At 70.6% G+C, this 54,781-nt stretch carries 52 protein-coding genes and 13 pseudogenes (1 of these 65 cut by a window edge); 26 read left to right on the forward strand and 39 right to left on the reverse strand.

Annotated elements, in window-relative coordinates:
• Window positions 1-243, forward strand: a 243-nt coding sequence (locus ACZ3TS_RS22470) for a zinc ribbon domain-containing protein (protein ID WP_467620530.1), incomplete at its 5' end; no start/stop codon positions are given.
• A gap of 384 nt (window positions 244-627) precedes the next feature.
• Here ACZ3TS_RS22470 and ACZ3TS_RS22475 read toward each other — a convergent pair.
• From ACZ3TS_RS22475 to ACZ3TS_RS22515, 9 genes and pseudogenes are all read right to left on the reverse strand, one after another.
• A pseudogene (locus ACZ3TS_RS22475) lies at window positions 628-1,424 on the reverse strand (ABC transporter ATP-binding protein).
• Between the two features lie 48 nt (window positions 1,425-1,472).
• Complete coding sequence (locus ACZ3TS_RS22480; RefSeq protein WP_467620531.1) at window positions 1,473-2,579, reverse strand: ABC transporter substrate-binding protein; 1,107 nt, start codon at window positions 2,577-2,579, stop codon at window positions 1,473-1,475.
• Window positions 2,580-2,730: 151 nt separating this feature from the next.
• Window positions 2,731-2,832 (reverse strand): putative leader peptide, encoded by a 102-nt coding sequence (locus ACZ3TS_RS22485; RefSeq protein WP_467620533.1) that lies wholly within the window; start codon window positions 2,830-2,832, stop codon window positions 2,731-2,733.
• Between the two features lie 142 nt (window positions 2,833-2,974).
• Complete coding sequence (locus tag ACZ3TS_RS22490; RefSeq protein ID WP_467620536.1) at window positions 2,975-3,433, reverse strand: RrF2 family transcriptional regulator; 459 nt, start codon at window positions 3,431-3,433, stop codon at window positions 2,975-2,977.
• 67 nt (window positions 3,434-3,500) lie between these two features.
• Window positions 3,501-3,653 (reverse strand): annotated as a pseudogene (locus ACZ3TS_RS22495) (sulfite exporter TauE/SafE family protein); the annotation flags it as partial.
• A 168-nt stretch (window positions 3,654-3,821) separates the two neighbouring features.
• A complete protein-coding gene (locus ACZ3TS_RS22500) occupies window positions 3,822-5,051 on the reverse strand; it encodes an acyl-CoA dehydrogenase family protein (protein WP_467620539.1) in 1,230 nt (409 codons plus the stop codon).
• A 13-nt stretch (window positions 5,052-5,064) separates the two neighbouring features.
• Window positions 5,065-5,634 carry a winged helix-turn-helix domain-containing protein gene (locus ACZ3TS_RS22505; protein ID WP_467620542.1) on the reverse strand — a complete coding sequence of 190 codons (570 nt, stop codon included), beginning with the start codon at window positions 5,632-5,634 and terminating at the stop codon, window positions 5,065-5,067.
• A 272-nt stretch (window positions 5,635-5,906) separates the two neighbouring features.
• Window positions 5,907-7,883 (reverse strand): FAD/NAD(P)-binding protein, encoded by a 1,977-nt coding sequence (locus tag ACZ3TS_RS22510; RefSeq protein WP_467620544.1) that lies wholly within the window; start codon window positions 7,881-7,883, stop codon window positions 5,907-5,909.
• Window positions 7,880-8,887: an amino acid ABC transporter permease gene (locus ACZ3TS_RS22515; RefSeq protein WP_467620547.1), complete on the reverse strand. Its 1,008-nt coding sequence runs from the start codon at window positions 8,885-8,887 to the stop codon at window positions 7,880-7,882. The genes ACZ3TS_RS22510 and ACZ3TS_RS22515 overlap by 4 nt, the downstream gene beginning before the upstream one ends.
• 596 nt (window positions 8,888-9,483) lie before the next feature.
• On the opposite strand from ACZ3TS_RS22515, the gene ACZ3TS_RS22520 reads away from it, so the two are divergent.
• From ACZ3TS_RS22520 to ACZ3TS_RS22590, 15 genes and pseudogenes are all read left to right on the forward strand, one after another.
• The gene (locus tag ACZ3TS_RS22520; RefSeq protein ID WP_467620550.1) at window positions 9,484-10,620 is read left to right on the forward strand and encodes an LLM class flavin-dependent oxidoreductase; all 1,137 of its coding nucleotides are present in this window, start codon (window positions 9,484-9,486) and stop codon (window positions 10,618-10,620) included.
• Window positions 10,617-11,135 carry a GNAT family N-acetyltransferase gene (locus ACZ3TS_RS22525; RefSeq protein WP_467620553.1) on the forward strand — a complete coding sequence of 173 codons (519 nt, stop codon included), beginning with the start codon at window positions 10,617-10,619 and terminating at the stop codon, window positions 11,133-11,135. Before ACZ3TS_RS22520 ends, ACZ3TS_RS22525 begins: the two co-directional genes overlap by 4 nt.
• A gap of 14 nt (window positions 11,136-11,149) precedes the next feature.
• Window positions 11,150-12,106: an ABC transporter substrate-binding protein gene (locus ACZ3TS_RS22530; RefSeq protein WP_467620556.1), complete on the forward strand. Its 957-nt coding sequence runs from the start codon at window positions 11,150-11,152 to the stop codon at window positions 12,104-12,106.
• 21 nt (window positions 12,107-12,127) lie between these two features.
• On the forward strand, window positions 12,128-13,141 hold the full coding sequence (locus ACZ3TS_RS22535) for an amino acid ABC transporter permease (protein ID WP_467620559.1): 1,014 nt from the start codon (window positions 12,128-12,130) through the stop codon (window positions 13,139-13,141).
• Entirely contained in the window at window positions 13,138-13,944 is an 807-nt protein-coding gene (locus tag ACZ3TS_RS22540) for an amino acid ABC transporter ATP-binding protein (protein WP_467620562.1), read from the forward strand. The genes ACZ3TS_RS22535 and ACZ3TS_RS22540 overlap by 4 nt, the downstream gene beginning before the upstream one ends.
• 38 nt (window positions 13,945-13,982) lie before the next feature.
• Window positions 13,983-14,966: an ABC transporter substrate-binding protein gene (locus ACZ3TS_RS22545; RefSeq protein ID WP_467620565.1), complete on the forward strand. Its 984-nt coding sequence runs from the start codon at window positions 13,983-13,985 to the stop codon at window positions 14,964-14,966.
• A 316-nt stretch (window positions 14,967-15,282) separates the two neighbouring features.
• On the forward strand, window positions 15,283-16,047 hold the full coding sequence (locus tag ACZ3TS_RS22550) for a GNAT family N-acetyltransferase (protein ID WP_467620568.1): 765 nt from the start codon (window positions 15,283-15,285) through the stop codon (window positions 16,045-16,047).
• 47 nt (window positions 16,048-16,094) lie between these two features.
• A complete protein-coding gene (locus ACZ3TS_RS22555) occupies window positions 16,095-16,205 on the forward strand; it encodes a putative leader peptide (RefSeq protein WP_467620571.1) in 111 nt (36 codons plus the stop codon).
• A 113-nt stretch (window positions 16,206-16,318) separates the two neighbouring features.
• On the forward strand, window positions 16,319-17,530 hold the full coding sequence (locus ACZ3TS_RS22560) for an LLM class flavin-dependent oxidoreductase (RefSeq protein WP_467620574.1): 1,212 nt from the start codon (window positions 16,319-16,321) through the stop codon (window positions 17,528-17,530).
• A gap of 21 nt (window positions 17,531-17,551) precedes the next feature.
• A complete protein-coding gene (locus tag ACZ3TS_RS22565) occupies window positions 17,552-18,961 on the forward strand; it encodes an NtaA/DmoA family FMN-dependent monooxygenase (RefSeq protein WP_467620577.1) in 1,410 nt (469 codons plus the stop codon).
• Window positions 18,958-20,042, forward strand: a pseudogene (locus tag ACZ3TS_RS22570) (LLM class flavin-dependent oxidoreductase). Before ACZ3TS_RS22565 ends, ACZ3TS_RS22570 begins: the two are co-directional and overlap by 4 nt.
• Window positions 20,035-20,493, forward strand: a pseudogene (locus tag ACZ3TS_RS22575) (LLM class flavin-dependent oxidoreductase); the annotation flags it as partial. The pseudogenes ACZ3TS_RS22570 and ACZ3TS_RS22575, both read left to right, overlap by 8 nt.
• A gap of 102 nt (window positions 20,494-20,595) precedes the next feature.
• Window positions 20,596-20,769, forward strand: coding sequence for a hypothetical protein (locus ACZ3TS_RS22580; RefSeq protein WP_467620580.1), 174 nt, complete (start codon window positions 20,596-20,598; stop codon window positions 20,767-20,769).
• 371 nt (window positions 20,770-21,140) lie between these two features.
• Complete coding sequence (locus tag ACZ3TS_RS22585) at window positions 21,141-22,016, forward strand: glutathione S-transferase C-terminal domain-containing protein (protein ID WP_467620583.1); 876 nt, start codon at window positions 21,141-21,143, stop codon at window positions 22,014-22,016.
• Window positions 22,017-22,115: 99 nt separating this feature from the next.
• Window positions 22,116-22,700, forward strand: a pseudogene (locus ACZ3TS_RS22590) (flavin monoamine oxidase family protein); the annotation flags it as partial.
• Here ACZ3TS_RS22590 and ACZ3TS_RS22595 read toward each other — a convergent pair.
• The 5 genes and pseudogenes from ACZ3TS_RS22595 to ACZ3TS_RS22615 all read right to left on the reverse strand — a co-directional run.
• Window positions 22,581-23,302 (reverse strand): annotated as a pseudogene (locus ACZ3TS_RS22595) (permease); the annotation flags it as partial. The pseudogenes ACZ3TS_RS22590 and ACZ3TS_RS22595 overlap by 120 nt on opposite strands.
• Before the next feature lie 115 nt (window positions 23,303-23,417).
• Window positions 23,418-24,299: a metal ABC transporter permease gene (locus tag ACZ3TS_RS22600; protein ID WP_467620586.1), complete on the reverse strand. Its 882-nt coding sequence runs from the start codon at window positions 24,297-24,299 to the stop codon at window positions 23,418-23,420.
• Window positions 24,296-25,192: a metal ABC transporter ATP-binding protein gene (locus tag ACZ3TS_RS22605; protein WP_467620589.1), complete on the reverse strand. Its 897-nt coding sequence runs from the start codon at window positions 25,190-25,192 to the stop codon at window positions 24,296-24,298. The genes ACZ3TS_RS22600 and ACZ3TS_RS22605 overlap by 4 nt, the downstream gene beginning before the upstream one ends.
• Before the next feature lie 11 nt (window positions 25,193-25,203).
• The gene (locus ACZ3TS_RS22610) at window positions 25,204-26,139 is read right to left on the reverse strand and encodes a metal ABC transporter solute-binding protein, Zn/Mn family (RefSeq protein ID WP_467620592.1); all 936 of its coding nucleotides are present in this window, start codon (window positions 26,137-26,139) and stop codon (window positions 25,204-25,206) included.
• Between the two features lie 169 nt (window positions 26,140-26,308).
• On the reverse strand, window positions 26,309-26,746 hold the full coding sequence (locus ACZ3TS_RS22615; RefSeq protein WP_467620595.1) for a Fur family transcriptional regulator: 438 nt from the start codon (window positions 26,744-26,746) through the stop codon (window positions 26,309-26,311).
• A gap of 173 nt (window positions 26,747-26,919) precedes the next feature.
• On the opposite strand from ACZ3TS_RS22615, the pseudogene ACZ3TS_RS22620 reads away from it, so the two are divergent.
• Window positions 26,920-27,255, forward strand: a pseudogene (locus tag ACZ3TS_RS22620) (metal ABC transporter solute-binding protein, Zn/Mn family); the annotation flags it as partial.
• A gap of 128 nt (window positions 27,256-27,383) precedes the next feature.
• Window positions 27,384-27,527: a hypothetical protein gene (locus tag ACZ3TS_RS22625; RefSeq protein ID WP_467620832.1), complete on the forward strand. Its 144-nt coding sequence runs from the start codon at window positions 27,384-27,386 to the stop codon at window positions 27,525-27,527.
• A 190-nt stretch (window positions 27,528-27,717) separates the two neighbouring features.
• Here the strand turns inward: ACZ3TS_RS22625 and ACZ3TS_RS22630 are convergent, their stop codons facing one another.
• Window positions 27,718-28,110: an SCO5389 family protein gene (locus ACZ3TS_RS22630; protein WP_467620598.1), complete on the reverse strand. Its 393-nt coding sequence runs from the start codon at window positions 28,108-28,110 to the stop codon at window positions 27,718-27,720.
• A 40-nt stretch (window positions 28,111-28,150) separates the two neighbouring features.
• Window positions 28,151-28,864: pseudogene (locus ACZ3TS_RS22635) on the reverse strand (ATP-binding protein); the annotation flags it as partial.
• A 17-nt stretch (window positions 28,865-28,881) separates the two neighbouring features.
• Here ACZ3TS_RS22635 and ACZ3TS_RS22640 point away from each other — a divergent pair.
• Window positions 28,882-29,169, forward strand: a pseudogene (locus ACZ3TS_RS22640) (helix-turn-helix domain-containing protein); the annotation flags it as partial.
• A gap of 36 nt (window positions 29,170-29,205) precedes the next feature.
• Here the strand turns inward: ACZ3TS_RS22640 and ACZ3TS_RS22645 are convergent.
• The 8 genes from ACZ3TS_RS22645 to ACZ3TS_RS22680 form a co-directional block, all read right to left on the reverse strand.
• Window positions 29,206-29,526: an ArsR/SmtB family transcription factor gene (locus tag ACZ3TS_RS22645; RefSeq protein ID WP_467620601.1), complete on the reverse strand. Its 321-nt coding sequence runs from the start codon at window positions 29,524-29,526 to the stop codon at window positions 29,206-29,208.
• A gap of 62 nt (window positions 29,527-29,588) precedes the next feature.
• A complete protein-coding gene (locus ACZ3TS_RS22650; RefSeq protein WP_467620605.1) occupies window positions 29,589-29,891 on the reverse strand; it encodes a hypothetical protein in 303 nt (100 codons plus the stop codon).
• 171 nt (window positions 29,892-30,062) lie between these two features.
• Window positions 30,063-30,425, reverse strand: a complete 363-nt coding sequence (locus ACZ3TS_RS22655; RefSeq protein ID WP_467620608.1) for an ArsR/SmtB family transcription factor — start codon at window positions 30,423-30,425, stop codon at window positions 30,063-30,065.
• On the reverse strand, window positions 30,412-30,819 hold the full coding sequence (locus ACZ3TS_RS22660) for a (2Fe-2S) ferredoxin domain-containing protein (protein ID WP_467620611.1): 408 nt from the start codon (window positions 30,817-30,819) through the stop codon (window positions 30,412-30,414). The genes ACZ3TS_RS22655 and ACZ3TS_RS22660 overlap by 14 nt, the downstream gene beginning before the upstream one ends.
• Window positions 30,816-31,841: a WD40 repeat domain-containing protein gene (locus tag ACZ3TS_RS22665; protein WP_467620614.1), complete on the reverse strand. Its 1,026-nt coding sequence runs from the start codon at window positions 31,839-31,841 to the stop codon at window positions 30,816-30,818. The genes ACZ3TS_RS22660 and ACZ3TS_RS22665 overlap by 4 nt, the downstream gene beginning before the upstream one ends.
• Complete coding sequence (locus ACZ3TS_RS22670; protein WP_467620616.1) at window positions 31,838-32,845, reverse strand: CobW family GTP-binding protein; 1,008 nt, start codon at window positions 32,843-32,845, stop codon at window positions 31,838-31,840. Before ACZ3TS_RS22670 ends, ACZ3TS_RS22665 begins: the two co-directional genes overlap by 4 nt.
• Before the next feature lie 9 nt (window positions 32,846-32,854).
• Complete coding sequence (locus ACZ3TS_RS22675; protein ID WP_467620618.1) at window positions 32,855-33,130, reverse strand: hypothetical protein; 276 nt, start codon at window positions 33,128-33,130, stop codon at window positions 32,855-32,857.
• A complete protein-coding gene (locus ACZ3TS_RS22680; RefSeq protein WP_467620621.1) occupies window positions 33,073-33,537 on the reverse strand; it encodes a Fur family transcriptional regulator in 465 nt (154 codons plus the stop codon). The genes ACZ3TS_RS22675 and ACZ3TS_RS22680 overlap by 58 nt, the downstream gene beginning before the upstream one ends.
• Before the next feature lie 258 nt (window positions 33,538-33,795).
• Here ACZ3TS_RS22680 and ACZ3TS_RS22685 point away from each other — a divergent pair.
• Window positions 33,796-33,966: pseudogene (locus tag ACZ3TS_RS22685) on the forward strand (SDR family NAD(P)-dependent oxidoreductase); the annotation flags it as partial.
• Window positions 33,967-34,052: 86 nt separating this feature from the next.
• On the opposite strand, the gene ACZ3TS_RS22690 reads toward ACZ3TS_RS22685, so the two are convergent.
• Window positions 34,053-34,595 carry a TetR/AcrR family transcriptional regulator gene (locus ACZ3TS_RS22690; RefSeq protein WP_467620624.1) on the reverse strand — a complete coding sequence of 181 codons (543 nt, stop codon included), beginning with the start codon at window positions 34,593-34,595 and terminating at the stop codon, window positions 34,053-34,055.
• A gap of 75 nt (window positions 34,596-34,670) precedes the next feature.
• On the opposite strand from ACZ3TS_RS22690, the gene ACZ3TS_RS22695 reads away from it, so the two are divergent.
• Window positions 34,671-35,720 (forward strand): aldo/keto reductase, encoded by a 1,050-nt coding sequence (locus ACZ3TS_RS22695; RefSeq protein WP_467620627.1) that lies wholly within the window; start codon window positions 34,671-34,673, stop codon window positions 35,718-35,720.
• A gap of 267 nt (window positions 35,721-35,987) precedes the next feature.
• Complete coding sequence (locus ACZ3TS_RS22700; RefSeq protein ID WP_467620630.1) at window positions 35,988-36,572, forward strand: hypothetical protein; 585 nt, start codon at window positions 35,988-35,990, stop codon at window positions 36,570-36,572.
• Here ACZ3TS_RS22700 and ACZ3TS_RS22705 read toward each other — a convergent pair.
• The 3 genes and pseudogenes from ACZ3TS_RS22705 to ACZ3TS_RS22715 form a co-directional block, all read right to left on the reverse strand.
• Window positions 36,546-36,923, reverse strand: a pseudogene (locus ACZ3TS_RS22705) (FUSC family protein); the annotation flags it as partial. The gene ACZ3TS_RS22700 and the pseudogene ACZ3TS_RS22705 sit on opposite strands and share 27 nt — an antisense overlap.
• Window positions 36,922-37,029: pseudogene (locus ACZ3TS_RS22710) on the reverse strand (helix-turn-helix domain-containing protein); the annotation flags it as partial. The pseudogenes ACZ3TS_RS22710 and ACZ3TS_RS22705, both read right to left, overlap by 2 nt.
• A complete protein-coding gene (locus tag ACZ3TS_RS22715) occupies window positions 37,026-37,679 on the reverse strand; it encodes a class I SAM-dependent methyltransferase (protein WP_467620633.1) in 654 nt (217 codons plus the stop codon). The pseudogene ACZ3TS_RS22710 and the gene ACZ3TS_RS22715, both read right to left, overlap by 4 nt.
• A gap of 291 nt (window positions 37,680-37,970) precedes the next feature.
• Between ACZ3TS_RS22715 and ACZ3TS_RS22720 the strand changes: the two genes are divergently transcribed.
• A complete protein-coding gene (locus tag ACZ3TS_RS22720) occupies window positions 37,971-40,022 on the forward strand; it encodes a phosphocholine-specific phospholipase C (RefSeq protein WP_467620636.1) in 2,052 nt (683 codons plus the stop codon).
• Window positions 40,023-40,116: 94 nt separating this feature from the next.
• A complete protein-coding gene (locus ACZ3TS_RS22725) occupies window positions 40,117-40,980 on the forward strand; it encodes an LURP-one-related family protein (RefSeq protein ID WP_467620639.1) in 864 nt (287 codons plus the stop codon).
• Window positions 40,981-41,061: 81 nt separating this feature from the next.
• Here ACZ3TS_RS22725 and ACZ3TS_RS22730 read toward each other — a convergent pair whose 3' ends face one another.
• Both ACZ3TS_RS22730 and ACZ3TS_RS22735 read right to left on the reverse strand, forming a co-directional pair.
• Entirely contained in the window at window positions 41,062-42,018 is a 957-nt protein-coding gene (locus ACZ3TS_RS22730; RefSeq protein WP_467620641.1) for a DMT family protein, read from the reverse strand.
• The gene (locus ACZ3TS_RS22735; RefSeq protein ID WP_467620644.1) at window positions 42,015-42,842 is read right to left on the reverse strand and encodes a phosphatase PAP2 family protein; all 828 of its coding nucleotides are present in this window, start codon (window positions 42,840-42,842) and stop codon (window positions 42,015-42,017) included. Before ACZ3TS_RS22735 ends, ACZ3TS_RS22730 begins: the two co-directional genes overlap by 4 nt.
• Window positions 42,843-43,045: 203 nt before the next feature.
• Between ACZ3TS_RS22735 and ACZ3TS_RS22740 the strand changes: the two genes are divergently transcribed.
• Window positions 43,046-43,660: a TetR/AcrR family transcriptional regulator gene (locus tag ACZ3TS_RS22740; protein ID WP_467620647.1), complete on the forward strand. Its 615-nt coding sequence runs from the start codon at window positions 43,046-43,048 to the stop codon at window positions 43,658-43,660.
• Window positions 43,661-43,822: 162 nt separating this feature from the next.
• Here ACZ3TS_RS22740 and ACZ3TS_RS22745 read toward each other — a convergent pair whose 3' ends face one another.
• Window positions 43,823-44,857, reverse strand: coding sequence for a DUF2510 domain-containing protein (locus ACZ3TS_RS22745; RefSeq protein ID WP_467620650.1), 1,035 nt, complete (start codon window positions 44,855-44,857; stop codon window positions 43,823-43,825).
• 625 nt (window positions 44,858-45,482) lie between these two features.
• Here ACZ3TS_RS22745 and ACZ3TS_RS22750 point away from each other — a divergent pair.
• Window positions 45,483-48,170 (forward strand): annotated as a pseudogene (locus ACZ3TS_RS22750) (ATP-binding protein).
• Between the two features lie 7 nt (window positions 48,171-48,177).
• Here the strand turns inward: ACZ3TS_RS22750 and ACZ3TS_RS22755 are convergent.
• The 8 genes from ACZ3TS_RS22755 to ACZ3TS_RS22790 all read right to left on the reverse strand — a co-directional run.
• The gene (locus ACZ3TS_RS22755) at window positions 48,178-48,969 is read right to left on the reverse strand and encodes an SDR family NAD(P)-dependent oxidoreductase (protein ID WP_467620653.1); all 792 of its coding nucleotides are present in this window, start codon (window positions 48,967-48,969) and stop codon (window positions 48,178-48,180) included.
• Between the two features lie 64 nt (window positions 48,970-49,033).
• The gene (pcaDC, locus tag ACZ3TS_RS22760; RefSeq protein WP_467620656.1) at window positions 49,034-50,161 is read right to left on the reverse strand and encodes a bifunctional 3-oxoadipate enol-lactonase/4-carboxymuconolactone decarboxylase PcaDC; all 1,128 of its coding nucleotides are present in this window, start codon (window positions 50,159-50,161) and stop codon (window positions 49,034-49,036) included.
• The gene (gene pcaB / locus ACZ3TS_RS22765) at window positions 50,158-51,489 is read right to left on the reverse strand and encodes a 3-carboxy-cis,cis-muconate cycloisomerase (RefSeq protein WP_467620659.1); all 1,332 of its coding nucleotides are present in this window, start codon (window positions 51,487-51,489) and stop codon (window positions 50,158-50,160) included. Before pcaB ends, pcaDC begins: the two co-directional genes overlap by 4 nt.
• Window positions 51,486-52,091 (reverse strand): protocatechuate 3,4-dioxygenase subunit alpha, encoded by a 606-nt coding sequence (pcaG, locus tag ACZ3TS_RS22770; RefSeq protein ID WP_467620662.1) that lies wholly within the window; start codon window positions 52,089-52,091, stop codon window positions 51,486-51,488. Before pcaG ends, pcaB begins: the two co-directional genes overlap by 4 nt.
• Before the next feature lie 6 nt (window positions 52,092-52,097).
• Window positions 52,098-52,871 (reverse strand): protocatechuate 3,4-dioxygenase subunit beta, encoded by a 774-nt coding sequence (gene pcaH / locus ACZ3TS_RS22775; RefSeq protein WP_467620664.1) that lies wholly within the window; start codon window positions 52,869-52,871, stop codon window positions 52,098-52,100.
• Between the two features lie 8 nt (window positions 52,872-52,879).
• Window positions 52,880-54,082 (reverse strand): thiolase family protein, encoded by a 1,203-nt coding sequence (locus ACZ3TS_RS22780; RefSeq protein WP_467620667.1) that lies wholly within the window; start codon window positions 54,080-54,082, stop codon window positions 52,880-52,882.
• Entirely contained in the window at window positions 54,079-54,723 is a 645-nt protein-coding gene (locus tag ACZ3TS_RS22785; protein ID WP_467620670.1) for a CoA transferase subunit B, read from the reverse strand. Before ACZ3TS_RS22785 ends, ACZ3TS_RS22780 begins: the two co-directional genes overlap by 4 nt.
• Window positions 54,723-54,781, reverse strand: the end of a protein-coding gene (locus tag ACZ3TS_RS22790) for a CoA transferase subunit A (RefSeq protein WP_467620673.1). The gene runs 724 nt beyond the window's last position; 59 of the gene's 783 nt are visible here — the last part of the coding sequence; the start codon falls outside the window, past its right edge; the stop codon is at window positions 54,723-54,725. The genes ACZ3TS_RS22785 and ACZ3TS_RS22790 overlap by 1 nt, the downstream gene beginning before the upstream one ends.

Raw genomic sequence — 54,781 nt, forward strand, 5'->3', positions numbered from 1 at the left:
GGTTGGGCGCAGTTCCTCGCAATCCTGGCGAACAAGGCTGAGAGTGCCAGTCGCCTCGTGGTCCCGGTGGACGCGCGCAACACCTCCCGTACATGCCCCGAGTGCGGGCGTGCCGCGAAGGAGAACCGCAGAACGCAAGCGAAGTTCGAATGCACGGCGTGCGGGTTCGCGGCGAACGCCGACCACGTCGGCGCGACGAACGTCCTCAACAGGGCCGGGCTGGCCCTCTGCGACGTGGCCTAGCCACCGACACAGGAAGCCCGCGCGTTTACGCGCGGGTGGAGTCACCAGGAAGCCGAGCACGCCGCGCGAGACGCTGGTCCAGATGTAGTCGAGGAGCGTGCCCTGCCGCCAGGCGTTGGTCACCTCGTCCCACACCGCGGACGGTGAGGGCAGCTTGTAGTCGGGGACGATCCCGGCCCACACCAGCAGTTGCCAGATCACCAGGACCAGTGCGATGGCGGCGATGGGCGGCAGCACCTTGCGGATCAGGGTCTCGCGCAGTGGAGTACGGCCGACCTGCACCGGGTCCAGGGCATCGATCTCGGCCTCCAGCCCCCCAGATCCTGCCTGTCCTGTGGCTCGCGGGTTGCCGACGAGCCGTTCTTCTCGGCGTCGACGCCGGTGTCAGTGCTGGCCATGGCGGCGGATCTCCCCACGCAGTTCTTCGGTGATCTCGACGGACAACTCGGCGACCGCGCTGTCCTCGATGCGGCGTGGCTGCGGAATGCCGGCGGTCCACTCCCGGGCTGTCCGTCCCGGCCGCGAGGACAGCAGCACCACCCGCTGCGCCAGCTTTACCGCCTCGCGCACGTTGTGCGTGACGAACAGCACCGACAGTCCCGTCTCGCGCCAGATGCGGGTCAGCTCCTCGTGCAGTACGTCACGGGTGATGGCGTCCAGTGCGGCGAACGGCTCGTCCATCAGCAGCAGTCGGCTGTCCTGGGCGAGTGCACGGGCCAGTGCGACGCGCTGCCGCATGCCGCCGGACAGTTCGTGCACCCGCTTGTGGTACGCCCCCTGCAGCAGTACGAGTTCCAACAGCCGTTCGGCCTCCTGCCGGCGCTCGGGCCCCGCGACCCCGCGCAGTTTCAGCGCGAGTTCGATGTTCTTGCCCGCGGTCAGCCATGGGAACAGGGCGTGTTCCTGGAACATCAGGGCGGGTCGGCCGTCCGTGTCGATCGAGCCGGCGGACGGCAGGTCCAGTCCAGCAACCAGGTTGAGCAGGGTGGATTTGCCGCAGCCGCAGGCTCCCAGGAGGGTGACGAACTCGCCGGGTGCACATCGAGCGTGATGTCGTCCAGCACGAGTTGGTGCCCGCCGGGCGTGCCCGGCGCGGGGAAGGACTTCGAGACGTGCTCGATACGGGCGGCGTGCGTCACCGCGGTGGCGTCCTCGGCAGCGTTGGCGATCGTGGTTGCCATGGTCGTCACCTCCTGGGAACTCATCAGGTCCGGTTGTCAGTTGCTCGGCTACTCGGCGCCGAGACCGGCGTCTGCGACCTGGTCCTTGCCCTCGGCCTTGAGGACCTTGTTGAGGAGCGTGAGGTCGTAGATGCCCTTGAGGTCGGGCTCCTCCAGCAGGCCGGCCTTCACCGCGTGCTCCGCCTGGGTGTTGAGGGTGGAGGCCAGCGGGTCGTCGAGGAAGGTGATGGACTTCCAGGCCGGGTCGATGACCTCGGCGGACAGGGCCTTGCCGGATTCCTCCTTGAGCGCCTCGTTGGCCGAGGCCTTGGCCTTGTCCGGGTTGGCGTTGATCCACTCGTTGGTCTTCACCGAGCCGCGCAGCACGGCCTCGACGACGTCCGGGTGCTCCTTCAGGAACGCCTGCCGGACGATGATGTTCGTGATCACGAACTTCTTGTCCGGCCACAGGTCGGCCTCGTCGAGCAGCACCTTGCCACCCTCGGCGACCAGCTTGGACGCGGTCGGCTCCGGCACCCACGCGCCGTCGATGGAGCCGGACTTGTAGGCGTCCGGCGTGATCTTGTTGTCGGTGCGGACCACGGAGACGTCGCCCTTGCCGCTCTCCGCGTCGACCTTCCAGCCCTGCTCCGAGATCCAGTTGAGCAGGGCGACGTCCTGGGTGTTGCCGAGCTGCGGCGTGGCGATCTTCTTGCCCTTGACGTCCTTCAGGGACTTGATCTTCTCCGGGTTGACGACCAGCTTCACACCGCCGGAGGCGGAACCGCTGATGATGCGCAGGTTCTTGCCGCTCGACTTCGTGTAGCCGTTGACGGCGGGGGACGGGCCGATCCAGCCGATGTCGATGGAGCCGGCGTTCAGCGCCTCGATCTCGGAGGGGCCGGCGTTGAAGGTGGACGCCTTGATCTTGGTGCCGCCGAGCTCCTTCTGGAGCAGGCCTTCCTGGACGCCGACCAGCGCGGTGGCGTGCGTGAGGTTGGGGAAGTAGCCGATCTTCACTTCGTCGGTGGAGAGCTTCTTGGCGTCCGCCGCGACCTCGGTCTGCTTGCCGTCGTCGGTGGACTCGGCGCCGTAGCCGCAGGCGGTCAGCAGCAGGGGGAGCGCCGCGAGGACGGCGAAGGTGCGCAGGGTGGTGAGCGGTCTTGCGGCAGACACAGAGGTGTCCTCTCAGGGGAGGGCGTTCAGGGACGTACGGCACGGCGGCGTGGAGCCTGCTGATGCACACCGGCACACCACTCGCCCGCCATCCCGGCGGGATGGCAGGGGCGCAGCGGTGTGGGGGTGCTTGCGGGTTGCGCGGGGAGTCTCAGACGAGCCGACAGATGGCACTGGAGGTACGGCCGAAGTCGATGTGGCGACGCGAGGTCAGGAGGGGCAGCAACAGGTCCGTGCGGTTGCGCGTTCGCATGACGACCCCACCCCACAGATCCCTAGTTTTCCTACCTGACTGATGGGGATCGTGGCAGAAGGGAGCGTCCACCCCAAGGGGTTGTTCATATGGTGGACGCTGATATCTCGCTTTTTGGGATCAGTAGTGATTGGTCCGCGTGTCAGGGGTTTACCCAGGCGCCTGGGGCGTTGGTCAACGCCAAAACGTCGGCGGGCAGTTGGGCCGATGCGACGTCGGCGAGCGACACGCCCTCGAGGATCTCGCGCACGTTGGACCGCAACGCGATCCACAGGGGGAGCAGCGACTCGGCGGGGCCGGTGTAGGACAGCTCCGGGGGGCGGACCCCGCGCACCGAGACCAGCGGTCCCTCCACAGTGCGGATGACGTCGGCGATGCTGATGGACTCGGCGGGCTTGGCCAGCCGGTAGCCGCCGTTGCCGCCGCGCTGGCTGAGGACGAGACCGCCCCGGCGCATGTCGTTCAGGATGCTTTCGAGAAATTTGTGCGGGATGTCCTGGGCGTCGGCGATGGCCTCCGCCTTCAGCGGCCCGTCGTCCCGTGAAGCGGCGAGCTGCAGTGCGGCACGTACCGCGTAGTCCGCTCTGGCTGAGATCCGCATGTGTGCATTATCCCGTACGGCTTCGGCCGGCGTTCGTTGCGGGCGGGTCGCCAGGCAGGGACGGGTGTCCCTGCCCGGCGACCGCGGGGCACCAGGCCGCGGCGGGGGTGAGTACGCTCAACTGCACGGGAAGCAGGAACACCGCTCCCGAAACGCCCACCGGCGCGGTCACCACCGCTGTAAGCAGGCCGACGGCCAGACCTGCCGTTGACCACGTCACGGTAGCCCTCTGATTCGAACGTCCGGCCAGTATCGCCGCCGTGGTCCCCGCTGCCGACCCTCAGGGCCGCTGACCACTCCGGTAGCCAGGGATCCTGGCAGCAGGTCGGCCGGCTCAGGCATGGGCGGGACTGCGGAATCGGTCTCCCCGAACGTCCCCGCCTCCCGGTCAGGCGGGCAGGACGAACGGAGGGTGAGCGCCGTTGAGGAAGTAGTGTCCGACATCTTGGAGCCGGTGGGTGACGGGCTCGTACAGGGTGTGGGTTCGGGCATTGCGCCAGAACCGGTCGAAGCCCAGCCGCGCGGAGATGGAGCGGGCGCCGATGATGTCGAGGGCGCGGGTGGTGGACTCCTGCGCTGCCCTGGCCGCGGCGGTTTCGGCCATGGCCACGAGTGCGGAGATGTCCGCGGACTCGTCGTAGGTGAGGTCTTCGCCGCGTTCCAGCCCGCCGCGCACGGCTTCCAGTGCCTGATCGTTGAGTGCCGACGCGGAGCGGGTGAGGACGGTGAGTTCTCCATAGGCGGTCTGCACTTGCGGGTCGTGCGGGGTACCGGCCGGCCAGGCGGGGTGCCAGGCTGCGTGGCCCGTCCTGCTGTACTCACGGGCTTCGGCGAGCACTCCCTCGGCCATGCCGAGAAGGAGCTGGGCGGAGAACAGACGCCCGACCGGAGATGCCAGGGCGGCCCGGGGCGACAGCAAGTCCTCGTCCGCGGACAGGGAGCCGAGCACGTCCTCGGCACCCACCAGTACGTCGTCGAACTCCACGCTGCCGCCGGCCGCGAGCCGCTGGCCGAAGGTGCCGGCGTCACCGTCGATCGCCACACCGCGACGGGTGGGATCCACCACGACGGCGAGTGGTTCACCCGTATCCTCCCGCACGGCGCGCACGGCGAGACGGTCGGCGACCAGGACCCCGGTGGTATAGCTCTGCCGACCGTCGAGCACCAGGCCCTTGGAGGTCCTGGCCAGCATCAGAGGCGGCTCCTGACGCGCGAAACCGCCGCCCCAGCACCACTCCTCAGCCGCGGACCGCTCCTCGATCCGCGCGGCGAGAGCGGGCCCCGCGAAGAACCGGACGCTCCACGACAGGAAGTAGTGAGAGCCGAGCAGTTGACCGATCGCGCCGTCGGCTGCGGCGATCTCCCGGACGACGGCGTAAGCCGTGAGCCAGTCCGGGCCGCCTGCCTGGGACCCGGTCGGCATCAGGAGCGTCAGCAGTCCCGCCTCGCGCAGCCGGGACACCTCGTCGAACGGGGCCTTGCCCGCCTGCTCCCTGGCCACCGCGTCCGTGGCCAGGTCGTCCGCCGCCTCGCGGGCCACGCGCAGCCAGTGAGCTCGGCCGGGTCCGGTCCGGTCGGATGACGAGGTGGAGCGGGACGGCGCGGAGGCAAGGCCCATGGAAGTGGTCTCCTCAAGGTCGGCCGCAGAGCGCGGCGTTGGGGCTCACCTGCTGGTCGGGCACGTACTTGTAGCCCACGCGCCGAACGGTGACGATCCGGTGTCGGTGAGCCTCGCCCAGCTTGCGGCGCAGGCGGGCGATGTGGACATCAACCGTGCGGCCGTCGCCGATGTGGTCGTAGCCCCAGACGGCGGCCACCAACCCATCGCGTGACTGCACGTGGTGGGGATGCTGAACGAGATGCGCCAGCAGCTCGAACTCCAGGTACGTGAGGTCGAGTTCGCGTCCGTCCACCTCGGCGACATGTCGCGCGGGATCGATGCGGACGGCGTCGCCTCCCGTCCGCCGGACAGGGGCCGAGTCCGCGGCGCCGACCGGTCGGATCTCGGGCCGTGGCCTGTCCTTGACGAAGAGCTCGGCGGGATCGGTGCCCTCGGGGACGAGCACGAGGTAGCCGACGAGCGGCGCGGAAGTGTGTCCCCGGGTGCCCCTCTGCGCGGTATCGCCCACCAGGCGGAGATGGGGTGTGTCGGAGAGTGGCGGATCTTGTGGGGTGGCCTGGGCCGGAAGTGCCGTGGTCATGGCGGTTGTCCCTCAGAAGTGTGTCGGGCCGTCAGGCGTCGTGGGTGACTTCGCCTGATCGCCTGGGAAGGGGGGAGCGGAGCGGCACGGGTGAATGTGTGAGCCGCGTGCCTTACGCGCGACAGCAGGCGGCACTGACGACGTGACCAAAGTCGACATGCCGACGACGAACGAGTCGTTGCTGCTTACGGGACATGTTCATCATCCTGCGCACCCTCGGTGAACGCCGTCAAGGTTTCCCTAGTAATTCCATAGGAAAAGTAGGGAAGGTCTCACACTCTGAGAGGTCGGCCGTCCACCGGAGACGTTGCCGTCTCGGCCTCGGTGGCTCTCAGAGCGCGCAGGAGCGCGCGGACGACCGCGTCATTCTGGCGGAAGGCCGGTGCGTTGGTGCGCGGGCGGGCGAAGGCGGCGATGGCCCGGCTGTTGGTGGGGGCGCCGAGGGCGATGCGGCGGGGGTGGGGGCTGCCGAGGGACGGGTCGACGAGGTGGCCGTCCGTGGGGGAGACGGCGAGCAGGCCGGAGCGGTGGGTGTGGGTTGGGTCGGCGATGACCTCCTCGGTGAGGGCGCCGGTCCGGTGCAGGTCGCGCAGGAGGGCGTCCTCGGTGCGGTCGAGGGAGGGGCCCGGCAGGTACGCCTCGATCAGGGCCGTGGCGTGGGTGGTGTGGCCAGGGACGGTGGGGCTGATCGCGGTGAAGGTGCCGGTGGACTCGTCGGTGCCGATCCGGACGTCGGCGCCCAGGAAGTGGACGATGCCGGCCCGGGACAGCGCGAGGAGTTGGCGCAGGCGGAAGCCGGGCGGGCCGGAGGCCAGGAAGCTGAAGAAGCCGTGCCACCACCCGTCGAGTCGCTCGGCGACGGACCGCGCGGTCAGCCGTCCCGTGGCGACCAGACGGGGCAGCTGGCCGTAGACGGAGAGCAGGGCCAGGAACGCTCCGAGGTCGGCGCTGAACTCCGGGTCCTCGCGGCGGGCGACATCCTCGGCGATGTGCTCGCGCAGGTGATCCTGGAATGCGTCCGCCGTCGGGAACGCGAGGCCGTCCAGCGGATGGTCCAGAGCCTCGAAGTCCAGGCGGTCCGTCGGATCGGGTACCGCCGTGGCGACGAGGGCCGCCATGTCGTCGTCGTACCAGCCCAGACGGTCGTACGCGGCGATGAAGTCCGCCCAGGGAAGAGCGGTGTGCTCGGGATGGGCGTGGAAGAGCTCGTGGTAGTGGCCGAAGCCGATCTCCTTCGCCATCAACGGCCACACATCGCGCCGCAGGTCCAGCGGGCGTCCCTCGGCGAGCAGCGCGTCGACCGCCTCGGGGCCGAAGTGGCGCGGCAGCGCGGGCCGAGGGCCCTGGAGCCGGTAGCGGGTCTTGGAGTGGTAGGGCACTCCGCGCCGCGATCCGACGTGGAGGACGGGCTCGCGGCCCGAGGGGAGGTAGGTGAGGGTGCCGTCGGCCTGGGGGCGGAAGGTGCCGCCGCGGCCTTCGGTGAGCAGTGCCATCAGGTCGATGAAGGCCAGCCCGAAGCCGCGCAGGAGGACGTGCTCGCCGGGCTGCAGCCCGGACAGGTCGGCGTCGGCGGAGAACTTCGGCGGGAGGTGGAAGCGGCCGTGGCGGAGGGCGAAGGCAGCGTGGTTGCGGTGCTCGGCGGTGGGCGTGGAGCCGATGTGTCCCTGGGCGAGGACCACCAGGTCGGCGGTGAGCGGAGTGGTGCGGTCGGCCAGGTGCACGTGTTGCGGGCCGTCCGGGGGTCCGGTGACGGCGGTGGCGGTGGTGCGGTGCCACTCGACGGTGACCGAGGGTGGCAGCTCGGTCAGCGCCCTGCGGAACACCCAGTCCAGGTAGGCGCTCTGGGCACGGCGGGTGGGAAAGTCCGTCCCGGCGAGCGTGCGTAGTTCGGCGAGCACCTCCGGGTCGGCGGGCTCGGTGTACGGGGCGTGACGCGGGCTCCGGTCGGAGAACTGGGCGGCCCACTCGGCCAGCGAGGGGCCGGGCCGTATCGGGCCCTCGATGGTGGACGACTCGTCGGTGAACATGGTGACGTCCTCGGCCATGGAGTTCATCCGCAGCAGCGCCGACTGCTCGTGTCGCCAGATGCGTCCCGGGCCGGGCGGGTGCGGGTCCACCAGGTGGATGCGCAACTGCCGTGCCCCGTCCCACAGTTCGGGTGCGTTGGCGGCGATGCGCTCCAGCAGACCCGTGGCGCGCGGCCCCGCGCCGACGACGACCAGGACGGCCGTGGAAGGGGCGGTGCTCACCGGTCACCGCCGATCACCGGGCGGGCGTCGGCGGCCGTCGCCGCGCTCAGCCGGTGGCGTACGGCGGTCAGGTGGCCGCGCAGCCGTTGCAGCGGAGTGGGCGGCAGGGCGCGGGAGTTGCCGCGCGCGTAGTACCGCTCGACGTAGAACTGACCCGCGCTGAGCACCGTGGTGATCGCGATGTACCACAGGGTGGCGACCATCAGCAGCGGGATGACCTGGTACGTCTGGTTGTAGATCAGCTGCACCGAGTACAGCAGGTCGTGCACCGCCAGCACGCTCACGATGCTGGTGCCCTTGAGGGTGCCGATCAGCATGTTCCCGGCGGTCGGCACGATGGAGCGCATCGCCTGGGGGACGACGATCCGGCGCAGAGTGCGGCGTCTGCTCAGACCGAGTGCCTGGGCGGCCTCGGTCTGCCCCGAGTCCACCGAGAGGATACCGCCGCGCACCACCTCGGCGGCGTAGGCGGTCTCGTGCAGGGTCAGGCCGATGACGGCGGTGAGGGTGGGGCCGAGCAGGTTGACCGTCTTGACGGTGATGAACTGCGGGCCGAACGGGATGCCGAGGCCGAGCGTCGGGTACAGGGCGCCGATGTTGAACCAGAACAGCAGCTGCACCAGCAGCGGAGTGGACCGGAAGATCCACACGTAACCCCAACTCAGCGTGCGCAGCACCGGGCTGGCGGAGAGCCGCATGACCGCGAGCACGGTGCCGAGCAGGAAGCCGAGCACCATCACCACAGCGGTCAGCCACAGGGAGAGCAGCAGTCCGTCGAGCACGGCGGCGGTGGTGAAGTACCGGCCCACCACATCCCACTGGAAAGCCCGGTTGCGGACAACGGAGTTGAGCACCATCGCGAAGAGCAGCAGGGCGACCGCAGCGGTCAGCCACCGGCCGGCGTGCCGGCGAGGCACGATCCGCGGCACGTCGGGGCCGGGGGCGCCCGCCCGCTTCGGTGGCTTCGTGGCAGGGGCTGGCGTGACTTCGGAAGACGTGACCATCGAGAGGCTCTCCGGGGGAGGGAATCGCAGGCGTGGGTGACCCCTGGGGGCACTCGTAGGGAGCGCAACGGCACAGGCGCTGCGTGCGTACGGTGCGGCCGGGGCTCGGCGTCGTCACATTCGCCGCGTCCCTCAACGCGGCCGGAGGGGCTGCCGCGCATCGCGGAGCCGGTCCGCCGTCGATCGTATGTGCCCATGGCATCTATGTGTCAACAGCGCGCAGGGAGGCTCTGGTCGAGGCGGTCCGGTATCCGGGCGCTGCTTGACGGGCGCCACGATGTACTGCTCAAGTAGTCGCATGAATGCCCAGCAGCGCTTGGTCACGCGCGATCACATCGACTTCGGTCGGGTGTGGTCCGCCGCGTGTTGCGCCTGACTCGGCAGCGGGCCGACTGACCGGCCCTTCCCTCCCTCGGTGACCCCGTCGCGGGCCGAGTTCTCTCTTCACGCGCGCTGCCGCAGCACTGTCTCCACCGACGCCAGGCGTCGTCACGCCTGCACCGACCCGTCTGCCTGACGGTCTGCTCACTCATGCCTGCACGCAAGGCGATTCCGCCATGCCTGCGTGCCGCCGCGATCCCTGAAAGGCCATGCCCATGCCCGTGGAGTTCCTCGGCATTGCCGCCACCAACGACGGCTCCGAGACCATGCCGCGCTCTGGCGCCGCGTTCGACAAGGAGTACACGCTTCGGCTCGCCCGGGCACACGAGGACCACGGTTGGGATCGGGTGCTGTTCGCCTACGGCTCCGGATCGCCCGACCCCGCACCGGCCGCCGCCTACATCGCGAGCCGGCTGGAGCGCCTGCAAATCCTGCTCGCCCACCGGCCCAACGTCTCGTACCCGACGTTCGCCGCCAAGACCTTCGCCACCCTCGACCAGATCAGCGAGGGCCGGCTGACCGTGCACTTCATCACCGGCGGTAACGACCACGAACAGGGCCGCGAGGGCGACACGCTCACCAAGGACGAGCGCTATGCCCGCACCCGCGAGTACATCCGGATCGTCAAGAAGATCTGGACCACGCACGAGCCCTTCGACCACGAGGGCGAGCACTACCGCTTCCACGACTTCGTCAGCGACGTCTTCCCCGTCCAACAGCCCCGCCCGAACGTCTCGTTCGGCGGCTCGTCCCCTGCCGCGTACGCCGCCGGTGGCGCCGAGGCCGACATCTACTGCCTGTGGGGCGAGCCCCTCGCGAAGACCGCCGAGCAGATCGAGAACGTCAAGGCCGCCGCGAAGGCCGCGGGCCGCACCGACGTGCCCCGCATCCAGGTCGCCTTCCGCCCGATCATCGCCCCGACCGAGGAACTGGCCTGGGAGAAGGCCCACCGCACGGTCGGCGCGATCAAGGCCCGCAAGGAACGGGGTGAGGCGATCACCAAGCGCCACAACGGGCACGCCCAGCCGCAGAACACCGGTTCGCAGCGGCTGGTCGCCATCGCCGAGGTGGGGGAGCGCTACGACCGCGCCCTGTGGACACCCACCGCCGCCGCGACCGGTGGTGCGGGCAACTCCAACGCGCTGGTCGGCACGCCGGAGACGGTCGCCCAGGCGCTGCTCGACTACTACGACCTCGGCGTCGACATCCTCTCCGCGCGCGGCTACGACCTGCTGGGCGATGCCATCGACTTCGGCCGGTACGTGATCCCGATCGTCCGCGAGGAGGTCGCCAAGCGCGACGCCGAGCGGGCGGCACGCGGGACGCAGACCCTGGCGGCGGTGAGCGGATGACCTCGGTCGCCCAACCGCCGTCTTCAGCAGCTGAGTTGACCGTCATCGAAGTGCCGGTGTCCGATCCTCGGGTGGAGCCGCTTTTGCGGGAACTCGGCGACGAGTACTCCGCGCGCTACGGCGGCGACGCCCACGCCGAGATGGCCCGCTACCCCGACGAGGAGTTCACCGCGCCGTACGGTGGCGGCCTGCTCCTGCTCCTGGAGCGAGGCGAGCCGGTCGCGGGCGGCGCCTTCCGCCGGTACGACGCGGGCACCGCCGAGCTGAAGCGGATCTGGACGCACTCCGCCCACCGCCGACGTGGCCTCGCCCGCCGCGTCGTCGCCGAGCTGGAGCGCGCTGCGGGCGTGCGCGGCTACCGGCGGATCTACCTGACCACCGGGCCACGCCAGCCCGAGGCCCGCGGCCTGTACCTGGCGACCGGCTACACGCCGCTGTTCGACACCGAGGCCGACCCGGAAACCATCGGCCCGCTGCCGTTCGAGAAGCACCTCAACGTCACGTTGCGCACCTGAAAGGCCTCCGACCCGTGAACCTTCCCGGCATCAGAGCCCGCCTGCGTCTCGCCGCCACCCTCGCGCTGCTGCCGCTCCTGGCACTGACCGCCTGTGGCTCCGGCGACAGCGACGGCACAGCACCGGCGGGTGCTCAGGCCTCTCCCGCGCCGACCGACGACCCGGTCGCCGCCATACGCACGGTGGACTCGGTCGCCGCCCTGCTGCCCGCCGACGTACGCAAGGCGGGCACGCTGCGCGTCGGCAGCTCGATCGGGTTCCCGCCCGGGGCGTACTACCCCAACGGCGCGGACAAGGCCCCCGAAGGCCAGGACATCGACCTCGCCGACGCGGTGGCCAAGGTGCTCGGCGTCGAGTTGGAGCGGCAGGACGCCTCCTTCGAGACGATCCTGCCCGCCCTCGGCAGCGGCAAGTACGACTTCGGCACCGGCAATTTCGGCGTCACCAGCGAGCGCCTGAAGACCATCGACTTCGTCACCTACATCAACGACGGCCAGGGCTTCGCGGTGAAGAAGGGCAACACCGCGCTCGGCACGAAGGTCACCGACCTCACCCAGCTGTGCGGGCTGACCATCGGCACCGGCGCCGGCACCACCTTCGAGGCGACCCTCACCGCGCAGAAGGGGGTGTGCGCCAAGGCGGGCAAGAAGCCGTACGACGTGAAGGTCTACTCGGAGAACGCCGCGACCCTCACCGCACTCCAGCAGGGCCGTATCGACGTGATCATGTCGACCATCAACGGCCTGCGCTACCAGGCGGCACAGCCCGCGTCGGGGACCACCTTCCTGGGCGAGTTCCACCGCCTCGACGTCGGCTTCGCCTTCAAGAAGGGCTCCCCGCTGACGAGGGCGTTCCAGGCCGCCGTCACCGAGCTGATCAAGGACGGCACGTACGCCCGGATCCTCAATAAGTGGGGAACCTCCGCCTCCGCGATCGCCGCGTCGCGGATCAACCCGCCCGAGCATGCATAAGAGTTGAGCAGGAACATCACGATGGCATCCACAACCGACACCGCGCCGCCCGGCGCGGCCACCCCGGGCACCGGCCCCGAAGCCCCGCCCGCCCCGGCCTCGCTCAAGGTCGTACCCGCCCGCCACTACGCCCGCTGGGCGGCGGCCGTCGCCGTGATCGTGCTGGTCGCCCAGTTCGTGCACGGGCTGGCCACCAACCCCGTCTGGGAGTGGAACGTCTTCCGAGACTACGTCTTCTCCGAGACGATCGTCCAGGCAGTGTGGGTGACCCTCCAACTCACCGCCTACGCAACGGTGCTGGGCTTCCTTCTGGGAACCGTCCTGGCCTTCATGCGGCTGTCGCACAGCCCGGTGCTGCAGACCGTCGCCTGGACCTACATCTGGATCTTCCGGTCCATCCCGATGATCGTCCAGCTGGTGTTCTGGTTCAACCTCAGTGCCCTGTACAGGGAGTTGGGCGTCGGCATCCCCTTCGGCCCGGTGTTCTGGTCCGTCGACAGCAACAGCATCATCGGCACCATGGGCGCCGCCATCATCGGCCTCACGCTCCACCAGGCCGCCTACGCCGCCGAGATCGTCCGTGGCGGCGTCATCGCCGTCGACCACGGACAGCTGGAGGCCGCCGCCGCACTGGGCATCCCCCGGCTGCGGCAGATCCGCCGGATCGTGCTGCCGCAGGCCATGCGCGCCATCCTGCCCACGGCCGGCAACGAGATCATCGGCCTGCTCAAGGGCACCTCGGTGGTCTACGTGATGTCCATCGGCGAGCTGTTCTACCAGGCACAGGTGATCTACGGCCGCAACGGCCGGGTGATCCCGCTGCTGCTGGTCGCCACCGCCTGGTACGTCGTCCTCACCTCCCTGCTGTCGGTCGTCCAGTACTACGTCGAGCGCCGCTACGCCCGGGGCGCCAACCGCACCCCGCCGCCCACCCCGCTCCAGCGCGCCCGGCGCTTCGTCCGCAACCTGCGCGCGGCCGCCGCACAGCGCAACCAGCCCGTCATATCCCTGAAGCCCTTGGGAGACAGCCGATGAGTGACGTGACGGTGGCCGTCAAGGACGCGAAGCCGACGGTGGACGGCGTGATGGTGGACGTCCACGGCGTCCACAAGAGCTTCGGCCCCCTGGAGGTACTGCGCGGCGTCGACCTCCAGGTCCGCGCTGGCGAGGTCACCGTGATCCTCGGCCCGTCCGGCTCCGGAAAGTCCACGCTGCTGCGCACCATCAACCACCTGGAGAAGGTCAACCGCGGCTGGATCAGCATCGACGGCGAACTCATCGGCTACCGCCGCTCCGGCGGCAAGCTGCACGAACTGAAGGAGAAGGACGTTCTGAAGCAGCGCACCCACATCGGGTTCGTCTTCCAGAACTTCAACCTCTTCCCCCACCTGACCGTGCTGGACAACCTCATCGAGGCACCGGTCTCCGCGCTGCGCCGCCCACGCAAGGAAGCGGAGGAGACCGGCCGCCAGCTCCTCGAGCGGGTCGGGCTCGCCGACAAGACCAACGCCTACCCACGGCAGTTGTCCGGAGGCCAGCAGCAGCGCGTGGCCATCGCCCGCGCCCTCGCCCTCGAACCGAAGGTGCTGCTCTTCGACGAGCCCACCTCGGCGCTCGACCCGGAACTCGTCGGCGAAGTCCTCGACGTCATCAAGGACCTGGCCCGCACCGGAACCACCATGATCGTCGTGACCCACGAGATCGGCTTCGCCCGCGAGGTCGCCGACACCGTGGTGTTCATGGACGGCGGAGTCGTCGTGGAGCAGGGGCCGCCCGCGGCCGTCCTGGACAACCCGCAGCACGAGCGCACCCGCGCCTTCCTCTCCAAGGTCCTCTGACCACCCCTCACCCCTTTCCGCAAGCAAGGAGCACCACCATGTCCACCTCGATCACCCGCCGCACCACCGCAGCCGCGCTGGGACTCACCGCCGCCCTCGTCCTCGCCGCGTGCAGCAACCCCGACGACGGCGGCACGACCGAGGTCGCGGCCACGTCGGGCAGCAAGACGAAGATCAACATCAGCCCGGACCAGAACCGCATCACCACCGACAAGGTCGACTCCATCGCCGCCGAGGTCCCGGAGAAGATCCGCAAGAGAGGCACCCTGGAGATCGTCGACTCCTCCGGCTCCGCCGCGCCGCTGACCTTCTTCGCCACCGACGACAAGACCGTCATCGGCGTCGAGCCCGACATCGCCTCTCTGGTCGCCGACGTGCTCGGCCTCAAGCTGCACATCAACACGGTCTCCTGGGAGAACATCTTCGTCGGCCTGGACAGCGCCAAGTACGACGTCGGCTTCAGCAACATCACCGTCACCGAGGAGCGCAAGGAGAAGTACGACTTCGCCACCTACCGCGAGGACAACCTGGGCTTCGAGGCGAAGAAGGGCAGCGGTCTGAAGATCACCGGGCCCGAGGACGTGGCGGGCAGGACGGTCGCGGTGGGCAGCGGGACCAACCAGGAGAAGCTGCTGATCGAGTGGAGCAAGGAGAACGAGAAGGCCGGCCGCAAGCCGGTGAACATCAAGTACTACCAGAACGACAGCGACACCTACCTCGCCCTCCAGTCCGGCCGGATCGACCTCTACCTCGGCCCCAACCCGACCGCCGCCTACCACGCGGCCACCACCGGGAAGACGGAGGTCGTCGGCACCTACTCCGGCGCCGGCGCCACCCTCCAGGGCCTCATCGCGGCCACCACCAAGAAGGACAGCGGCCTGGTCGAGCCGCTCGCCGACGCCCTCAACCACGTCATCGAGAACGGCACCTACGCGAAGGTGCTCGAGCGCTGGGGGCTGTCCGACGAGGCCGTGACCAAGTCGGAGATCAACCCGCCCGGCCTGCCCAAGACCAACAAGTAGCCGACCCGGGGTGCGCAGGCCGTAGAACGCCTGCGCACCCCTGCCTTCGCACAGGAGTACAGGACACGAGGCCATGCCCCGCGAACTCCACGTCTCCATCGAACTCGACGGGACCGGCCACCACCCCGCCGCGTCCCTCACCGCCGCCCACTGGATCGGCCGTCCTGCTGGCCGCCTCCGTCACCGTCCCGTCCGCCGCGGCTGCCGTGGTGGAGGAGCAGCCACGCTCGTCCGTGGCGCTCGACTGGTACGACACCGGCGGAATTTCATGCAGCTGCAATGATTCATCCCTGAACTGCCTGCTAGACATGGTGGGGTGATCCCCTCAGCGCCGGCCAAACCGAGCACACACCTTCTGGACAACGCGGTCTGGGCCGCACTGGCCGGCCCGCACGCCCGCTTCGCGGAACGGGTGGGCCGAGCCGCCCGGTATCCGGCCGACGTCTATGCGTTCGCCGCCGTCGCCGATCCGGCGGATCCTGCCGCCTGGGCGGACCTGCACACGCTCGTGGGACCGGAAACCGTCGTACGCATCAAGGGAGTCGAGAGTGTCCCGCGTGGCTGGGAGGTCGTCGGCGGCGGACGGGGCGTCCAACTGGTCGACACCGCGTTGCGGGCCGAGCCCGCCCCGGAGGCCGTGCGGCTCGGGTTCGACGACGTACCGGAGAGCCTGGACCTGGTCGCCCGCACCAGACCGGGACCCTTCCTGAAGCGGACCGTCGAACTCGGCACCTATCTCGGCATCCGGCACCAAGGGCGGCTTGTCGCCATGGCCGGCGAGCGAAGCGAGATGGGGGTCCCCCCGGCCGGAGGCTGGGGGAGGCTGAGGCTGCCCGGCTGGACGGAGATCAGCGCCGTCTGCACCCACCCGGCGTACCGCGGCCGTGGACTGGCCACCCGGCTGGTGCGCGCGGTCGCCGCGGGCATCCGGGAACGCGGGGACACCCCGCTGCTGCATGCCTCCGCGACCAACACACAGGCCATCCGGCTGTACGAGTCGATCGGCTTCACCCTGCGCCGCCGGACGAGGAGCCTCCAGGCGCGCACGCCAGGAACACACCGCGGAGCCGGGGCGTTGTGACTCACGACGGAATGTGCACTACGGCGCGGCGGACGGAGGTGCGGCACATGCGACACCTGCCCCACCCCCGTGTCCTGAACCCGCGCCGCGTCGTCCGCCTCCACTCCCGGCCGCACATAGATCTGCAGCGCGTGGCCGGCGCGCTCTGTCGCCCCTGACCTTTCCCCCAGCCTTCGGCGGTAGACCCCGTCCCGCTGCGCTCGTCACCGCCGTGCCCCTCCCTGCGCGAGGGCCGGTGATCTCGTAAGGACTTCCAGGAAGGCACCCACTCGTGTCCTCAACACCCCCTTCTTCCCTGCACCTTGCCGTCGCCCTGGACGGCACCGGCTGGCATCCCGCCTCCTGGCGTGAGCCGGTGTCCCGCCCCCGGGACCTGTTCACTGCCGCCTACTGGGCCGATCTGGTCGCGGAGGCCGAGCGCGGCCTGCTCGACTTCGTGACCATCGAGGACGGCCTCGGCCCGCAGTCCTCGCACTTCCTGGACCCGGACGAGCGCACCGACCAGGTCCGCGGCCGCCTCGACGCCGTCCTGATCGCGGCCCGCATCGCCCCGCTGACCCGGCACATAGGCCTGGTCCCCACCGCGGTGGTCACCCACACGGAGCCCTTCCACATCTCCAAGGCGATCGCCACCCTCGACTACGTCAGCACCGGCCGCGCCGGCCTGCGGGTGCAGATCACCGCCCGCCCGAACGAGGCCGCGCACTTCGGCCGCCGCACCATCCCGCGCATCGAGGCCTACGACAGCCCGGCCGCCCAGGAGGTGGTGACCGACCTCTTCGACGAGACCGCCGACTACGTGGAGGTGGTGCGCCGCCTCTGGGACAGTTGGGAGGACGACGCCGAGATCCGGGACGCCGCCACGGGCCGCTTCATCGACCGGGACAAGCTGCACTACATCGACTTCGAGGGCAGGCACTTCAGTGTCAAGGGCCCCTCGATCACGCCCCGCCCGCCGCAGGGCCAGCCGATCGTCAGCGCCCTCGCCCATGACACCGTCCCGTACTGGCTCGTGGCCCGCGCCGCCGACATCGGCTACGTCACCCCGTACGACGCCGACGACGCCCGCGCGATCGTCGCTCAGATCCGTGCCGAGCAGAACGCGGCGGGGCGGGCCGCCGAACCTCTGCATGTCTTCGGCGACCTGGTGGTCCTCCTCGACGACGACCCGGCCGCCGCGACCGCCCGCCGGGAACGGCTCGACGCGCTCGCGGGACAGCCGTACACGAGTGACGCCCTCATCTTCGCCGGCACTCCCTGTGAACTCGCCGATCTACTGCAGGAGTTGCACAGCGCCGGGCTGACCGGCTTCCGGTTGCGTCCGGCCGTCGCCGGCCACGACCTCCCGGCGATCACCCGCGGTCTGGTCCCTGAACTCCAGCGCCGGGGCGTCTTCCGCCGTGCGTACGAGGCCGACACCCTGCGCGGCCTGCTGGGCCTGGCGCGCCCCGCCAACCGCTACGCCGCAGCTGCCACCGCCTGAGCCGGAGGGACGTCCACGACCATGAGCAAGCCGTTGAAGCAGATCCACCTGGCCGCCCACTTCCCCGGCGTCAACAACACCACCGTGTGGAGCGACCCCCGGGCCGGCAGCCACATCGAGTTCAGCTCCTTCGCGCACTTCGCCCGGACCGCCGAACGCGCCAAGTTCGACTTTCTGTTCCTCGCCGAGGGACTCAGGCTCCGCGAACAGGGCGGGAAGATCTACGACCTGGACGTCGTGGGCCGCCCCGACACCTTCACCGTCCTCGCTGCGCTCGCCGCCGTCACCGAGCACCTCGGCCTGACCGGCACCATCAACTCCACCTTCAACGAGCCCTACGAGGTGGCCCGCCAGTTCGCCAGCCTCGACCACATCTCCGGCGGCCGCTCCGCCTGGAACGTCGTCACCTCCTGGGACGCCTTCACCGGCGAAAACTTCCGCCGCGGCGGATTCCTGCCCCAGGAGGAGCGCTACTCACGTGCCAAGGAGTTCCTGGCCACGGCGAACGAACTCTTCGACTCCTGGCACGGCGACGAGATCCTCGCCGACCAGGAAACCGGCACCTTCCTGCGCGACGCCAAGGCCGGGGCCTTCGTCCACACCGGACAGCACTTCGACATCCACGGGCAGTTCAATGTCCCGCGCTCGCCGCAGGGCCGCCCGGTGATCTTCCAGGCCGGCGACTCCGACGAGGGTCGCGAGTTCGCCGCGTCGAGCGCGGACGCGATCTTCAGCCGGTACGCCACCCTCAAGGAGGGGCAGGCCTTCTACACGGACGTCAAGAACCGCCTCGCCAAGTACGGCCGCCGCCCCGACCAGCTGCTGATCCTGCCCGCCGCCACCTTCACGCTCGCAGACACGGACGCCGAGGCGGAGGAGCTGGCCAAGGTGGTGCGCCGCCAGCAGGTCAGCGGCGCCACCGCCCTGAAGCATCTGGAGTTCGTCTGGAACCGGGACCTGTCCTCCTACGACCCCGACGGGCCGCTCCCCGACATCGACCCGGACGTCAGCGACAGCCACATCTCCAAGGGCCGCGCCCAGGTCCGCATGTACCGGGACCCTCTGGCCACCGCCCGCGAGTGGCGCGAGCTCGCCGCCGCCAACAACTGGTCGATCCGCGACCTGGTCATCGAGACCGGCAACCGGCAGAACTTCATCGGTTCGCCGGAGACCGTCGCCCGCACCATCAACGAGTTCGTGCAGGCCGACGCGAGCGACGGCTTCATCCTCGTCCCGCACATCACCCCGGGCGGCCTGGACGAGTTCGCCGACAAGGTCGTCCCGCTGCTCCAGGAACAGGGCGTGTTCCGCACGGAGTACGAGGGCCCAACCCTGCGCCACCACCTCGGCCTGGCCTTCCCCCACTCTCGGCTTCGCTCGAGCGGGGGGACCCCCATCGACGAGGTCCGCGACGAGCGGGTGGCGTCGTGAAGTTCCTCGCCATCACCCTGATCGTGCACCGCCCGGACCCGATCACCGGCGTGCAGAAGACGACCCAGGACCGCTTTCGCGAGGTCCTCGACAACGCCCTGCTCGCCGAGGAACTGGGCTTCGACGGCTTCGGCGTGGGGGAGCGGCACGAGCGGCCCTTCATCTCCTCCTCGCCGACCGTCGTCCTCAGCCACATCGCGGCACTGACCCGGCGCATCCGCCTGTTCACCGCCGTGACCACGCTCAGCCTTCTGGACCGGTGCGTGCCTACGAGGACTACGCCACCCTCGACCATCTCTCCGGCGGACGCCTGGAGTTGATCATCGGCAAGGGTAACGGCGCTGCCCAGCGCGAGCTGTTCCATGTCACTCCCGAGGACCAGTGGGACCGCAACGCCGAGAGCTACGAGGTGTTCCGGCAGATCTGGCGGCACGACAAGGTGACCGCGGTGACTCGGTTCCGCCCGCCGCTGACGGACGCCGAGGTGTGGCCGCGGCCCTACCAGCAGCCCATCCGGGTCTGGCACGGCAGCGCCACCAGCAAGGAGTCGGTGGACCTGGCCGCCCGCTACGGCGACCCGCTGTTCTCGGCGAACGTCACCAACCCCATCGAGCCGTACGCCGAGTTGATCAGGTACTACCGCGAGCGCTGGGAGTTCTACGGTCACGACCCGGCGGAGATCGCGGTCGGCGCCGGTACCGCCGGGCTGCTCGTGACCCCCACCTCCCAGGAAGCGATCGAGGTGTACCGGCCGATCTTCGAGTCGACGCTGGCGTTCCAGAGGCAGTTCGGCCTGCCGGTGGTCTTCGAGACCGTGGAGGACTTCGTCGAGCACAGCTCCGCCCTGATCGGTAGCCCGCAGCAGATCATCGAGAAGGTGCACCGCTACCACGAGCGGTTCGGGCACACCGTGCTCCATCTGCACGCGGACGCGAACGGGTTGACGGATGCTCAGCACCGCACCTCGCTTCAGCTCTTCCAGTCCGAAGTCGCCCCGGTACTGCGCCGCGACATCCCGGACCCGCCCTTCGCCTGGGGACCGGTCCTGCCCGTCACCGAGGAGGAGCCCGCCCATGCCTGACATCCCCCTCGGCGTCCTCGACCTGGTGCCGATACCGTCCGGCTCGACGGCCGCCGACGCCCTGCGCAACTCCATCGACCTGGCACAGCAGGCCGAGCGCTTCGGATACGCCCGGTACTGGTTCGCCGAGCACCACCTCAACCCGGGCGTCGCGGGTACGTCCCCCGCGGTCGTCCTCGCGCTGACCGCCTCCGCCACCTCCACGATCCGGCTCGGCTCCGGCGCCGTACAGCTCGGCCACCGCACCGCGCTCAGCACGGTCGAGGAGTTCGGACTGATCGACGCCCTGCACCCGGGCCGCTTCGACCTCGGCCTGGGCCGCTCGGGCGGCCGCCCGCCGGGCCAACCGGCCGGAGCTCCTCCGACCGCCACCCCGGTCGTGGACGGCCGGGCCCCGAACGGCCTCCTCATCCCGCCCCGCTTCTCCTTCGAACATCTCCTCGGCTCGCCGGCCAGCAGGGCGAGGACGTCGTCGATCTGCTCGGCGTAGTCCTGGGACTCGGCGCCGGGCAGCAGGCTGGCCCGCGCCGGACTGGGCGCCGCGCTGCTCGCCGTGCCCGGCGGCCAGCACCCCGAGGGGCTGACCCCGGTCGAGGGCTTGCCCACCGTTTCTCCGGTACGGCTCAGCGCACGCCCCGGGCATGGTGCGGACCCCTCGCTGACCGGCGCCGCCGTCGAGGCGGTCCGCGCACTGCTCGCCGCCTGTGAGACCGGCCGCGCGGCCTGACCGCACCGATCGGCCCGCACCTCTCTCACGTGGTGAGACGTCCCGGTGCGGTTTGTGAGGGCCTCTTGACTCGACTTGGCCGCGGCCTGACACTCCACTAGGGAATCCTAGTGAATTGGTAGGGAAGCATGGATCGTGCTGCGCTGGACCTCGGCAGCGACGCTGTCCGTGTCGCTGTCCGGCCGCTGCCCCTGCTGACATCCCGCCGTCACATCGATCTCGTACGTGTGTGCAGTGCGGCAAGTTCCCCGTACGTCGGTGGCCCCGCCCCCACCTGACCCTCCCGCGCACCTACCACATTCCGGCCGCGCCGAAGCTGTCGCGCGCAGTCGCCGTCGTATGCCCGTGACCGAGCACTCCGAGGGAGACGTATGCCCGCCTCATCCCCGACAGCCGTGCCGTCCTTCCGGAGCAGGATCGGCTGTGACGCGCGCAGCGGTTACTACGCTGCGCCTCACCGCTACCGGCTCCACCTCTCGCCGTCCTGTCCGCACTGTCTGCAGATCGCCGTCACGCACAGCCTGCTCGGGCTCGACGACACCCTCCCGGTGACCCTGCTGCCCGCCGTCCCCGACGCCCCGGACGGCGGGTATCGTGCGCTGCGCCCGCTGTACGAGGCCAGCTCGCACCAGCATCGCGGACCGGCGGTGGCGCCGGTCTTCAGCGACGGCTGGACCGGCACGATCGTCAGCACCCACACCCCCGACATCCTGCGGGATCTCGCCCGACAGTTCGGTGGCCATGGCCCTGATCTCCACCCGCGCGGCGCCGAGGAGGCGATCGAGGCCGTCGGCCGGCTCTGCGAGCGGGGCATCACCTGGGCCGCCCAGCGCGCCGGCGAGTCCGGTGGCGACCCGGCGGCACGTGACATCGCCCTGGCCACTCTCCTGCGCGCGCTGGACGTGCTGGAGTGGCGGCTCGGTTCCCGGGAGCAGGTGCTGGGTGGCGAACTCACCCTCGCCGACGTGCAGTTGTGGGTCACACTGGTGCAGCTGGACACGGTGCACCGCCACCACCTGGACGCCGCCGCCGTGCACCGCATCACCGACCACCCCCGTCTGTGGGCGTACGCACGGCGTCTGACGGCGCACCCCGCCTTCGGCTCCCACCTCGACCTTGACGGCATCGCCCGCAGGCACCACGCCCACTGCCGGGGCGAGGAGGCAGCCGGCGCGGCGGTGCAGATCGTGGACTGGTCGGCGTACGCACGACATGAGGCACCGGAGCCGGCGCGGCAGCCCGGCTGACCGGGAAACGGGGGGCGGATGCCCGGCCTCCGGCGGTTTCATGCGACTGCAATCCTGCCTCCACCATCCGCCCCGCACCGCTGCATAGCCTCCGGTGACATGACGGACACCCACACCGCCAGCACCTTCGACGAGCAGTTCCGGTTCCCCTCGGACCTGGTGGAGACGCACCGCGGCGCCACAGGCCGCGTCGCCGTGATCGGCGGCGGCATCTCCGGACGGGCCTGTGCCTACGAACTGGTCCGCCGAGGGCTGGAGGTGACGGTGTACGAGCGGGCGGGCCGTCCCGGCGGCCGCATCCGCACGCTCCGCTTCTGGGACGGCACCCACGGCGTGCTGGGTGCGATGCGGCTGCCCTCCAACCACCACACCACGCTGCGCGACGTCCGCCAATTCCGGGTGACCACACGGACGTTCGTCAACGCCAACCCGGACGCCTACCTTCACCTGCGCGGACGGGCGCAGCCCGGACTGCACGTACCGCAGGTACAGGGCGCTGAACAGCGAGATCCGCAGCACGGCGGTGCCCACCAGCAGCAACAGCACGGCCGACCCCGTACCGCCTCACAGCAGCCACCACCCCACGAGCACACTGCTCATCAGCGCGGCCGCCCAGGTCACGGACGAGAACCGGACGGTGAAGGCCCGGCCGAACGTGCCCGCCTGCAGCGCGATCAGTTTCAGGTCGACCATCGGCCCGACCACCATGAACGCCAGCCGCGCGGTCGGCGCGAACCCGCTCAGAGAGGCGGCCACGAATGCGTCGGCCTCACTGCACACGCACAGCACCACGGCGAGCAGCGCCAGCAGCGGGACGGACAGCCAGGCCGATCCGGTGAAGACGTCGAGGACCGAGCGCGGCACCCCGATGTTGAAGGTCGCCGCTGCCGCCGAGCCGAGCACGAGGAAGCCACCGGCGTGCAGGAAGTCGTGCTGCAGCCCGGCCGTGAAGGCACTCGCGCGCGAGGTCCCGGATGCGGTCGTGGGCGGCTTCGGCAGACGCAGCCACTCCTCCCGCCCGAAGCGCGCCCACAGCCGGCGCATCACGACGGCCGTGGCAAGGGAGGCGACGAGGCGGGCCGCCACCATCAGCGGCTGCCCGGGGAACGCGATGGACGTGGCGACGAGGACGACGGGGTTGATCGCCGGTGCGGAGAGCAGGAAGGCGAGCGAGGCGGCCGGGGCCGCCCCGCGCCGCATCAGGCTGCCGGCCACCGGCACGGACGCGCACTCGCACCCGGCAGCACCGCACCGGCCACGCCCGCGACCGGCACTGGGCGCGGCGGTGGCGGGTGTTGCTGCGTGACGGACGGGTCTTCACCTCCACCCCGCCGGTCACGCAAGCGGCTTGACTTCGTCATTGAGACTCCTGGACAGGTGAGCACTTGGCTGCCCTGGTGTTCAGGCGGGTTGCGGGGTTGCCCTCCTGGCCCCCCACCGTCGGGTGCGGTAGCTGCCCGCCAGTCGGCAGACGGCGTAGATGGTGAAGGAGATCGTGGTGACGTAGGGGCTGATGGGGATGCTGCTGCCCAGGGCGAGCAGGATGCCGCCCTCGATGGAGACGACGGCGAAGACCACGCTGAGCAGCGGCAGCAGCACCGGAGACGCGGTGACGCGGGCGGCGGCCGCGGCGGGGGTGACGAGGAGGCTGAGGACCAGCAGGGCACCGACGACCTGGATCGAGAGGGCCACCGCGAGGCCGAGCGTCAACATGAACGCGAAGGACAGGGTGCGCACCGGCACGCCGCGGGCCTCGGCGACGTCCGGGTCGGAGCTGGCGAACGTGAGTGGCCGCCACATGGCCATCAGGGCGATGAGCACGACCGCGGACGTGCCGAGCAGCCAGGTCGTCTGCGGGGTGTCGACGGCGACGATCTGGCCGGTGAGCAGGCCGAACTTGTTGGCGGCACGGCCCTTGTAGAGGGCGAGGAAGAGCACGCCGAGGCCGAGGCCGAAGGGCATGAGGATGCCGATCACCGAGTTGCGGTCCCGGGCGCGCACGCCCAGCACGCCGATCGTGCCGGCCGCGAGGAGCGAGCCGACGATGGAGCCCGCCACGACGTTCGTCTCCAGCAGCAGCGCGGCCGAGGCGCCCGCGAAGGACAGCTCGCTGATGCCGTGCACCGCGAAGGGCAGGTCGCGCATGATGACGAAGACGCCTGCCAGGCCGCCGATCAGGCCCAGTGCGACCCCGGCGATGAGGGAGTTGCGGACCAGCGCCAGCAGTTCGCCGTAGTTGTCGAAGCTGAAGATCTGGTGCCAGATCCCGTCGGCGAGCGTCATGGCCGTGCTCCGTCGATCTCGTGGACGTCAAGGGGGTCGTGGGCTTCGTGGGGGTGGTGGGGTTCCACCGCCGGCTCGTCGGGTGCTCCGACGACCACGATGCGGCCGTGGACGCGGACGACGTCGACGTGGGTGCCGTACAGCTGGGACAGCGACTCGGAGGTCAGGACCTCGTCCGGTGTGCCGACCCGGTAGCCGCCCGGGGCCAGGTACAGCACGCGGTCGACCAGGCCGAGCACCGGGTTGATCTCGTGGGTCACGAAGACCACGGAGGTGCCGTGGGAGCGGCGGCGGGCGTCCACCAGCTCGGTGACGGCGCGCTGGTGGTTGAGGTCGAGGGAGAGCAGCGGCTCGTCGCACAGCAGGATGCGCGGATCGGTCGCCAGAGCCTGTCCGATGCGTACGCGCTGCCGTTCGCCGCCGGACAGCAGGTTGATGGGCACGTCGGCGTAGGCGGAGGCCCCCACCGACTCCAGGATCTCGTCCACGCGGCGGCGGACCGCCGCCGTGCGCAGCCGCAGACCGAAGCGGTGCCCGTCGATCCCGAAGCGCACGAGGTCGCGGGCGCGCAGCATGGCGTGCGCGGACAGCGCCGCCTGCTGGGGGACGTAGCCGATGTGCCGGCTCGCCTCGCGGGGCGGCCGGCCGAGGACGGTCAGCGTGCCCGCGGACAGCTGCTGTCGGCCCAGCAGGGCCTTGACGAAGCTGGTCTTGCCCGATCCGTTCGGGCCGAGCACCGCGAGGAACTCCCCGGGCCGTACGTCGAGTTCGAGGTCCCGCCACACCACGCGCGGGCCGTAGGACAGGGCTGCGCCGCGCAGGCTGATCACCGCGGGGGCGTCGGCACCGCTGGCCGTCGGCCTGTCCTGACGTGCGCGGGGTACGGGGGCCATGTCCGGCCGCCTCACTTGTTCAGCGCGCTCGCGAGCGCGTCGACGTTGTCGGTCATCCAGCCGAGGTAGTCCTTGCCCTGGGGCAGGGTCTCGGTGACCGGGACGACGGCGATGCCGGCCGCCTTCGCCGCGTCCTCGACCTTCTGGGTCTGGGGTCCGGACGTCTGGGCGTTGTAGACCAGCGCCTTGACCTGCTTGCCGCTGTACAGCGCGAGGGTCTCCTGCAGGATCTTCGGGGAGACGTCGTCGCCTTCCTCGATCGCCGCGCTGTACTCCTCGGGTGTCTTGTTGACCAGGCCGCTCGCCTCGGTCATGTACAGCGGCACGGGCTCGGTGATGCCGATGCCCTCGCCGCCATGCTTCTTCTTGATGTCCGCTTCCTTGGTCTGAAGCGGCGTCAGCTTCGCCTTGAAGGCTTCGGCGTTCTTGGTGAAGGTCGCGGCGTCCGCGGGATCGGCCTTGCCCAGAGCGGCGGCGATCCGGTCGGCGATCTTGGCGACCGTGGGGAAGTCGTACCAGACGTGCTCGTTGAGCTCGCCGCCCTTGGGGGCGGTCTTGCCGGAGACCTTGACCGCGTTGATCACCTCGGCGGAGGAGTTGCTGCTCTTGAGCATCCGGTCGACGAAGTCGTCGTAGCCGGCGCCGTTCTCGATGACGACCTTCGCCTTGGACAGCGTGAGCTGGTTTTGGGTGTCGGCCTCGTAGGAGTGCGGGTCCTGGTCGGGGTTGCTCATGATCGACGTGACGTCGACCTTGTCGCCGCCTATCTGCTTGGCGATGTCGCCGTACACGTTCGTCGAGGCGACCACCGGGATCGCGGACGAGGACTTCGCGCCCTGCGAGGTGCTCCCGTCGCTTGAAGAGTCCGACGAGCTGCCGCAGCCGGCCAGTAGCGCCAGGGAGGCGCCGGTTATCAGCGCGAGACGTCGGGACGAGGGCGTGCGCATGGGTCCTCCACGGCGGGTGCGAACAGGAAGGTCTTCGTGTGTGGCAAGTCGCCTCGGTCCAGTCCGGACCGGCTGTGCACCACGCTAGATGGAAACGAATGTCAACACCATGGCTGGATCTAGCTGATATGACAATCGTTGCCAAGCCTTGACCCGCGCCACGGGCCGACTACGGACGGGCTGCGCGCTCGCGCGACTGACACTGCTCGCAGATCCCTGTGAGCTCGACGGTGTGGTCCACCTCGGCGAAGCCGGCGGCCTCCGCCACGCCGTCCGCCCAGTGCTCGACGGCCTCCGCTTCGACGGCCCGGCTGAGGCCGCAGAGGCGGCAGACCAGGTAGTGCCGGTGGCCGTCGGCGGGCCGCGGCCGGTAGAGCCGTTCGCCGGTCCGGTCGCGTACGACGTCGACGCGCCCGCCCTGCTCCAGGGCCCGCAGGGTCCGGTAGACGGTGGTCAGGCCCACCGCGGTGCCCTCGGTGGCGAGGGCCTCGTGCAGCTCTCGCGCGGAGACGAAGTCGGGGCAGCCGCGCAACGCCCGCAGGACGGCGACCCGCTGCTGGGTCGACCGCCAGGCCGGCAGCCATTCCCCGGCAGACGAACCGCGCATGACGCTTGCCTCCCGCCCTACTGGATCCGCACCGCACACAGGCTAGTTGAACATGATTCCCATGACTACCGCGGAGGTGCAAGCCCTGGTCGAAGCCGGGTCGAGAAGTGGCAGCGGTTCCCGTTAATGCTCTGGCAGTATGGTTACGAAAATCATGTTCATTTAACGTCGGGATGTCCCCGTTCGTGCCGGGCGCCTTGGGGCTGCCCGGCAGGCATGCTGAAGGAGATCCCGCCACGCGTCCCCCTCTGTCCCGTCGTACTTGCTTCGCCTTCCTGGCCGCTCTGCTCGGCGTCGGGGCGAGTGCCTGCTCCACGGCGGCGTCCTCGGACGCCGCCACGTCGTCCGACGGCCTGATCCGGGTGGTGGCCGCGGAGAACTTCTGGGGCTCCATCGCCGAGCAACTCGGCGGCGGCCACGTCAAGGTCACCAGCATCATCGACAACCCCAACGGCGACCCGCACGACTACGAGCCCACCGCCGCAGACGGCCGCACGGTCGCCGGTGCCCGCTACGCCATCGTCAACGGCATCGGCTACGACGCCTGGGCCGACAAGCTGCTGCCGGAGCCGTACACCGGCTCACCGACCGCCCCTACCGCGCCCTGTGGCTGTCGGCCGCCCTCGCGCTTGCGGAGATGTGGACCGGTCTCGCCCTCAGCTACACCGTCCCCGTGCTGCCGCCCAGCTTCGCCATTCTGGCGACGGCAGCCGTGGTCTACGCGGTGGCGCTCGCCTGGCCCCCGGGCGGAGGGAGGCGGCCGCGCCCGGCCACGGCCTGATGCCGCGGCCGCATCGCACAGCACACGCGCTGCCCGGGTTCGCGCTGTGTTCCGGTGCCAGGACGTCCCGGGTATGCGGCTGCCGGGACGTTTCGGGTGCGGGTCCCGGCAGGCGCGGCGGCGGTGGCCACCGCGCCTGGGCGCCTTCGCGCGTGCCACGCCCGCCGAGCCGGCGCGGGAGGCCCCGTGCTCAGCAGTCGCGGAACTCCGGTGACTGGTTGAGGATCTGGGCCCGCAGGGACGTGAAGCGGGTGTGGGTCTCGCCGCCGCGCGCCTCGGGGTGGAAGGCGGCGACGCGGTAGCAGTTCTGGAAGGCGAGGGCGATACCGAAGTGGCGTTCCAGGCTGGAGCGGATGGCGTCGCTGGAGAGCGCGCGCAGCAGCTGTCCGCGCTCCTCCTCGGAGGGCGGCGGGGTCTGGTTGTCGGTGAACTCGGCCGTGCCGGAGCGCAGTTCACCGGCGAGGCGGGCGATGAGGTCGTAGGCGTACGGCAGGGACGTACGCACGGTTTCGACGAAGTCCGGCTCTCGTACCTCGCCCTTCTCGGCCTCGGCGAGCAGCTGCGGGGAGACGTCGAGCGACATGAAGAATTGTCCTGTTCTGTGGTTCTGTACGGGGCGAAGGTCAGACGAGGGCGGCGAGGGCGGTCGGCCTGTGCCGGAAGTCGGGGTCGACCTGGGCGGCGAGGTCCTGGCCGGTGGCCTGGTTGGCCCAGGCGGCGGCGTTGCGCAGGTGGAACTCGACGGCGTGCTTCTGGAAGGCGGCCCAGTCCTTGGGGCGGGCGTCCACGGCCGCGCGCAGCCGGTCGAGGACGCGCGTGTTGTGCGGCTCCAACTCGCCCTCGCCGCGTCCCTGTTCCTGGGCGCGGACGAACGTGGACTGCTCGCAATGGGCGAGCAGGTCATCGCCGACGTGACTCCTGAGGAAGGCCAGGTCGTCCTCGCCGGTGACCTTGTTGCCGACGACAGCGACCGGGATACCGAACTCGGCGGCGTGGTCGCGGTACTGGCGGTAGACCGAAACGCTCTTGCGGGTCGGCTCGACCACCAGGAAGGTCATGTCGAAGCGGGTGAACAGGCCGGACGCGAAGGCGTCGGCGCCGGCCGTCATGTCGACCACGGCGTACTCGCCCGGGCCGTCCACGAGGTGGTTGAGGTAGAGCTCGACCGCACCGAGCTTGGAGTGGTAGCAGGCCACCCCGAGATCGCTCTCGTCGAAGGCGCCGGTCACCATCACCGACACACCACCGACCTCCTGCACATGACGGGAGTGGATCTCGTCATCGCCCAGCAGCTGCAGCAGGCGGGATCCGCGGCCGGGCAGCGTCGTCTTGACCACGGGTCGAGTGGGTCACGGTGCTCATCGTCACCCGGGAGGGTGACCGCCGCTGCAAGCTTCCACCGCACCAGCGTGCTCTGGTCGGTCTGGTGTACCTGCGCCGGCACGGCCCCCTCACTCAGATCGCGGCCGACTTCGGTATCGCTGTCGGCACCGCCCATGCCTACGCGAGGGCGGTCATCGATCTGCTGGCCGACCGCGCGCCCGGGCTGCTGCGCACCCTAGGCGAGGCCGATCCCGAGTACGTCTTGCTGCCTGGGTCGGCGGTGTCGAGGGTCGGCAGGGAGCCGGGGAAGCGGTCGGCGAGCAGGTCGGCGCGGCCGTGTGACGGCGGCGCCGGGCTACTCCTGTGCGTGCCGGATGGCGTCCAGCACGATGTGGGCGATGTGGTCGTCCGTGAGGCCGTACTGGATCTCGCGCGCCTGACGGTGGGCCGTCACGATGCGCGAGTTGCGCAGCACCCTCAGGTGCTGGGAGACCAGCGGCTGGCTCACCCCGAGGGCGTCGACAAGTTCGTGGACGTATTTTCCGCCCCCGGACAGTTCACGCACGATGCCGAGACGGACGGGGGAGGCCAGCGCCTTCAACAGGTCGCTGGCCGCCTGCAGTGCGCGTATCGGCTCGTCGTGCGGCGGCGTCGGTGAGGTGGAAACGGCTGTCACATGCACACATTAGCATCTGACAATGGTTTTCGGTTTTCGCTCGCGGCGCCGGACCTGAACCGTCAGTGGTCGTCCCAGTGGCCGTCGTGGGCGGCGTGACGGTGGCCGTCGTGCACGTAGTCGACGTGGTCCTCATGCGGCACGGCCACGTGGCCGCAGCTCTCGCCGTGCTGGTGGTCGTGGCCCTCGTGGGCGCTGTGGCCGGCGCTCGCGCACTCGTCGACGTGGCCCTCGTGCGCCCGGTGGAGGTGGCCGTTGTGCGCGTAGTCCGTGTGGTCGCCGTGCGGGATTGCGACATGGCCGCAGCCCTCGCCGTGGGTGTGCGTGTGGCCGTCGTGGGTGCGGTGCTCGGTGGCGGTGGTCATGGGGCGCTCCTGTGCGTGCTCTTCGGTCACCTGCGGCTCGCGTCTCGCAGGCAGTACATAGTGACATTAACATATGGCGATTCATGCATATGCTGGTCAGTGTTCGCTCAGCCCGCCCGGACTCTCTCTATGGCTCGGTGATCGGCAGCCTTCGCTGCTCACGGGCTACCCTCAGCCCGTGTCCCGCACTCCGAGGCGCAGGTGCTCGATGTGGTGGACGGCCTGGTCGAGGAGCTGGGCGACGTGGTCGTCGTAGAGGCTATAGACGATGCTGCGGCCGTGGCGGTGCCCGGTGACCAGGCCCAGGGTGCGCAGCAGGCGCAGCTGGTGGGAGACGGCGGACTGCTCCATGCCCACGGCGGCGGCCAGTTCGCCGACCGGATACGGGGACTGCCGCAGGGCGAGCAGGATCAGCAGCCGGGAGGGTGTCGCCAGGGCCTGGAGCGTGGCGGCGACGGAGGCCGCAGTGGTCTCGTCGAGCCGGGCCGCCGCGGCGACTTCGCGGCCGCCGCGGTCGATGTCATCGGCGTGCACGGGCGCGGGCCTCGCGCGGCGGACGGATGAACTGCAGCGCCAGCGTGGCCGGCGGCTCGGCGAGCCCCGGTCCGCCGGCTGCGGCCCAGCGCAGCAGGTCGTCGGTGCAGTCGTCGTCCATGGCGAAGCCGACCCAGACAGCGCGTCCTCCGGCCCGGCGCCCGGCGGTCGAGGGCTGGACGACGATGACATCGGCCTGGTCGCAGGGGCCGAGGCAGTCGGTCGTACGGACGGCGAGCCGGCCACCGGAGTCGGCGGCCGCGGCGCGCAGCCGGTCGAGCTGCCAGGCGTGGTCGGTGCCGGGGTGTTTGCGCGGGTTGCCGCAGCAGCAGCCCCGGCACACGACGAGGGTGCAGGGGCGCTGTGCGGCCGCCTGGATCACGGTGCGGTTCACAGGGCGGTCCGGGAGGGCAGGCTGTACGTCCGCACCCGGCCATCCCGCCAGGCCACGGTCAGCAGATGCGGACCGGCCCACGCCAGCGCCGCGACCGCCGCGCCGTCCCCCTTCAGCTCGCGCACCGGGCGCAGCCGGGCCTGGGGACGTCCGGCGGTGGCGTGCCACAGCGCCATCGTCCCGTCGTCCCCGCCGCTCGCGAGATGCCCCGCCGCACCGGGCCGCCAGGCCAGCGCGGTCACGGTCTCGTGGCAGCGCAGCGAGCGCGGCGCGGTGCCCTCCGGGCCCTTGCCGGAGAAGTCCCACACGGTCACGTCGGGCGCGCCGTCGGCGGCCAGCCAGAACCCGGTCTCGTCGAAGGCGAGGCGGGAGACCTTCTCCGGATAGCCGGACATGGTCAGTTCACTGCCGTCCCGGGTGCGCCAGATGTGGATGGAGGCGTCCTGGTTGCCGCTGCAGATCCACTTCCCCGTAGGCGCGACGGCGAGGGCGAGGTGGGAGCCGACGTACGGGTAGGCGGCGACCGGCGTCTCGGTGTGCCGCTCGTGGCAGCGCACCGCGCCGTACGCGGCCACCGCCAGCCGGCGTCCCTGACGCATCCAGGCCAGGTCGGTGACGGTGGACGCGGCGGGCTCCGTACGCCACAACTCGGCACCGTCGGTGTCGAGGACGAGCGCGCGGCGTCCGGAGGCGACCGCGACCCGCCCGTGGTCCGCCCAGGCGGCGGCGGCCGACCAGGCCCCCGACTCCCGGACGGTCGTCTGACCGTCGGCTCGGCGCCACAGCCCGTACCCCATCGGGCCGGTAGCCACCAAGTGACGGGCGTCAGGGGAGAGTTCGACGCGCAGCGCCCCGCCGGGCAACTCCAGCACGCCTATCGTGGCGCCCATGGCCGCATCCAGGACGCGGATCGTCCCCTCGGCCCCGGCGACGACGACCAGGTCCTCTCGTGCGGTGAGCGCGACCGGCGCGTCGTCAACGCGGATGTCCCACAGGGACGGTGCTTCCACGGCAGTACTCACGCGACCGCTCCTGCCGTGGCCAGGCAGTCGGCGAAGCCGCGCTCCAGCGCCTCGCGGTCGAGGTCGCGGCCGATGAACACCAGCTTGTTCGTGCGGGGTTCGCCATCGCGCCAGTCGCGTCCGAAGGTGCCGTCCAGCAGCATGTGGACGCCCTGGAAGACGTACTGCTTGGGCGCCCCGGCGATGGCGAGGATGCCCTTGGAGCGGAACAGGTCGACGCCCTTGGTGCGCAGCAGGTTGCCGAGCCAGGCATTCAGCCGATCCTCGTCGAGCTCGCCGGCCACCTCGATGCCCACCGAGGTGACCGTGGTGTCGTGCTGGTGCTCGGTCTCGGTCAGGAACGACGGGTCGTCGGCGAGCACCCGCTCCAGGTCGAACGCGCCCACGTCCAGCACCTGCCTCAGGTCGATCGCGGCGTGCTGGGCGGGGATGATCCGCACCCCGCTGTTGATGGCGCGGATACGGCGGACGACCTGCCCGATGGTCTCCTCGTCCGCGAGGTCGGTCTTGTTGAGGACGATCCGGTCGGCGAAGGCGATCTGCTCGACGGCCTCGTTCTCCACGCCGTCCGGCTTGACCTCGTCCAGGTGCTGGAGGACGTGGGCCGCGTCGACGAGGGTGACGATGGCGTCCAGGCGCAGCTGGGAGGCGATCTCGTCGTCCATGAAGAAGGTCTGTGCGACGGGCGCCGGGTCGGCGAGGCCGGTGGTCTCGATGAGGATGTGGTCGAACTTCTCGCGCCGACGCATCAGCGCGCCCAGGATGCGGATGAGATCGCCGCGCACGGTGCAGCAGATGCAGCCGTTGTTCATCTCGAAGATTTCTTCCTCGGCGTCGAGGACGAGTGCGTCGTCGATGCCGACCTCGCCGAACTCGTTCTCGATGACGGCGATGCGCATGCCGTGGTGCTCGGTGAGGATGCGGTTGAGCAGGGTCGTCTTGCCGGAGCCGAGGAAGCCGGTCAGGACGGTGACGGGGACGCGCCCGTCTTCGTGGGTGGTCACGTGGTGCTCCTAGCGGTCGTGTTCGGGGGTGAGCAGGGCGTCCCGCAGGTCGTCGTCGGTGATGTCGGCGGCGGGCCGGTGCAGCGTCCAGCGGCGGGCCTCGCCCTCCATGGGCAGCACGGCGACGACCGTCTCCGCGGGCGGGCAGTCCGGTTCGGTGCAGGCGAGCTGGCGGATCATGACGGCGGTGTCTTCGTCGAGGTCGAGAAGGTCGCGGACGGTCTGCTTCAGCTTGCGCAGCTGTGGGTCCGGCCCGGGGGCTCCGGGACGCGTTCCCAGTGGCATGGCGGTTCTCCTTCGTCCCCGGAGGGCTGGCAGCGGGCGCAGATGCCGGTGAGTTCGACGGTGTGCTCGACCGCGGTGAAGCCGGTGTCGGCGTTGATCCGTGCCGCCCACTCCTCGACGACCTCGGAGTTCACCGGCCGGCTGCGGCCGCAGTCGCGGCACATCAGGTAGTGGCGGTGACCGTCGGCGGGGCGAAGACGGTAGAGCCGCCCGCCGGTCTCCTCTCGTACGACGTCCACGCCGCCGGCCGCCTCCAGCTCGCGCAGCGCGCGGTAGACGGTGGTCAGCCCGATCGAATGGGTCTCGGCCACCAGCAGGGCGTGCAACTCCTGGGCCGAAACGAAGTCCTCACAACCCGCGAGCACACGCATGACCGTCCTTCGCTGCCGGGTCGTCCGGCCGCCCACGGCAGATCACCTCCTGGCGCTCACCGAATCGGTGAGATCCACCGTAGATGGAAATGAAATCCATGTCCATATGAGTCGCGATTCATGTGTGGTGTTGCCCCGGTGCGCTGGCGGTCCGCCCCCGCGAACTCTTGTGACCGGTGGTCAGGTGACGATCCGGCCGTCGCGCATCCGGACCACCCGGTGGGCGAAGTGTCGTACGACCGCTTCGTCGTGGCAGATGAACAGGTAGCCCAGGCCCAGCTGGTCCTGGAGATCGGCGCCCTCCTCGAAGGCGTCGGCGGCCGCTACTTCGTCGACTGCAACGAGACGGAGGTCGTCGACTGCCGCTCCGGCGCACTGCACGGCGTCGCCCGGTGCGCCGTCGACCCGGACAACGCCCGACGCCTGTGGGCCCTGTCGCAGGAACTGCTCGCACAGGCCCGCTGAGCGGGCCCGGGGACGACGCCGCGGGCGCCGCCAAGTGGCGCTCGCCCGGATCTGAGACTGTCAGCTGAGTCTCGACATACGAACCCCTACCGCTGCGGCTGTGTGCGGAGCCCGTCGAGGATGAGCGCGAGCATGCGTGGTGACCGGTCTTCGGGTCCGGATGCGGCGCGCCAGAGTGCGCCTGTGAGCTGGAGGAAGTCGCCCGGGTCGGCGTCCGTGCGGATGCTTCCGTCCTTCTTGCCGGCGTCGAGGAACTCCGTGATCCCGGCGACGACCGGGCCGTAGGTCTGCTCGCTGATTGCCTGGTGCGCGCCGGGACTGAGTGCATCACCGAGGCCGTGCTTCCTGCGCATCGCTTCGACGAGGTCGGTCGTCCAGTGGCGGAGCGCTTCAAGGGGCGACATCTCGGCCAGCAGCCCAGGCACGGTGGCGATGATGCGTGCGACCTCGTCCTGGTAGACGGCGAGAGCGAGTGCTTCGCGGGTGGGGAAGTTGCGGTACAGGGTGCCTGGGCCGACGCCGGCGCGCTGGGCGATCTGGTTCATCGACACGCTGCCGTCCGCAGCGAGCGCTTCGCGGGCGGCAGCCAGGATGCGCGCCCTGTTCTCGCGGGCGTCTGAACGGACCACGGGACCTCACCTTGCTAAGTGGAGAGTTCTCCACTACGTTATGTGGAGAGCTCTCCGCATACTTTAAGGAGCATCATGCGATACATCAAGCTCGGCACGACCGGCCTGGACGTGTCGCCGATCGCGATCGGCGCGATGACCTACGGCGAGCCCGACCGCGGGCACCCCGTCTGGTCGAAGGGTGAGGAGGAGGCGCGGCCGCTCATCAAGCACGCGCTGGAGGCGGGGATCAACTTCTTCGACACCGCGAACATGTACTCGAACGGGTCCAGCGAGGAGATCCTCGGCCGCGCGCTCAAGGACTTTGCCGACCGCGACGAGGTGGTGATCGCGACCAAACTCCGGCATCCGATGCGGTCCGGTCCCAATGGCCGCGGTCTGTCGCGGAAGGCGATCATGACCGAGGTCGACCACTCCCTGCGCCGCCTCGGTACGGACTACATCGACCTTTACCAGATTCACCGCAACGACCACGCGACCCCGTGGGAGGAGACGCTCGAGGCGCTCAGCGACCTCGTGAAGGCCGGCAAGGTCCGCTACCTCGGCGTGTCATCGATGCATGCCTGGGAGTTCGCGAAGGCGCTGCACCTGCAGAAGCAGAACGGGTGGGCGCGGTTCGTTTCCATGCAGGACCACTACAACCTGCTCGCCCGTGAGGAGGAGCGGGAGATGATCCCGCTGTGCCTGGACGAGGGTGTCGGCACGATCATCTGGTCGCCGCTGGCCCGTGGCCGCCTCTCCCGAGGCTGGGACGATGCCAGGTCGACGGTGCGCTCCGAGACGGACGGGGCCTACGCGGACACGCTCTACTCGCCCGCACAGGAGTCCTCCAACCGCGCGATCATTGACGCGGTCGGACAGGTCGCGGATGCCCGCGGCGTCAGCCGAGCGCAGATCGCACTCGCCTGGCTGCGCCGCCAGCCGGTCGTCACCGCGCCCCTGGTCGGGGCCGGCTCGATCCGGCACATCGACGAGGCGGTGGCGTCACTGGATGTCGAGCTCACCGACGACGACGTTCTCGCTCTGGAGGCGCCCTACACGCCTCGGTACGACTGGCAGGGCATCTCCGACGAGGCCGAGCTGGAGGCCATCCGCAAGCGCGTCCCCGGAATGGCGCTGTCATGAAGCTCATCGTCCGCTCCGGCGCGGCTGCTCGCGCCGGGGCCCTCCTGCTCCTCCTCGCCCCACTCGTGTCCTGGACCGCTGAAATCATCACCGCCGCGGCCTGGCCGGACCCGCCGTATTCGCCGCTGCACAACTGGGTCAGCCACCTCGGCCTGACCGGCCCGGCCCAGACGGCGTTCGGGCAGGTCGGGAACTCCCCGCTCGGCGCCGTCATGGACGCGGGCTGGGTGATCTACGGGGGTCCTGCTGATCGCCGGCGCGTTCCTCGTGTTCGACCTCCGCGAGGGCGCCCGCCCGATCGTCATCGTCGTTCTCGCGGTCCTCGCCGGGGCCGGCGTCTCACTCGTCGGCTTCGTCCAAGGATCGAACGAGAACGTGGAGAACGGTCTGATCGCATTCCATACCTTCGGCGCGCAGAGCGTGATGATCGCCGGGAACGTCACGGCGATCGTCGCCGGAGCGAACGGGGCCCGTATCGGGCTCGACCGGGGTCGATCGATGGCGAGTATCGGGCTGCGCCTCTTCGGCCTGGTCGCGTTCCTCGTCTTCATGGCTGACGTGGTCACCGGCTGGATGTGGAACGTCGGCATGTTCGAACGCGGCGTGATTTACCCGATCATGATCGGCCACCTGCTCCTCGGCAGCTGTCTGATCACCGTCCAGCGGAGCGGAACGGGACGCCAACCGGCGGCTGTCGTGCGTGTGCTCATCCTGGCGGGGCTGATCCTCGTGATGGCGACAGCGGTGTACGTGTGGCGGCGCTCGACGCGGCCGGGAGACTACTTCCCGCTCCAGGAGGCGCGGCGCTCCCCGTCGCCGGAGCCGTCACCCACCCCGGTCCGCGGGTCCTGATCCGTCACCTTCCGCAGCCACGGCCGCCCGCACCCGCTGCTCCTCGCGAGCAGAGCCGACGTCCCGTTCCAGGGGTGTGCGGCTCACGCCCGTCGCGAGGTCCTCCAGGGCCCGCTTCTGCAGTTCCGCCCCGCGCCGCACCACCGGGCTCCGGTCCCCGGCGGCGCCCTCCCACGCGTGGAGCGCTTCTTCCACGTGCCCCCAGTCCGGATTCCTGTGCTCGCGCACGTCGACTGCCGCCTGCTCGGTGTCGGCCTCCAGGGCCTCGGCGAACCGCTTCGCCTCGGGGACGAAACGGCCGTCGGCCCGCGGGACGTGGCTCTCCATGAGCATCGCCGCCCGGCCGAACCCGGCTCAGGACGGGCTGCGCGATGTACAGCTGCTGGGCGGCCCGACCGAAGTGCCGGTGCTCCGCGACCGCGGCGAAGTAAAACCTGTGGATCTGAGCTCCGCTCATGTCTGCGTTGGCTTGCGGGCGAGGATCTGCATCGCCTTTGACTCATGGCCGTTCATGGTGGACACCGTGATGGTCCGGGTGTCGACGGTTTCGAAGCCGGCGAGCAGGGTGAAGAGCCACTCGCGGGAGTGATGGCGGCAGACCGCACCGTCGCCGGTTTCGAACACACCATAGGCGCCGTAGTGATGGGCATCGCGGCTGTAGCGGCTGCGGTTGCGTTCGTCGTCCTGCAGCAGAAGGTCACTGACGTAGAGGATCCCGCCGGGCCTGAGAATGCGGTCCAGCTCGGCGATCAACCGGTGCTGGGCTTCATCGCCGGGTACGCAGGTCAGCACGGCGAAGAGCAGGACTGCGTCAAAGCCTGCGTCCGGATAGGGCGAGACTGGTGGGGCATCCAGGGCTGCGAAGCGCATGGTGGGATGCAGGCGACGTGCCCGATCGATCATTGCCGGTGAAGTGTCGACGCCCCTGAGGGTGCCGAAGCCGCGCTGTTCGAGCTCCGCCATGATGCGGCCGTATCCGCATCCGTAGTCGAGGATCGCCGCATGCCTGCTGATCCCGTCGAGCCACGGCAGATGGAGTGGGTGGGTGAACGTCTTCGTGACCGCGGCGGCGTTCCAGTAGGGAACTTGGCTGTCGAGGTCGGACATGGAGGATGCCTCCCGGGGCGCTCGGCTGAAGCCGGTCATGCTGCCACGGCTGCAGGGCGAGCACCTCTCCGGACAAGTTGCTGCCCTGGGAGGTCTCTCCACTCACAAGGACCTGCGGTTCAGTGTCGCGTCGGCCGCTACCGCTGTGCACAGGAACACTACATGTACCGGCGACATTCACGTTGGCGCCATCGAACCCTTCTCTGACGTTTGTTGCTCTTGGAACACTCGCTGAGCGCACGTTTCCTCATGTTCCGGCCATCCCGTATCAGGATGAGAGGTCCTTCAGCCATGCCCGAAGTCAACCGGCGCAGATTCCTCCAACTCGCGGGCGGTACCGCCGCGTTCACCGCACTCTCCAGCAGCATCGAGCGCGCCGCGGCCCTCCCCGCGCACCACCGCTCCGGCACGATCGAGGACGTCGAGCACATCGTCGTCCTGATGCAGGAGAACCGTTCTTTCGACCACTACTTCGGCACCCTCAGAGGTGTCCGCGGCTTCGGCGACCCGCGCCCGGTGACCCTTCAGAACGGCAAGTCCGTCTGGCACCAGTCGGACGGGACGAAGGACATTCTCCCCTTCCGCCCCGATGCCGACGACCTGGGTCTGGCGTTCATCCAGGACCTCCCGCACGGCTGGAACGACGGCCACGCCGCCTTCAACGGGGGCAAGTACGACAAGTGGGTACCCGCCAAGTCCTCGACGACGATGGCGTACCTGAAGCGCGAGGACATACCCTTCCACTACGCGCTCGCCGACGCGTTCACCATCTGCGACGCGTACCACTGCTCGTTCATAGGCTCCACCGACCCGAACCGCTACTACATGTGGACGGGCTACACGGGCAACGACGGCAAGGGCGGCGGCCCGGTCCTCGGCAACGACGAGGCGGGTTACAGCTGGACCACCTACCCCGAGCGACTCGAGAAGGCCGGGGTCTCCTGGAAGATCTACCAGGACGTCGGCGACGGACTCGACGCGAACGGCTCCTGGGGCTGGATCTCGGATGCCTACCGCGGCAACTACGGTGACAACTCGCTGCTCTACTTCAAGCAGTACCAGAACGCGCAGCCCGGCGACCCGCTGTACGACAAGGCCCGCACCGGTACCGACGCCCGCAAGGGCGAGGGCTTCTTCGACCAGCTGAAGGCCGACGTGAAGTCCGGCAAGCTGCCGCAGATCTCCTGGGTCGTCGCCCCCGAGGCCTTCACCGAGCACCCCAACTGGCCCGCGAACTACGGCGCCTGGTATGTCTCCCAGGTGCTGGACGCGCTCACGTCGGACCCGAAGGTGTGGGCGAAGACGGCCCTGTTCATCACGTACGACGAGAACGACGGCTTCTTCGACCACCTGGTCCCGCCGTTCCCGCCGGCCTCCGCCGCGCAGGGCAAGTCCACGGTCGACGCCGGCCTGGACCTCCTCAAGGGCGACGGCAGCCATGTCGCCGGTCCGTACGGTCTGGGCCAGCGGGTGCCGATGCTGGTCGTCTCGCCCTGGAGCAAGGGCGGTTACGTCTGCTCCGAGACCCTCGACCACACCTCGGTCATCCGGTTCATGGAGAGCCGCTTCGGCGTGCACGAGCCGAACATCTCGCCCTGGCGTCGTGCCATCTCCGGCGACCTGACCTCGGCGTTCGACTTCTCGCGCAAGGACACCAAGCCGGTCTCGCTCCCGGCCACGGACGGCTACCAGCCGCCGGACCACAACCGGCACCCCGACTATGTGCCGACCCCGCCCGCGAACCCGGTCCTGCCCAAGCAGGAGCGCGGCCTGCGGCCCACCCGCCCGCTGAAGTACGCTCCCGTCGTGGACGGCGCGGCGGACGCCACTGCCGGAAAGTTCACGCTCTCCTTCGCCTCCGGCGCGCACGCCGGTGCCGCCTTCCTCGTCACGTCCGGCAACCGCACCGACGGTCCGTGGACCTACACCACCGAGGCGGGCAAGACCGTCTCGGACACCTGGAACTCGGCGTACTCGAACGGCTCGTACGACTTGACCGTGCACGGCCCGAACGGCTTCCTGCGCGTCTTCAAGGGCCCCGGCAAGCAGGCAGGACCCGAGGTCACCGCGCGGCACACCGGCGACGACGTCCAGCTGACCTTCACCAACAAGGGTTCCGGCACGGTGAAGCTCAAGGTCACCAGTGGCTACGGCGGTCACGCCACGACGGTCACGGTACGGGCCGGTGCCACCGTGAAGCACACCTTCGACCTGGGGGCGAGCAGGCGCTGGTACGACCTCACCGTGACCTCCGAGGCCGACCCGTCCTTCCTGCGCCGTCTCGCCGGGCACGTGGAGAACGGACGGCCGGGCGTGAGCGACCCGGCGATCGTCACGGAATGACGGAACCGGGGCTGCGACGACAGATGTGCGAGCGATGGGTCCCGTATCACGGAGGGCTGGTCAGGTACCGGTGTGCTCGAGGTAGTGTGCCCCGGTGACCACGCAATCGAACACTCCTGCAGGCTGGTATCCGGATCCGCACGGTGCGCCCCAGACCCTGCGGTACTGGGACGGTGCCCAGTGGACCCAGCACACCCACGTGGATCAGCAGGGCCAGGCTCCGGCCCAGGTGCCGACGCAGGCGGCGCCGGGCGGACAGCCGCAGCAGGCGTACGGTCAGCAGGCCGCGGCTCCTGATCCGCGCGTCCAGCGCCAGGTGCAGCAGCAGGCCGGGGTCGCCGCGAGCGGCCCCGGCGGCGGCACGCTGTTCACCGAACCGGTGCTGGTCGTGAACCAGAAGGCCAAACTGATCGAGCTGACGAACGAGTACAGCGTCTTCGACCAGAACGGCAACCAGCTCGGCTCGGTCACGGAGGTCGGCCAGAGCGCGCTGAAGAAGGTCCTGCGCTTCGTCTCCAGCGTCGACCAGTTCCTCACGCACCGGCTGGAGATCCGTGACGCCTACGGGCAGCCGCAGTTGAGGCTGACCCGGCCCGCGAAGGTCTTCAAGTCGCGGGTGGTCGTGGAGCGTCCGGACGGCCAGGTCGTCGGCGAGATCGTCCAGCAGAACATGATCGGCAAGATCAACTTCGCGATGAACGTGAACGGCCAGAAGGTCGGCGCGATCAAGGCGGAGAACTGGCGCGCCTGGAACTTCGCGATCGTCGACCACGCCGAGAACGAGGTCGCCCGGATCACGAAGACCTGGGAGGGCCTGGCGAAGACGATGTTCACGACCGCGGACAACTACGTCCTGCAGATCCACTACCAACTGCCGGAGCCGCTGCTGAGCCTGGTCGTGGCCACGGCGCTGACCGTGGACACGGCACTCAAGCAGGACTCCCGCGGCCTCGGCTGAGCTTTCCCCCGGGACTCCACCGGGATCACGGCGGCGGTCGGCGCGTGCAAGCACGTGCCGGCCGCCGTTCGTTCGGTTCGTTCACAGTGCGGTGAGGTGCTCCGGCGAAGGGGGCGTCGGCTGCGGCGGCAGCAACGACGGCTCGTAGGGCGCCGGGTCGGGTTGCCGCGCGAGCACCGCCGCGACCGGGTGGCCGTCGTCGGCGGACGCCGCGACCAGCTCCGGTGCCGACCGCGACAGCGTCACCACACCCCACGAGGCCAGCCCCGCCCCCGCCGTCGCAAGAAGCAGGCCCGCCGCGCCGCCCTGGAGACGTTCGCCCAGAAGGGACAGGCCGATCACCACCGCGGCGACCGGGTTGGCGAGGGTCACCAGCGCGAGCGGCGCGCCGAGGCCGTCGCGGTATGCCGTCTGCGACAGCAGCAGGCCACCCGTCGCGAACACCGCCACCAGCAGCGCCACCACGACGACCTGGGCGCTGAGCACCGGTCCCGAACGGTCCGTCGCCGCCACCGTCACCGTCTGGGTGAGTGCGGAGGCGACACCGGAGGCGAAGCCGGAGGCGGTCGCGTGCCGCAGTCCGGGGCGGGCACTCCGCCGCGAGAGCACGCCGATCAGAACGGCGGTCGTGCCGGCCACGGCCAGCGCCTCCGGCAGGCTCAGTATGTCGTCGGGCTCGGGCCCGGAGGCCGTCACCAGCAGCGCGGCCAGACCGATCAGAGTGAGCGCCGTACCCCGCCACTCGACCGCGCTGACCCGGCGCCCCGCCGCACGTGCCCCCAGCGGCACCGCGGCCACGAGAGTGAGTGCGCCGAGCGGCTGGACCAGTGTCAGCGGGCCGAACTTGAGGGCGGCGACGTGCAGCAGGGCGGCAGAGGCGTTCAGGGCGACCGACCACCACCATGCGCCGTGCATGAGCAGCCGCAGCAGGCCGGCGCCGGAGGTACGCGCGGCGAGCCGCTCCTGGGCCACGGCGGCGGCCGCGTACGCGACCGCGGAGAACAGGGACAGGACGACGGCGAGGACCGTGGCGCTCATCGGCCGACTCCGACCAGGCCGGAGCGATTGGCCGTCGCGGGCTCCGAGCGCCTCGGCCGCGGTACGGCGCGCGGCTCCACCGTGGCCTGGCCCCGCGAGGCCGACGACGGCGCGCGCACCACGGTCAGCGCGATGCCGAGCAGAAGGGCCGCCACGATCGAGTCCAGCCAGTAGTGGTTCGCCGTGCCGACGATCACGACCAGGGTCAGCAGCGGATGCAGCAGCCACAGCCAGCGCAGGCGGGACCGGGTCGCCGCGATCAGGCCGATGGCGACCATCAGCGCCCAGCCGAAGTGCAGTGAGGGCATGGCGGCGAACTGGTTCGCCATCGAGTCGGCCGCGGGCCTGGCTCCGTACACCGTGGGCCCGTAAGCCCGCCCGGTGTCCACGAGGTGCGCCGCGCCGAGCATCCGCGGCGGGGCGAGCGGAAACGTGAGGTGCAGCACCAGCGCGGCACCGGTGACCAGGGCGAGGGCGCGGCGGGCCCAGAGGTAGTGGTCGGGGCGTCGTATGTACAGCCAGACCAGGAAGGCGGCGGTCGCCGTGAAGTGGACGGCGACGTAGTAGACGTTCGCGGCGCGCACGAGGGCGTCGGTGTGCAGCAGTGCGGACTGCACGGCGCCCTCGCCCGGCATGTGGAGGGAGCGCTCCCAGTCCCAGACCCGGTGCGCGTTGCGGAAGGCTTCGGCGGTGTGGCCGTTCGCGAGCTGGCGGCCGAACTTGTAGACGAGGAAGAGCCCTGCGACCAGCAGGAGCTCGCGGGCGAGGGGCGGCCAGCGTATCGCGGCCGCGTCCTCACTTTCAGGCTCGGTACGGGAATCCATCCCCCGGCCCCTTTGCTGACGTACGTGCGTGGGGTGGTGCGTGGTGAGCCCGGGACAGGGTCCACTCGACAGCCGAGTGAGTCCTGTCCGAGGCTCATCGATACGTCAGTGTACCGATACGCTTGCGTACCGGTACACTGACGTATCGATATACTGATGTGAAGCGGCCCACGGGCCGGGGCCACGACCGAGGAGACGAAGTCATGACGTCGCAGGCAGCGGACGCACCGGAGACGGTGGTCGCCTCGCGCCGCTCCAAGCTCACGCCCGAGCGTGAGCAGGAGTTCTTCGACGCCGTGCTCGACCAGATCCGCGAAGGCGGGTACGACGCGGTCACCATGGAGGGCATCGCCGCCAGCACGCGGTGCAGCAAGTCGACGCTGTACCGGCAGTGGAAGACGAAGCCCCAGTTCGTGGCCGCGGCGCTCAGGGCCAGCCGCTGTGTGCGGTTCGCGGGGGTCGACACCGGTTCGCTCGCCGGGGACCTGCGCGCCGCGGCGCGGGCCGCGGCCCAGTGGTCCAACCGCGACACCAAGCTGCTCCAGGCCCTGGGCCCTGCCGTGATGCAGGACAAGGAACTCGCGGGGGCGCTGCGCGAGGCCCTCGTCGACCCCGAGATCAAGGCGCTCCAGGAGATCGTCCGCCGCGGGGTGGAACGGGGAGAGGTCCCCGCGAGCCATCCGGCGCTGGACTACATCCCCGCGCAGATCCTGGGTGTGCTGCGCGTCCGCCCGATACTCGAGGGGCGGTACGCGGACGAGGAGTACCTCACGCGCTTCGTGGAGACGGCGGTGCTCCCGGCGCTGGGACTGACATAAGGACCAGGTCGCCGTCCGCGGGATGACCGGACGTCGACCTGCTCGCGCCGCACCGTGGGGACGGGGGCGGCGCGCACCCCCCGGCCGGGTGGGGTTCCTCTTGAGCGGAGGGGAGCCCCGCCCGGCCGCACCACGTCCGGCCGGGCGGAGGTGAGCGGCGGCTCAGACGTTCTGTCCGTCGCCGCTCGCCGACGACGCCTTGATGCCCTTGGTGATCTGGTCCAGCACGGACGGCTCGGGAGCGTTCGACCCGACGTCGACGCCGAAGCGGACGACGACGAGCTGCTTGGTGTCGACCGGGGACGGGAAGACCAGCGACTCGACATAGCCGTCCGCGCCCTTGCTGGTGATCGCCTTCCAGCGGACCATGTAGCCCTGCTGCCCGGCGACGGTCACGGCCTTGGAAGCCAGCACCTCGTGCGAGGTGATCGCGCCGTAGGACGTGCCGCCGTACGACTCCTTGGCGTTCTTGACTATGTCCTGCTTGGCCGCCGCCTCCGCCGTGGTGGCCGTCAGCCCCTGCGCCTCGGCGGACGCCGAGTACGCACCGCCGGTGTTGCAGGTCTTCGACGTGTCTCCGGGGCACTTGTACGTGTCCTTCGACTGGACCGCCGCGCCTCCGTCGATGATCCCGCCGCTCCAGCCGTCCGGTACGGGGATGCTGATGCCGTTGAACGGGTCGGTGGCGTATCCGTCCTCGGTCTGCGGCCGACCGGACCGGCCGGGCGCGGGGGTCTGGCCGCCGGAGCCCCCGGAACCCCCAGACCCGCCCTGGCCGCCGAAGGGCCCGCCCTGGCCCCCTTGGCCGCCCCGGCCCTCCTGACCGCCGAAACCGCCCTGACCGCCCTGACTCCCGGAGTCCGCGGCGTTGCCGCTGCCACCGTCGTTCGCGCTGAGCGCGTAGACACCGCCGCCGATTCCCGCGAGGACCAGGACCGCCGCCGCGACGGCTGTGCCGGTGCGCACCCCGCGCCGCGCGGGGGCCGGCTGTGCGCCCGTATACGGAACGACGGCGAACGGCTCGTCCGGATGGGCGCCGACGGCCGGCGGCTGCGCCGGCGGACCCCCAGCGGCGGAGGGATCCGCGGGGCGTGTCCGGTCCGTCCATGCCTTGCCGTCCCACCAGCGCTCGGTGGCGGGACCGTCACTTGTCTGCCCGGGGTCGGGGTACCACCCGGGAGGAGTCACCTGCGTCATGGACCCACCGTATGAGGCGTGCCTGAAAGAGGGATGAGAGGCTCCGGTCGTAAGGGTCTCGGCATCGGGCGGGGTCGTGCAAAGGGGCCGGACACTCCGGCGACCTTCCGTCTGCCGGAGATCCGGGAACGGACGCGCCCTCGGGGCCGCTTCGGCGGCGACCTGGTGTGGCCCGCTTCGACGCGTCTCGCCTCCTGCGCGCTCGGCGGTCATCCCGACGCCAGCCGCACCGCCGCCCGCTCCCTCCGCGGCACCAGCCGCAGCCCCTCGCGCCCCGGTGCGATCGAGCGGGCAGCGCTCGAACGGCGGGCGCCCGTGCTCGCCAATACCCGGGAGCCTTCGCCCGGTCGGGAAACCCGGCACGACGGCATATGCCTCGTTCGCAGCCGGGGGCGGACCCGGCGTCGTGCCGCCGTGCACGGGATGTCCGAAAGTCGGCTTCATCTCCAACCGGCTTTACTGTCGTTTACTTTCACCGCGGCTGGTCGGCGGCCCGTCGCGTCGCCCAGGGACACCCCGCGTCACCCGTCACGGCAACAGGTGCTCCGACCTCCCTCCACCGGGGCCCGGGGGAGACTAGGCTCAATGCCTGTACGTCGTTTGGGCGACCTGGGGAGGTACCGGGATGACGGAGGCACGGCCCGACGCGGCCGCCTCGGCTTCCCTGTGGGAACGCGACGCGGAACTCGCCGTCGTCACCGAGGCCGTCGACGCCCTGTGCGGCGACGCCGCGCCCACGGAGTCGGGGGGCCTGCTGGTGTTCGGCGGGGAGGCCGGCATCGGCAAGACCGCGCTCCTCGCCGAGACACGCCGCATCGCGGAGCGGCGCGGATGCACGGTCTGGTCGGCACGCGGCGGCGAGACCGTCACGTCCGTCCCCTTCAATGTCGTACGGCAGTTGCTCCAGCCCGCCCTCGTCTCACTGATGCCGGAGGAGGCGCGCGACTACCTGGGCGACTGATACGAGGTCGCCGGCCCCGCGCTCGGCATAACCGAGCCCGGTGAGCGGCAGGCCGACCCGCAGGGCGTGTGCGACGGCCTGGTCGCCGCGGTCTCGCGGCTCGCCAAGCGCGAGTGGCCGCTGGTCCTGCTCATCGACGACGCGCACTGGGCCGACCGGGAGACCCTCCACTGGCTGGCCGCCTTCTGTGAACGGCTCGACGAACTGCGCGTGCTCGTCGTGGTCGCCCGCCGCCCGGGCGAGGTCGCCGGCGAGAGCGCACGCTACCTGGACATGATCGCCGCGGCGGCCCGCCTCCCGGTCAGCACCCTGAGCGCGCTCACCCCCGACGCAGTCGCCGGACTCACCCGGGCCACCCTCGGCGGGCACGCCGACGCCCCGTTCTGCCGCGAGGTGTGGGCCGTGACCGGCGGCAACCCCTACGAGACCGTCGAACTCCTCGCCAAGGTGCAGGACACTCAGCTCGAACCGGTCGAGGCGTCCGCCGCCGAACTGCGCGCCCTGAACCGCTCGGCACGCGGCAACGGACTCGTCGCCCGCCTCGAAGGCCTCGGCATCGAGGCCACCCGGTTCGCCTGGGCAGCAGCCATCCTCGGCACCGGCATCACCGTGGACCTGGTGGCCCGCCTCGCCACCATGCGCCACGAGGAGGCGGTGCGCTGCGCCGAACTCCTCGGCGCGGCCCGCATCCTCACCGAAGTCGACCCGGCGAACCGTCAGGCGGACGGCGGCGAGCTGGAGTTCGTGCACCCGCTGATCGCCACCGCCGTCTACCGCTCGATCCCCGACGGACTGCGCACCGCCATGCACGGCATCGCGGCACAGGTCGTCACCGACTCCGGGCTCGGCGCTGCGGCCGCCTCCCGTCACCTCCTCGAGGTCCACCCGGACGACGACGAGGAACTCGTCGAGCAGATGCGCGAGGCCGCGCGCGAACACCTCGCCGTCGGCGCACCCGAGGCGGCCCGACGCTGTCTGGAACGGGCCCTGCTGGAGCCGCCCCTGCCCGAGGCGCACCCGTACGTGCTCTACGAACTGGGCTGCGCCACGCTGCTGACCTCGCCCGCCACCACCATCGACTACCTCCAGGCTGCGCTCGCGATGCCCGGCCTGGAGGGCGAGGAGCGAGTGAGCGCCGTCTACCGGCTCTCCCAGGCCCTGCTGCACAACGACCAGCTGGGCGAGGCGATCCGTACCGTCGACGAGGAGGCCGCCCGGCTCGAACCCGGCCCCTCGCGCATGCGCCTCCAGGCCGTGCACTACATGTGGGAGGGCGTCCACGCGGCCGAGGAGGACTCCCCGGCCCGCTCCCGCGAGCTGGCCGAACTCGCCCGCACCTGCACCGGACGGGACAACTCCGAGCGCGCGCTGCTCATCCTGCGCGGCTTCGACGCGATGACCCACGGGGAGAACGCCGAGGAGGTCGTGCACGTGTGCGACCGTGTCCTCGTCAACGGCCGCCTCGCCCCCGGACTCGGCTGGACCGACACCGAGTGGGGCATCGAACTGCTGCTGATGCTGGGCAGCGCCTACGCCTACACGGACCGCCTGGACCGGGCGGAGAACCTGTTCACCGAGGGCCTGCGCGCCTACGAGAGCGCAGGCTGGAGCGGCGGCCACCTCGCCCTGGCCCACGCCTACGTCGGACTCGGACACCGCAGGCGGGGCCGCCTCAGGGAGGCGGAGACCTCCCTGCGCGAGTCACTGCGCCTCGCCGAGCGGGTCGGCCGCGGACTGCCCCTGTACTGGTCCGCGACCTGCGGACTCGTCGACACCCTGCTCGCCCGCGGGCATGTCGAGGAAGCGTGGTGCCTCGCCGAGCGGTACGGCTTCGCGCCGCCCTACCCGTCGACGATCGTGCTGCCCGACACGCGTTCCGTACGCGGCCGGCTCCTGATCGCCGTCGGCCGGACCAAGGAGGGCGTCAACGAACTGGAGGCCGCCGAGAAGGCGTGCGCCGGGCGCGGCCACAACACCGTGCTGGCGCCCTGGGCGGGCGACCTCGCCCGCGCTCTGGCCACCGACGATCCGCGCCGCGCCGCCGAACTGGCCGCGACCGCCCGCCGTCGAGCCGAGCTCCTGGGCACCGACACCGCGATCGGCGAGGCCCTGCGCGTCGCGGCCGCCCTGGAGACGGGCCAGCGCGCCGTCACGCTGTACGCCAAGGCTGTGACCTACCTGGAGTCCTCGCCCTGTGCCTACGAGCACGCGGTGGCGCGGGTCGAGTACGGGATCGCCGCGAAGTCGGTCCCTGAGCTGAACCGGGGGCTGACGTTGGCGCGGTCGTGCGGGGCCGACGGGTTGGCGGCCCGGGCGCAGGACGTACTGGACAACGGCCGGGGGCTGCGCTGACGGTCCGCTACAGCGCGAGCAGCTGCTCGGTGACCGCCTCGAGTCGCTTCTGCACCTCCGGGTCGTACGCCCGTTCTAGCGCACGTGACGGACGGGTGCCGTCGAAGAAGCCGCCGTTGCCCATGTCCTGTGTCGCCAGGGCCAGCACCCCGGGCGCGCCGTCCGCGACCGTGTTCCACGGGGTGATACCGCCCTCGCGGACCATGGCGGTGTCCATGTAGGTCGCGGGGTGCAGGACGTTCACCGAGACATCGCTGCCCCGCAGCTCCTCGGCCAGCGCGAACGTGTACGCGGCCAGGGCGAACTTGCTGCGGCAGTACGCCGAGACGCCGCTGTAGCCGCGCGTCAGCTCGGGATCGTCGAAGTCCACGGGCTCCTGGCCCACCGAGCCGACGTTGACGATCCGGGCCGGGGCGCCCGCCCGCAATACCGGCAGCAGGGCGCGGGTGAGCGCGACCGGCGCCAGGTAGTTGACCGCGAGCCGCAGTTCGTGCCCGTCGGCGCTGACCTCGCGGCCGGAGCCGCGCGGACCGCCGCCCACACCCGCGTTGTTGATCAGGACGTCGAGACGGGGGTGTGCGGTGGCCACCTCCTCGCCGAGCCGCCGCACCTGGGCGAGCGAGGCCAGGTCGGCGACGAAACCATGGGCCTCGCTCTCCGTGCGCAGCTCCGCCACGAGCCGTTCGGTACGGCCCGCGTCGCGCCCGTGGGCGAGGACGACGTGACCGGAGCGGACCAGCTCGAAGGCGACGTACCGGCCGAGACCCGAGGTGGCGCCGGTGATCAGAACAGTGGACATGCCTCCACCCTAGGCAAGGGGCAGAGGTATGAGAGGGGTGCTGTTGAAGCTACGACCAGCAGGGTCACCCTCCGGCGGTGTCCTCCTCCGCGAGCACCCGCTGCGCCACCACGAACGCCGAGTTCGCCGCCGGGACACCGCAGTAGACGGCTGTCTGCAGCAGCACCGCGCCGATCTCCTCCGGCGTCAGTCCGTTGCGCCGGGCCGCCCGTACGTGCATCGCCAGCTCGTCGTAGTGGCCGTGTGCGACCAGCGCGGTCAGTGTGACCAGGCTGCGCTCGCGGCGCGAGAGCGTCGGGTCGGTCCAGATCTCGCCCCAGGCGTAGCGCGAGATGAAGTCCTGGAAACGGGCGGTGAAGGGGGTCTGACGCGCCTGCGCCCGGTCCACGTGCGCATCGCCCAGCACCTCGCGGCGCACCTCCATGCCGCGCCCGGGGGTTCCCGAGAAGTGCGCCCGCAGCGCCGCCAGGACGGCCTTCGGGCATTGCGCCGGCGCCAGATGCGAGGCTCCCGGGATCTCCACCAGGGCGGAGCTCGGCACCGCGTCCGCGATCTCCCGCAGATGCGAGGGCGGCGTGGCCGGATCCTCGCGGCCCGCGATCAGCAGCGTCGGCACGGTGATGGACGACAGCCGGTCACGGATGTCGAAGGCGGCGAGCGCGTCGCAGCAGGCGGCGTACGCGGCCGGGTCCGCGTCCCGGTGGTCCTGGACGAGTCGCGGCACGGTGAACCCGGCCGTGAACCAGCGGGCGTCGGCGGTCGCGGCGACCGGTGCCAGCCCTTCCCGGCGGACCAGCGCGGCCCGTTCCTCCCACGGCTTCGCGCCGTTGAAGTGCGCGGACGAGCAGACGACGGCCAGCGACGAGACCCGCTCGGGGTGGTGCACGGCCAGGTGCAGCCCCACCGCGCCGCCGAGCGACACCCCGGCGTACGCGAACCGGTCCACGCCCAGCGAGTCCGCGAGCGCCAGCACCAGCCCGGCGAGGTCGGCGACCGTCGTGCCGGGACCGATGAGATCCGGTGCCGAACCGCCGTGGCCGGGGAGGTCCCAGCGGATCACCCGGTGGTCGGCGGACAACTCGGGCGCGACCTTGTCCCACAGGGCGTACGAGGTGCCCAGCGACGGCCCGAGGAACAGCGGTGGAGCGGTGGGGGCGCCTTCGGTGTGGTGGTGCGGCAGCTTGTCGGTCACGAGCGCTCCAGGGCACGGTCGGTGAGGGTTCCGGCGGAACCTGCATAGCGGGTCGGGTCGGTGAGGCCCTCGACGTCCAGGTCCTTCAACCCCGGCTCCTCGGAGAGGAGTTCTGCGAGGCTGCGGCCCTCGGTACGGGTGCGTCGGGCGACCTCGGTGAGCAGCTCCTTGGCGCGGGCCCGGCCCAGCACAGGAGCCAGCTCCGCCGCCAGCCGCTCGGAGACGATCAACCCGTGGGTGAGGGCGAGGTGTTCGCGCATGGCGTCCGCGTTCACCCGGAGCCCCTCGGTCAGTTCCACGGCGTCCCTTGCGGCACCGCCGACCAGCCGCAGCAGGTCACGCAGCGGCTCCCACTCGGCGTGCCAGGCGCCCGCGGGGCGTTCGTCCTCGGCGGCCAGCGATCCGTACAGTGTGGCGGCGAGCTGCGGCGCCCGTCGTGCGGCCGCCGCGATCAGCGTCGACCGTACGGGGTTCGCCTTGTGCGGCATCGCGGAGGAACCGCCGCCGGCGCCCTCGGTGACTTCGGCGATCTCGGTACGCGACAGCGTCAGTACATCCGTGGCCATCTTGCCCAGAGCTCCGGCCGTGAACGCGAGTCCGCCCGCAAGATCGGCGATCGGGGTGCGCAGAGCGTGCCAGGGCAACTCCGGTGCGACAAGTCCGAGTTCCCGCGCGTAGGCGGCCGCGAGCGCCCGAGGGTCGTCCGCCCCGTACACGGTGAACGCGGCCAACGTGCCCGCCGCGCCGCCCAATTGCACGGGAAGGCCGTTCCGCACAGTCCGCAGCCGGTCCCGGGCGTCCAGCACCAGTGACCGCCAGCCCGCCGCCTTCAGACCGAACGTCGTCGGCACGGCGTGCTGGGTGAGCGTCCGCCCGGGCACGACGGTGTCCCGGTGGTGTGCGGCGAGCCGGGACAGCGCCCGCTGGGTGCGCTCCAGGTCGGCCAGGACCAGGTCCAGGGTGCGCACGGCGACCAGCATGGTCGCCGTGTCCAGGATGTCCTGGCTGGTCGCGCCCCGGTGGACGTACGGCCCGTACTCCGCGCCGACCGCCTTCGTCAGATCGGCGACCAGGGGGATGACCGGGTTCCCGCCGCCGCGGGCACGCTCGGCGAGGGAGCGCACGTCGAAGCGGTCCGTCCGGGCCGCCTCGGTCACCGCGGTCGCCGCCCCCTCCGGGGCCAGTCCCAGCGCGGCCTGGGCCCGGGTCAGCGCCGCCTCCGCGTCGAGCAGCCCGCGCAGATACGCGGTGTCGCTCGTCGCGGACGCGGCGAGAGAGTCGGCCCACCCGGGGGCGAGCAGACCGGCGTCGGACCGGAGGGATGTCACTGGAACTCCAGGAAGACCGTCTCGCCTTCGCCCTGAAGGCGGATGTCGAAACGGTACGTGCCGTTGCCCTCGGCCACGGCGATCAGCGTGTCGCGGCGCTCCTCGTCCAGCTGCCCGAGCAGCGGGTCCGCGGCGAGCGCCGCCTCGTCGCCCGGCAGGTAGATCCGGGTGAACAGATGCATGAGCAGGCCCCGTGCGAAGACGCACACGCTGATGTACGGGGCGCTGCGGCCGCGCGCTCCGGGCCGGAGCGTACGGGCGTACCAGTGGCCGTTCGCGTCCGTCTGGACGCGGCCCCAGCCGGTGAACTCCACACCGTTGCGGCCCAGGTAGCCGCCGGTCGCCGGGTCGCGCCGGATCGAGCCGTCGGTGGTGGGAACCTTGCCGTCCGGGTCGGGCCCCCACAGTTCCACGAACGCGTCCGGCAGCGGGTCGCCCTCGCCGTCGTGGACGTACCCCTGGACGGTGATCGTGTCCGGGTGGCCGACGGGCGCGATGTCACCGCCGCCGGGGAACGGCAGCGCATACCCGTAGAAGGGCCCGACCGTGTGCGAGGGGGTGGGCAGCACGCTCTCCGGCCTGCTCGTGTCGATCTTCGTCATGGCAGGTCAGCGTCCTTCTTCGATCCAGGTGGCGTTGGGGCCGTCGAGCACGATGTCCCAGTGGTAGCCCAGTGAGAACTCCGGCACCGACAGGCTGTGGTCGTACGTCGCGATCAGCCGCTGCCGGGCGGCGTCGTCCGTCACGGACTGCAGGATCGGGTCGTACGGGAAGAGCGGGTCGTTCGGGAAGTACATCTGCGTCACGAGCCGCTGGGTGAACGCCGTGCCGAAGACGGAGAAGTGGATGTGGGCCGGGCGCCAGGCGTTGACGTGGTTGCGCCAGGGGTAGGGGCCGGGCTGGATGGTGGTGAAGCGGTAGAAGCCGGCGTCGTCGGTGCGCGTGCGGCCGACGCCGGTGAAGTTCGGGTCGAGCGGGGCGTCGTGCTGCTCGCGCTGGTGTGCGTACCGGCCGGCCGAGTTCGCCTGCCAGATCTCGACGAGCTGGCCGTGTACCGGGCGTCCGTCGCGGTCGAGCAGGCGCCCGGAGACGGTGATCCGTTCGCCGATCGGCTCGCCCCGGTGGTGCCTGGTGAGGTCGTTGTCGATCTCGGTGATGTCGCGCTCACCGAAGGCCGGGGAGGACAGCTCCACCAGTTCCGGGTCCTTGGTCACGTCGATCGTGGTCGGCGGCTGCTTGGGGTGGCGCAGCACGGAGGAACGGTACGGTGCGTAGTCCCGGCGCGGATGGTGCTCCACGGGTGCGCCGTCGGCGACGCGCTTCTCGTAGGCGGCGTGTTCGGCCGCGATCTCCTGGTCGATGTCCTGCTGAGTGAGAGCCATGGGGATTCCTAGCGTTCGAGGACGAGGGCGAGGCCCTGGCCCACGCCGATGCACAGGGTGGCGATGCCGGTTCCGGAGCCGCGGCGGGCGAGCTGGTGGGCGACGGTGCCGGCGAGCCGGGCCCCGGAGGCACCCAGGGGGTGCCCGAGGGCGATGGCACCGCCCTGCGGGTTGAGGATCGCCGGGTCGAACTCGGGCCATTGGGCCACACACCCCAGGACTTGGGCGGCGAAGGCCTCGTTGAGTTCGAGGACGGACAGGTCGTCGAATCCCTTGCCCGCCTTGGCCAGTGCCCGATTGACCGCCTCCACGGGGGCCAGGCCGAAGTAGTGCGGGTCGATCGCGGACACCCCGGTGGCCAGGACGCGGGCGAGGGGTTCGCGGCCGGTGGCCCTCAGCCCCTCCTCGTCGGTCAGCAGCAGGGCGGCGGCACCGTCGTTCAAGGGCGACGCGTTGCCCGCGGTGACCGTCCCGGTCCCGGGGCGGAAGGACGGCTTGAGTCTGGCCATCGCCGGAAGGGACGCGTCCGGCCGTACGCATTCGTCGGCGCCGAAGACGACGGGGTCGCCCTTGCGCTGCGGGACGGTCACCGGCGCGAGTTCGACGTCGAACAGGCCCTCTGCCTGCGCCCTGGCGGCCTTCCGGTGGCTGCGCAGGGCGAACTCGTCCTGCTGCTCACGGCTGATCTTGTGCTTGTCCGCGATGAGTTCGGCGGACTCGCCCAGCGGGACGGTCCACTGCGGGTTCATCCTGGCGTTGACCATGCGCCAGCCCAGGGTCGTCGAGTAGAGCTCGGCGTGTCCGGCCGGGAACGGCCTGTCGCTCTTGGGCAGGACGTAGGGGGCACGGGTCATCGACTCCACACCGCCCGCGAGCACGACGGAGGCGTCGCCCATTGCGATGGCGCGGGCGGCCTGGACGACCGCCTCCAGGCCGGAGGCGCACAGCCGGTTGACACTCACTCCGGGCACGGAGGTGGGCAGACCGGCCAGCAGTGCGGCCATGCGGGCGACGTTGCGGTTCTCCTCACCGGCGCCGTTCGCGTTGCCGAAGTACACGTCCTGGATGCGCGACGGGTCCAAGTCCGGCGTGCGGGACAGGAGTTCACGAATCGAGTGTGCGGCCAGGTCGTCGGGGCGGACCGAGGCCAGGCCGCCGTTGTACCGGCCGATCGGCGTGCGGACCGCGTCGACGATGTAGACGTTGTTCACTTCAGGCCCTCCGCGACGGTCAGCTTGGCGTCGGTCTTGGCGGTGATCTCATCGACGGTCACGCCGGGGGCGGTCTCGATGAGCACCAGGCCGTCCTCGGTGACGTCCAGGACACCGAGGTCGGTGATGATCCGGTTCACGCAGCCCTTGCCGGTCAGCGGCAGCGCGCACTCCGTGAGGATCTTCGGGGAGCCTTCCTTGGCGGTGTGGGTCATCACGACGATGACGGTCCTGGCGCCGTGGACCAGGTCCATCGCCCCGCCGATCCCGGTGATCATCTTGCCGGGGATGGCCCAGTTGGCCAGGTCGCCCCTCTCCGAGACCTGCATGGCACCGAGAACGGCCACGTCGATGTGCCCGCCGCGGATCATCGAGAACGACAACGCCGAGTCGAAGAATGAGGCTCCCGGCAGGACCGTGACGGTCTCCTTCCCCGCGTTGATCAGATCCGCGTCGACCTGCTCCTCGGTGGGATACGGGCCGGTGCCCAGGATGCCGTTCTCGGATTCGAGGACCACTTCGACATCGGCGGGCAGGTAATTGGGGATCAGCGTCGGCAGTCCGATGCCGAGGTTGACGTACTGGCCGTCCCGCAGCTCGAGCGCCGCCCGAGCCGCCATCTCCTCGCGTGTCCAGGCCATCAGCCGCTCACCGTCGCCCGTGCCGTCGGCACGGAGACCGTGCGCTGCTCGATCTTCT

This window comes from Streptomyces sp. NPDC022910, from assembly GCF_055561075.1.

Bases quoted from the DNA above. Each gene is read 5' to 3' on its own strand.
- ACZ3TS_RS22485 (WP_467620533.1), bottom strand. From the start codon at position 2,832: ATGCGAACGCGCAACCGCACGGACCTGTTGCTGCCCCTCCTGACCTCG.
- ACZ3TS_RS22490 (WP_467620536.1), bottom strand. From the start codon at position 3,433: ATGCGGATCTCAGCCAGAGCGGACTACGCGGTACGTGCCGCACTGCAG.
- ACZ3TS_RS22500 (WP_467620539.1), bottom strand. From the start codon at position 5,051: ATGGGCCTTGCCTCCGCGCCGTCCCGCTCCACCTCGTCATCCGACCGG.
- ACZ3TS_RS22505 (WP_467620542.1), bottom strand. From the start codon at position 5,634: ATGACCACGGCACTTCCGGCCCAGGCCACCCCACAAGATCCGCCACTC.
- ACZ3TS_RS22515 (WP_467620547.1), bottom strand. From the start codon at position 8,887: ATGGTCACGTCTTCCGAAGTCACGCCAGCCCCTGCCACGAAGCCACCG.
- ACZ3TS_RS22520 (WP_467620550.1), top strand. From the start codon at position 9,484: ATGCCCGTGGAGTTCCTCGGCATTGCCGCCACCAACGACGGCTCCGAG.
- ACZ3TS_RS22525 (WP_467620553.1), top strand. From the start codon at position 10,617: ATGACCTCGGTCGCCCAACCGCCGTCTTCAGCAGCTGAGTTGACCGTC.
- ACZ3TS_RS22535 (WP_467620559.1), top strand. From the start codon at position 12,128: ATGGCATCCACAACCGACACCGCGCCGCCCGGCGCGGCCACCCCGGGC.
- ACZ3TS_RS22540 (WP_467620562.1), top strand. From the start codon at position 13,138: ATGAGTGACGTGACGGTGGCCGTCAAGGACGCGAAGCCGACGGTGGAC.
- ACZ3TS_RS22545 (WP_467620565.1), top strand. From the start codon at position 13,983: ATGTCCACCTCGATCACCCGCCGCACCACCGCAGCCGCGCTGGGACTC.
- ACZ3TS_RS22555 (WP_467620571.1), top strand. From the start codon at position 16,095: ATGCGACACCTGCCCCACCCCCGTGTCCTGAACCCGCGCCGCGTCGTC.
- ACZ3TS_RS22565 (WP_467620577.1), top strand. From the start codon at position 17,552: ATGAGCAAGCCGTTGAAGCAGATCCACCTGGCCGCCCACTTCCCCGGC.
- ACZ3TS_RS22585 (WP_467620583.1), top strand. From the start codon at position 21,141: ATGCCCGCCTCATCCCCGACAGCCGTGCCGTCCTTCCGGAGCAGGATC.
- ACZ3TS_RS22600 (WP_467620586.1), bottom strand. From the start codon at position 24,299: ATGACGCTCGCCGACGGGATCTGGCACCAGATCTTCAGCTTCGACAAC.
- ACZ3TS_RS22605 (WP_467620589.1), bottom strand. From the start codon at position 25,192: ATGGCCCCCGTACCCCGCGCACGTCAGGACAGGCCGACGGCCAGCGGT.
- ACZ3TS_RS22610 (WP_467620592.1), bottom strand. From the start codon at position 26,139: ATGCGCACGCCCTCGTCCCGACGTCTCGCGCTGATAACCGGCGCCTCC.
- ACZ3TS_RS22615 (WP_467620595.1), bottom strand. From the start codon at position 26,746: ATGCGCGGTTCGTCTGCCGGGGAATGGCTGCCGGCCTGGCGGTCGACC.
- ACZ3TS_RS22625 (WP_467620832.1), top strand. From the start codon at position 27,384: ATGTGGACCGGTCTCGCCCTCAGCTACACCGTCCCCGTGCTGCCGCCC.
- ACZ3TS_RS22630 (WP_467620598.1), bottom strand. From the start codon at position 28,110: ATGTCGCTCGACGTCTCCCCGCAGCTGCTCGCCGAGGCCGAGAAGGGC.
- ACZ3TS_RS22650 (WP_467620605.1), bottom strand. From the start codon at position 29,891: ATGACCACCGCCACCGAGCACCGCACCCACGACGGCCACACGCACACC.
- ACZ3TS_RS22675 (WP_467620618.1), bottom strand. From the start codon at position 33,130: ATGCCACTGGGAACGCGTCCCGGAGCCCCCGGGCCGGACCCACAGCTG.
- ACZ3TS_RS22695 (WP_467620627.1), top strand. From the start codon at position 34,671: ATGCGATACATCAAGCTCGGCACGACCGGCCTGGACGTGTCGCCGATC.
- ACZ3TS_RS22715 (WP_467620633.1), bottom strand. From the start codon at position 37,679: ATGTCCGACCTCGACAGCCAAGTTCCCTACTGGAACGCCGCCGCGGTC.
- ACZ3TS_RS22720 (WP_467620636.1), top strand. From the start codon at position 37,971: ATGCCCGAAGTCAACCGGCGCAGATTCCTCCAACTCGCGGGCGGTACC.
- ACZ3TS_RS22730 (WP_467620641.1), bottom strand. From the start codon at position 42,018: ATGAGCGCCACGGTCCTCGCCGTCGTCCTGTCCCTGTTCTCCGCGGTC.
- ACZ3TS_RS22735 (WP_467620644.1), bottom strand. From the start codon at position 42,842: ATGGATTCCCGTACCGAGCCTGAAAGTGAGGACGCGGCCGCGATACGC.
- ACZ3TS_RS22740 (WP_467620647.1), top strand. From the start codon at position 43,046: ATGACGTCGCAGGCAGCGGACGCACCGGAGACGGTGGTCGCCTCGCGC.
- ACZ3TS_RS22745 (WP_467620650.1), bottom strand. From the start codon at position 44,857: ATGACGCAGGTGACTCCTCCCGGGTGGTACCCCGACCCCGGGCAGACA.
- ACZ3TS_RS22755 (WP_467620653.1), bottom strand. From the start codon at position 48,969: ATGTCCACTGTTCTGATCACCGGCGCCACCTCGGGTCTCGGCCGGTAC.
- pcaG (WP_467620662.1), bottom strand. From the start codon at position 52,091: ATGACGAAGATCGACACGAGCAGGCCGGAGAGCGTGCTGCCCACCCCC.
- pcaH (WP_467620664.1), bottom strand. From the start codon at position 52,871: ATGGCTCTCACTCAGCAGGACATCGACCAGGAGATCGCGGCCGAACAC.
- ACZ3TS_RS22785 (WP_467620670.1), bottom strand. From the start codon at position 54,723: ATGGCCTGGACACGCGAGGAGATGGCGGCTCGGGCGGCGCTCGAGCTG.